General features: G+C 56.7%; 58 protein-coding genes (1 of these 58 only partly in view). 40 read left to right on the top strand and 18 right to left on the bottom strand.

Annotation, left to right across the window (positions count from 1 at the left end):
* The 5 genes from pckA to AB8818_RS17630 form a co-directional block, all read right to left on the bottom strand.
* Window positions 1-1,026, bottom strand: the 5' portion of a protein-coding gene (gene pckA, locus AB8818_RS17650) for a phosphoenolpyruvate carboxykinase (ATP) (protein WP_192983723.1). Its footprint begins 594 nt before the window's first position; only the first 1,026 of its 1,620 coding nucleotides appear in the window; it begins with the start codon at window positions 1,024-1,026; its stop codon lies beyond the left edge, outside the window.
* A 359-nt stretch (window positions 1,027-1,385) separates the two neighbouring features.
* A complete protein-coding gene (hslO, locus tag AB8818_RS17645) occupies window positions 1,386-2,270 on the bottom strand; it encodes an Hsp33 family molecular chaperone HslO (RefSeq protein WP_161495995.1) in 885 nt (294 codons plus the stop codon).
* An 18-nt stretch (window positions 2,271-2,288) separates the two neighbouring features.
* Complete coding sequence (hslR, locus tag AB8818_RS17640) at window positions 2,289-2,690, bottom strand: ribosome-associated heat shock protein Hsp15 (protein ID WP_116342711.1); 402 nt, start codon at window positions 2,688-2,690, stop codon at window positions 2,289-2,291.
* Window positions 2,687-3,370 (bottom strand): GMP/IMP nucleotidase, encoded by a 684-nt coding sequence (yrfG, locus tag AB8818_RS17635; protein ID WP_014885534.1) that lies wholly within the window; start codon window positions 3,368-3,370, stop codon window positions 2,687-2,689. Before yrfG ends, hslR begins: the two co-directional genes overlap by 4 nt.
* A gap of 67 nt (window positions 3,371-3,437) precedes the next feature.
* A complete protein-coding gene (locus AB8818_RS17630) occupies window positions 3,438-5,573 on the bottom strand; it encodes an intracellular growth attenuator family protein (RefSeq protein WP_163330646.1) in 2,136 nt (711 codons plus the stop codon).
* 322 nt (window positions 5,574-5,895) lie between these two features.
* Here AB8818_RS17630 and nudE point away from each other — a divergent pair, with 322 nt between their 5' ends.
* Window positions 5,896-6,456 carry an ADP compounds hydrolase NudE gene (gene nudE, locus AB8818_RS17625; RefSeq protein WP_008503041.1) on the top strand — a complete coding sequence of 187 codons (561 nt, stop codon included), beginning with the start codon at window positions 5,896-5,898 and terminating at the stop codon, window positions 6,454-6,456.
* Window positions 6,457-6,544: 88 nt separating this feature from the next.
* Here nudE and mrcA read toward each other — a convergent pair whose 3' ends face one another.
* A complete protein-coding gene (gene mrcA / locus AB8818_RS17620) occupies window positions 6,545-9,097 on the bottom strand; it encodes a peptidoglycan glycosyltransferase/peptidoglycan DD-transpeptidase MrcA (protein ID WP_116342705.1) in 2,553 nt (850 codons plus the stop codon).
* A 120-nt stretch (window positions 9,098-9,217) separates the two neighbouring features.
* Between mrcA and AB8818_RS17615 the strand changes: the two genes are divergently transcribed.
* The 12 genes from AB8818_RS17615 (at window position 9,218) to trpS (ending at window position 19,186) form a co-directional block, all read left to right on the top strand.
* On the top strand, window positions 9,218-9,994 hold the full coding sequence (locus AB8818_RS17615) for a DNA utilization protein HofM (protein WP_163330647.1): 777 nt from the start codon (window positions 9,218-9,220) through the stop codon (window positions 9,992-9,994).
* Complete coding sequence (locus AB8818_RS17610; protein WP_192983720.1) at window positions 9,991-10,485, top strand: PilN domain-containing protein; 495 nt, start codon at window positions 9,991-9,993, stop codon at window positions 10,483-10,485. The genes AB8818_RS17615 and AB8818_RS17610 overlap by 4 nt, the downstream gene beginning before the upstream one ends.
* 3 nt (window positions 10,486-10,488) lie before the next feature.
* Window positions 10,489-10,944, top strand: a complete 456-nt coding sequence (locus AB8818_RS17605; protein WP_192983717.1) for a HofO — start codon at window positions 10,489-10,491, stop codon at window positions 10,942-10,944.
* Window positions 10,934-11,338, top strand: coding sequence for a HofP DNA utilization family protein (locus AB8818_RS17600; protein WP_192983714.1), 405 nt, complete (start codon window positions 10,934-10,936; stop codon window positions 11,336-11,338). Before AB8818_RS17605 ends, AB8818_RS17600 begins: the two co-directional genes overlap by 11 nt.
* Window positions 11,250-12,488, top strand: a complete 1,239-nt coding sequence (gene hofQ, locus AB8818_RS17595) for a DNA uptake porin HofQ (protein ID WP_192983711.1) — start codon at window positions 11,250-11,252, stop codon at window positions 12,486-12,488. The genes AB8818_RS17600 and hofQ overlap by 89 nt, the downstream gene beginning before the upstream one ends.
* 286 nt (window positions 12,489-12,774) lie before the next feature.
* On the top strand, window positions 12,775-13,296 hold the full coding sequence (gene aroK, locus AB8818_RS17590) for a shikimate kinase AroK (RefSeq protein WP_003861630.1): 522 nt from the start codon (window positions 12,775-12,777) through the stop codon (window positions 13,294-13,296).
* Between the two features lie 57 nt (window positions 13,297-13,353).
* Complete coding sequence (gene aroB / locus AB8818_RS17585) at window positions 13,354-14,442, top strand: 3-dehydroquinate synthase (RefSeq protein WP_116342694.1); 1,089 nt, start codon at window positions 13,354-13,356, stop codon at window positions 14,440-14,442.
* Window positions 14,443-14,534: 92 nt separating this feature from the next.
* On the top strand, window positions 14,535-15,836 hold the full coding sequence (damX, locus tag AB8818_RS17580) for a cell division protein DamX (RefSeq protein WP_192983708.1): 1,302 nt from the start codon (window positions 14,535-14,537) through the stop codon (window positions 15,834-15,836).
* A 67-nt stretch (window positions 15,837-15,903) separates the two neighbouring features.
* The gene (dam, locus tag AB8818_RS17575) at window positions 15,904-16,716 is read left to right on the top strand and encodes an adenine-specific DNA-methyltransferase (protein ID WP_033488054.1); all 813 of its coding nucleotides are present in this window, start codon (window positions 15,904-15,906) and stop codon (window positions 16,714-16,716) included.
* Between the two features lie 41 nt (window positions 16,717-16,757).
* Window positions 16,758-17,435, top strand: a complete 678-nt coding sequence (gene rpe, locus AB8818_RS17570) for a ribulose-phosphate 3-epimerase (protein ID WP_024907923.1) — start codon at window positions 16,758-16,760, stop codon at window positions 17,433-17,435.
* Window positions 17,428-18,189: a phosphoglycolate phosphatase gene (gene gph / locus AB8818_RS17565; RefSeq protein WP_116342688.1), complete on the top strand. Its 762-nt coding sequence runs from the start codon at window positions 17,428-17,430 to the stop codon at window positions 18,187-18,189. The genes rpe and gph overlap by 8 nt, the downstream gene beginning before the upstream one ends.
* Entirely contained in the window at window positions 18,182-19,186 is a 1,005-nt protein-coding gene (gene trpS / locus AB8818_RS17560; protein WP_116342686.1) for a tryptophan--tRNA ligase, read from the top strand. Before gph ends, trpS begins: the two co-directional genes overlap by 8 nt.
* A 108-nt stretch (window positions 19,187-19,294) precedes the next feature.
* Here trpS and cysG read toward each other — a convergent pair whose 3' ends face one another.
* The 3 genes from cysG to nirB all read right to left on the bottom strand — a co-directional run bounded on the left by cysG (window position 19,295) and on the right by nirB (window position 23,670).
* Window positions 19,295-20,668, bottom strand: a complete 1,374-nt coding sequence (gene cysG / locus AB8818_RS17555) for a siroheme synthase CysG (protein ID WP_192983704.1) — start codon at window positions 20,666-20,668, stop codon at window positions 19,295-19,297.
* Between the two features lie 135 nt (window positions 20,669-20,803).
* Complete coding sequence (gene nirD, locus AB8818_RS17550; protein WP_116342682.1) at window positions 20,804-21,130, bottom strand: nitrite reductase small subunit NirD; 327 nt, start codon at window positions 21,128-21,130, stop codon at window positions 20,804-20,806.
* Window positions 21,127-23,670 (bottom strand): nitrite reductase large subunit NirB, encoded by a 2,544-nt coding sequence (gene nirB, locus AB8818_RS17545; protein WP_192983701.1) that lies wholly within the window; start codon window positions 23,668-23,670, stop codon window positions 21,127-21,129. The genes nirD and nirB overlap by 4 nt, the downstream gene beginning before the upstream one ends.
* A gap of 239 nt (window positions 23,671-23,909) precedes the next feature.
* On the opposite strand from nirB, the gene AB8818_RS17540 reads away from it, so the two are divergent.
* Window positions 23,910-25,226 carry a cytosine deaminase gene (locus AB8818_RS17540; RefSeq protein ID WP_163330655.1) on the top strand — a complete coding sequence of 439 codons (1,317 nt, stop codon included), beginning with the start codon at window positions 23,910-23,912 and terminating at the stop codon, window positions 25,224-25,226.
* Window positions 25,227-25,229: 3 nt separating this feature from the next.
* Here AB8818_RS17540 and tsgA read toward each other — a convergent pair whose 3' ends face one another.
* Window positions 25,230-26,414: an MFS transporter TsgA gene (gene tsgA, locus AB8818_RS17535; RefSeq protein WP_166712511.1), complete on the bottom strand. Its 1,185-nt coding sequence runs from the start codon at window positions 26,412-26,414 to the stop codon at window positions 25,230-25,232.
* A 278-nt stretch (window positions 26,415-26,692) separates the two neighbouring features.
* On the opposite strand from tsgA, the gene ppiA reads away from it, so the two are divergent.
* From ppiA to AB8818_RS17515, 4 genes are all read left to right on the top strand, one after another.
* Window positions 26,693-27,265, top strand: a complete 573-nt coding sequence (gene ppiA / locus AB8818_RS17530) for a peptidylprolyl isomerase A (protein ID WP_116342674.1) — start codon at window positions 26,693-26,695, stop codon at window positions 27,263-27,265.
* 105 nt (window positions 27,266-27,370) lie between these two features.
* A complete protein-coding gene (locus AB8818_RS17525) occupies window positions 27,371-27,955 on the top strand; it encodes a putative adenosine monophosphate-protein transferase Fic (RefSeq protein WP_116342672.1) in 585 nt (194 codons plus the stop codon).
* Between the two features lie 30 nt (window positions 27,956-27,985).
* Window positions 27,986-28,549 (top strand): aminodeoxychorismate synthase component 2, encoded by a 564-nt coding sequence (gene pabA / locus AB8818_RS17520; RefSeq protein ID WP_192983698.1) that lies wholly within the window; start codon window positions 27,986-27,988, stop codon window positions 28,547-28,549.
* A gap of 86 nt (window positions 28,550-28,635) precedes the next feature.
* Complete coding sequence (locus AB8818_RS17515) at window positions 28,636-29,856, top strand: aspartate aminotransferase family protein (protein ID WP_192983696.1); 1,221 nt, start codon at window positions 28,636-28,638, stop codon at window positions 29,854-29,856.
* Here the strand turns inward: AB8818_RS17515 and AB8818_RS17510 are convergent.
* Window positions 29,853-31,940 carry a YccS/YhfK family putative transporter gene (locus AB8818_RS17510; protein WP_116342665.1) on the bottom strand — a complete coding sequence of 696 codons (2,088 nt, stop codon included), beginning with the start codon at window positions 31,938-31,940 and terminating at the stop codon, window positions 29,853-29,855. The genes AB8818_RS17515 and AB8818_RS17510 overlap by 4 nt on opposite strands.
* Before the next feature lie 57 nt (window positions 31,941-31,997).
* The gene (crp, locus tag AB8818_RS17505) at window positions 31,998-32,630 is read right to left on the bottom strand and encodes a cAMP-activated global transcriptional regulator CRP (RefSeq protein WP_000242758.1); all 633 of its coding nucleotides are present in this window, start codon (window positions 32,628-32,630) and stop codon (window positions 31,998-32,000) included.
* Between the two features lie 311 nt (window positions 32,631-32,941).
* On the opposite strand from crp, the gene AB8818_RS17500 reads away from it, so the two are divergent.
* Complete coding sequence (locus tag AB8818_RS17500) at window positions 32,942-33,346, top strand: OsmC family protein (RefSeq protein ID WP_116342663.1); 405 nt, start codon at window positions 32,942-32,944, stop codon at window positions 33,344-33,346.
* Window positions 33,347-33,412: 66 nt separating this feature from the next.
* On the opposite strand, the gene AB8818_RS17495 is transcribed toward AB8818_RS17500, so the two are convergent.
* From AB8818_RS17495 to AB8818_RS17485, 3 genes are read right to left on the bottom strand one after another with little or no spacing between them, the layout of a single operon-like run.
* A complete protein-coding gene (locus tag AB8818_RS17495; RefSeq protein WP_116342661.1) occupies window positions 33,413-34,282 on the bottom strand; it encodes a phosphoribulokinase in 870 nt (289 codons plus the stop codon).
* A gap of 30 nt (window positions 34,283-34,312) precedes the next feature.
* Window positions 34,313-34,531, bottom strand: coding sequence for a YheU family protein (locus AB8818_RS17490; protein ID WP_013099053.1), 219 nt, complete (start codon window positions 34,529-34,531; stop codon window positions 34,313-34,315).
* Window positions 34,528-35,550: a hydrolase gene (locus tag AB8818_RS17485; protein WP_192983694.1), complete on the bottom strand. Its 1,023-nt coding sequence runs from the start codon at window positions 35,548-35,550 to the stop codon at window positions 34,528-34,530. The genes AB8818_RS17490 and AB8818_RS17485 overlap by 4 nt, the downstream gene beginning before the upstream one ends.
* Before the next feature lie 228 nt (window positions 35,551-35,778).
* Between AB8818_RS17485 and mdcA the strand changes: the two genes are divergently transcribed.
* The 8 genes from mdcA to mdcH all read left to right on the top strand — a co-directional run bounded on the left by mdcA (window position 35,779) and on the right by mdcH (window position 42,827).
* The gene (gene mdcA / locus AB8818_RS17480; protein WP_192983691.1) at window positions 35,779-37,434 is read left to right on the top strand and encodes a malonate decarboxylase subunit alpha; all 1,656 of its coding nucleotides are present in this window, start codon (window positions 35,779-35,781) and stop codon (window positions 37,432-37,434) included.
* The gene (locus tag AB8818_RS17475) at window positions 37,434-38,291 is read left to right on the top strand and encodes a triphosphoribosyl-dephospho-CoA synthase (protein WP_192983689.1); all 858 of its coding nucleotides are present in this window, start codon (window positions 37,434-37,436) and stop codon (window positions 38,289-38,291) included. Before mdcA ends, AB8818_RS17475 begins: the two co-directional genes overlap by 1 nt.
* A gap of 9 nt (window positions 38,292-38,300) precedes the next feature.
* Window positions 38,301-38,600 carry a malonate decarboxylase acyl carrier protein gene (mdcC, locus tag AB8818_RS17470; protein ID WP_116342653.1) on the top strand — a complete coding sequence of 100 codons (300 nt, stop codon included), beginning with the start codon at window positions 38,301-38,303 and terminating at the stop codon, window positions 38,598-38,600.
* Entirely contained in the window at window positions 38,593-39,426 is an 834-nt protein-coding gene (locus tag AB8818_RS17465; protein WP_192983687.1) for a biotin-independent malonate decarboxylase subunit beta, read from the top strand. The genes mdcC and AB8818_RS17465 overlap by 8 nt, the downstream gene beginning before the upstream one ends.
* Complete coding sequence (gene mdcE / locus AB8818_RS17460) at window positions 39,426-40,226, top strand: biotin-independent malonate decarboxylase subunit gamma (RefSeq protein WP_192983816.1); 801 nt, start codon at window positions 39,426-39,428, stop codon at window positions 40,224-40,226. Before AB8818_RS17465 ends, mdcE begins: the two co-directional genes overlap by 1 nt.
* Before the next feature lie 125 nt (window positions 40,227-40,351).
* A complete protein-coding gene (locus AB8818_RS17455) occupies window positions 40,352-41,311 on the top strand; it encodes an AEC family transporter (protein ID WP_116342649.1) in 960 nt (319 codons plus the stop codon).
* A gap of 2 nt (window positions 41,312-41,313) precedes the next feature.
* A complete protein-coding gene (locus AB8818_RS17450) occupies window positions 41,314-41,931 on the top strand; it encodes a malonate decarboxylase holo-ACP synthase (RefSeq protein WP_192983685.1) in 618 nt (205 codons plus the stop codon).
* On the top strand, window positions 41,931-42,827 hold the full coding sequence (gene mdcH, locus AB8818_RS17445; protein WP_192983683.1) for a malonate decarboxylase subunit epsilon: 897 nt from the start codon (window positions 41,931-41,933) through the stop codon (window positions 42,825-42,827). The genes AB8818_RS17450 and mdcH overlap by 1 nt, the downstream gene beginning before the upstream one ends.
* A 41-nt stretch (window positions 42,828-42,868) precedes the next feature.
* Here the strand turns inward: mdcH and AB8818_RS17440 are convergent, their stop codons facing one another.
* Entirely contained in the window at window positions 42,869-43,801 is a 933-nt protein-coding gene (locus AB8818_RS17440; RefSeq protein ID WP_116342643.1) for a LysR family transcriptional regulator, read from the bottom strand.
* A gap of 15 nt (window positions 43,802-43,816) precedes the next feature.
* Window positions 43,817-45,721, bottom strand: a complete 1,905-nt coding sequence (locus AB8818_RS17435) for an ABC transporter ATP-binding protein (RefSeq protein WP_116342641.1) — start codon at window positions 45,719-45,721, stop codon at window positions 43,817-43,819.
* Window positions 45,722-45,856: 135 nt separating this feature from the next.
* Here AB8818_RS17435 and kefG point away from each other — a divergent pair, with 135 nt between their 5' ends.
* The 4 genes from kefG to slyD all read left to right on the top strand — a co-directional run bounded on the left by kefG (window position 45,857) and on the right by slyD (window position 49,109).
* Window positions 45,857-46,411 carry a glutathione-regulated potassium-efflux system ancillary protein KefG gene (kefG, locus tag AB8818_RS17430; RefSeq protein WP_021242220.1) on the top strand — a complete coding sequence of 185 codons (555 nt, stop codon included), beginning with the start codon at window positions 45,857-45,859 and terminating at the stop codon, window positions 46,409-46,411.
* Complete coding sequence (gene kefB, locus AB8818_RS17425; protein ID WP_116342639.1) at window positions 46,411-48,216, top strand: glutathione-regulated potassium-efflux system protein KefB; 1,806 nt, start codon at window positions 46,411-46,413, stop codon at window positions 48,214-48,216. Before kefG ends, kefB begins: the two co-directional genes overlap by 1 nt.
* Before the next feature lie 13 nt (window positions 48,217-48,229).
* Window positions 48,230-48,430: a YheV family putative zinc ribbon protein gene (locus tag AB8818_RS17420; protein ID WP_013099038.1), complete on the top strand. Its 201-nt coding sequence runs from the start codon at window positions 48,230-48,232 to the stop codon at window positions 48,428-48,430.
* Window positions 48,431-48,524: 94 nt separating this feature from the next.
* Window positions 48,525-49,109 (top strand): peptidylprolyl isomerase, encoded by a 585-nt coding sequence (gene slyD / locus AB8818_RS17415; protein WP_023331458.1) that lies wholly within the window; start codon window positions 48,525-48,527, stop codon window positions 49,107-49,109.
* 51 nt (window positions 49,110-49,160) lie between these two features.
* Here slyD and AB8818_RS17410 read toward each other — a convergent pair whose 3' ends face one another.
* Complete coding sequence (locus AB8818_RS17410; protein ID WP_008503009.1) at window positions 49,161-49,379, bottom strand: protein SlyX; 219 nt, start codon at window positions 49,377-49,379, stop codon at window positions 49,161-49,163.
* Between the two features lie 238 nt (window positions 49,380-49,617).
* Here AB8818_RS17410 and fkpA point away from each other — a divergent pair, with 238 nt between their 5' ends.
* The 9 genes from fkpA to AB8818_RS17365 form a co-directional block, all read left to right on the top strand.
* Entirely contained in the window at window positions 49,618-50,439 is an 822-nt protein-coding gene (gene fkpA / locus AB8818_RS17405) for an FKBP-type peptidyl-prolyl cis-trans isomerase (protein WP_116342637.1), read from the top strand.
* 165 nt (window positions 50,440-50,604) lie between these two features.
* Window positions 50,605-51,327, top strand: a complete 723-nt coding sequence (locus tag AB8818_RS17400) for a transcriptional regulator (RefSeq protein WP_014885489.1) — start codon at window positions 50,605-50,607, stop codon at window positions 51,325-51,327.
* Window positions 51,327-51,713, top strand: a complete 387-nt coding sequence (gene tusD / locus AB8818_RS17395) for a sulfurtransferase complex subunit TusD (protein ID WP_192983679.1) — start codon at window positions 51,327-51,329, stop codon at window positions 51,711-51,713. The genes AB8818_RS17400 and tusD overlap by 1 nt, the downstream gene beginning before the upstream one ends.
* Window positions 51,713-52,072, top strand: coding sequence for a sulfurtransferase complex subunit TusC (gene tusC / locus AB8818_RS17390; protein ID WP_192983676.1), 360 nt, complete (start codon window positions 51,713-51,715; stop codon window positions 52,070-52,072). Before tusD ends, tusC begins: the two co-directional genes overlap by 1 nt.
* A gap of 7 nt (window positions 52,073-52,079) precedes the next feature.
* Window positions 52,080-52,367 (top strand): sulfurtransferase complex subunit TusB, encoded by a 288-nt coding sequence (gene tusB, locus AB8818_RS17385; protein ID WP_041911943.1) that lies wholly within the window; start codon window positions 52,080-52,082, stop codon window positions 52,365-52,367.
* 124 nt (window positions 52,368-52,491) lie between these two features.
* Window positions 52,492-52,866, top strand: coding sequence for a 30S ribosomal protein S12 (gene rpsL, locus AB8818_RS17380; RefSeq protein ID WP_000246815.1), 375 nt, complete (start codon window positions 52,492-52,494; stop codon window positions 52,864-52,866).
* Window positions 52,867-52,962: 96 nt separating this feature from the next.
* Window positions 52,963-53,433: a 30S ribosomal protein S7 gene (gene rpsG / locus AB8818_RS17375; RefSeq protein ID WP_003861706.1), complete on the top strand. Its 471-nt coding sequence runs from the start codon at window positions 52,963-52,965 to the stop codon at window positions 53,431-53,433.
* Between the two features lie 96 nt (window positions 53,434-53,529).
* Window positions 53,530-55,644 carry an elongation factor G gene (gene fusA, locus AB8818_RS17370; RefSeq protein WP_029882142.1) on the top strand — a complete coding sequence of 705 codons (2,115 nt, stop codon included), beginning with the start codon at window positions 53,530-53,532 and terminating at the stop codon, window positions 55,642-55,644.
* A 69-nt stretch (window positions 55,645-55,713) separates the two neighbouring features.
* Window positions 55,714-55,908 (top strand): GTP-binding protein (locus tag AB8818_RS17365; protein WP_004929415.1); only part of this gene is annotated, 195 nt, incomplete at its 3' end.

Raw genomic sequence — 55,908 nt, 5'->3', positions numbered from 1 at the left:
ATTGTCGATGTGGTAGATCGGATAAGAGACGCGGGTGTTTTCGGTTTTTGACGCATCGTCGAAGTCGATAGAGCCGTCGGCACGTACGGTGACGTTTTCCAGCAGCGCGTCGCGACGGATCGCATGGAAGATATCCGGCTCGGCCTCTTCAGACAGGCGAATGGTCTTCGCGTAGCAGCCGCCTTCGAAGTTAAACACGCCGTCATCGTCCCAGCCGTGCTCGTCATCGCCAATCAGACGGCGTTTTGGATCGGTGGAGAGCGTGGTTTTCCCGGTGCCGGACAGGCCGAAGAATACCGCCACGTCGCCTTTCTCGCCGACGTTCGCCGAGCAGTGCATGGAGGCAATACCGCGCAGCGGCAGCAGGTAGTTCATGACCGAGAACATCCCTTTCTTCATTTCGCCGCCGTACCAGGTACCGCCAATCAGCTGGATACGCTCGGTCAGGTTGAAGGCAATGAAGTTCTCAGAGTTCAGGCCCTGCTCTTTCCACTGTGGGTTGGTGCATTTCGCACCGTTCATCACGATGAAGTCAGGTGTGAAGTCCTGCAGCTCTTCGTCGGTCGGACGAATAAACATATTCTTAACGAAATGCGCCTGCCAGGCCACTTCGGTAATGAAACGCACGGAAAGGCGGGTATCGGCATTAGCGCCGCAGAAAGCGTCGACAATGAACAGACGCTTGCCGGAAAGTTGATGGGTGACGAGCCCTTTCAGGTGCTGCCAAGTTTCCGGGGAGAGCGGTTTGTTGTCGTTCTTCCCTTTGCCTTTGTCAGCCCACCACAGCGTATCGCGGGTGGTTTCGTCGCGGACGATATACTTATCTTTCGGCGAACGACCGGTAAAGATACCGGTATCGACGGCGATAGCACCAAGGTTCGTCAACACACCGCGCTCGTATCCTTCCAGTGCTGGATTGAGCTCTTCCTGATACAGCGTATCGTAATCGGGGTTGTAGACGACTTCCTGGACGTCGTGAATACCATAAGCCTTGAGATCTTGCGGGGTTAAACCAGTAACACGCATATCACTGCTCCTTAGCCAATATGTACTGCCTGAAATTGTAGGGTTTTTCTGGGGATGTTAACCGCGACGGGGCTCATAGATTTGTGCATCTGGATAAAACCCTTACTAACGGAAAACGCTGCGACTCCAGTCACAGTGCAGGCGGATTATCGCAGGAATCGCTTTTTGGTTGGGGAAAATGTTCCGAAAAGGTTAAAGACTGGTGATTTTATCGGAAAGAATGTGAATGTAATCGCATACATGTAAGAAAATTACGTAAGAGTTACATAGGGAAAACGATTCAGCTTGGATGGGATATTTGCCCCTCACCCCGGCCCTCTCCCCAAAGGGGAGAGGGTTAGGGTGAGGGGGGAAGAGGTTTAATGAACCTGTGGATCCGCCGGGGAGGCGTTGTTGCGGATCTCAGCGATATCCATCGAATTGAACACGTAGTGCGTACCGCAGTAGTCACAGTGCATATCAATTTCGCCGTCTTCCGCCATGATGCTGTCGATCTCTTCATCCGGCAGGGTTTTCAGTGCGCCAGCGCAGCGCTCGCGTGAGCAGGTGCACTTAAACTCCACGGACTGCGGATCGTACACGGTCACTTCTTCTTCGTGATACAGACGCCACAGCACGTCGGTTGCCGACAGGTTGAACAGCTCTTCCGCTTTGATGGTTTCGGTCAGCGTCGCCAGATGCTCAAAGTCATTGGTCTGCGCGTCCTGTGCAGGCAGAACCTGGAGCAGCATGCCGCCCGCAGCAGGCTGGCCGTCCACTTCACCGGTGCGGATAAACAGACGCGTTGGGAGCTGTTCGGAGCGCATGAAGTAGTCTTCCAGGCAGGCTGCCAGGGTATCGCCTTCCAGACCCACCACGCCCTGATAGCGTTCACCTTCCTCCGGGGAGATGGTGATCACCAGGTAGCCATTGCCCACCAGCGTTTTGAGGTCTGCATTTTCAGGCACGTCGCCCTGAACGCGCGCTACGCCGCGCATCTGCTGCTGGTTATTGCCGTTGATCACCGCCAGCGTCATCGGGCCGTCACCCTGCAGCTGCACGGTGATATCGCCGGCAAACTTCAGCGTTGCGGTCAGAAGGCTGGTGGCAACCAGCAGTTCGCCCAACAGGGTCTTCACCGGCAGCGGGTAGTTGTGGTTTTCCAGAATCTGTTTCCAGGTTTCGGATACGGTGACCAGCTCGCCGCGCACGGCGAATTGTTCAAACAGATAGCGGTGTAATTGGTCGTGTTGGGCCATTTTCATCTCTCGTGCGGGTGAGGGTTACTCGCTCTCACCGTGTTTAAATTTCATCAGATCGCGGCGCTCTTTTTTATCCGGTCGCCGGTCCGGGTGGGGCATGGTCAGCGCATTCATTTTGCGCGCCAGCGCGGTTTTCTCGCGCTTTTCAACGCTTTCAGGCGTTTCTTCGTAAAGCTGTACGGCTTCCGATGCGGGCCGTCGCTGTTCGGTAATGGCTTTAATCACTACCGTACGTTCGTCGTTGCCCTGGCGCAGCGTTAAGGTGGCGTTCAGCTCAACCAGCTTGCTCGGCTTGCTGCGCTGGCCGTTGTAATGCACTTTACCGCCGTCAACCATCTCGCGGGCAAGGGCGCGCGTTTTATAAAAACGGGCTGCCCACAGCCATTTATCCAGTCTTACCCCGTCTGAGGGCTTTTCTTTCATGGCGTCTCCTTCACGGTTAGTGAGGGGATCATCTGGCGGTAGTCGTTCAGCCCCGGATGGCGCAGATAGCGTTTTTCAGCCAGGCCAGAGTCAGGATTAGTAACGCCCAGACAATAGCGAATGCCAAACGTTGCCGCGGAATCCAGAATGGGCTCGCTGTCGTCAATGAACAGTGTGCGTTCCGGCTGCAGGCCGGTCTCTTCCTTCACCGCATGCCACAACCGCTGATCCTCTTTCGGATAACCAAATGTGTGGGTAGAAAGTAATAAATCAAGGTGCGACGCCAGCCCCGTGTGCTCCAGCTTCACGGCCAGGTTATGTGGATGCGCGTTAGTAAGCAAAATACGGCGCTTGCCGCTGGCTTTCAGCGCGTCCAGGAATGGAACCGTATCTTCGCGCAGCACGGCGCGTGGTCCCTGGGCGGTGGTCATGGCACAAATATCCAAACCGAGGCGCTCGCTCCAGTAGTCCAGACAGTACCAGTTTAGCGTATGTTGCACCGCGCTATATTGCGAACGAATGAACGCCTGCGCTTCTGCCGGGGAGATGCCCTGCTGTTCACCATAGGTTTCCGGCACCAGCTTTTGCCAGAAATAGTTGTCAAAGGCGAGATCGAGCAGCGTGCCGTCCATATCCAGCAGAACGGTGTCGACCTGCTGCCAGTCGATATCAAGATGCATAGGGGGGAACTCCAGCCAGAAGAAACGTGCGCGACAGGGTAGCACATCTTGTCGCGCAACGACGTTATCAGATCAGGCTCTCAGAGGAGGGGATCAGCTTAGGATTGAGGCAATTCTCGTAATATTGCTGGATCTCAGCCAGACGCGTTCGCGAGCGCTGGTAGCGGCGCAGCGCCATAAAACCGTTCCAGAAAATGGCGATCAGCATGGCGACCATCAGCAGAGAGGTGCCAATGTAACGCCACAATCCTGCGCTGTCCGGCATCCGGTGCAGGCCGATATGGCGGGTGCCATTAGCGTCTGTGTAGATGCTTGTGACAATCCCTTCAGCACTGAACGGCGTTTGCATCAGCATCTGCGCCAGGCGCTGGAACTGGCTCCACTGCTCCTGCGCCGGGTAGTCGTAAAGCGCAACCTGCGGGTAAGGCTGATCGACCAGGTCGCTGCCTTCATCGCTTGCAATCACAAAGCCGCCCGGCGCCGGGCTGTTGAGCGCCTGAGCCGCCCGGGTGGTTTCGCGCATCATAAACGGCGATGTCGACGTCGCGACCAGGTTATCCAGCGACTCCGCGCTGACCGGACGCAGCAGCACGTTGACGCCATCCAGTCGTCCCGCTTCGGCGCGTTTCACCAGCGAGTCCCAGTCTTTACTGTTCCCGAGGTTAACCAGCGCGTTTTTGAGGCGTACGCACTCATCCTGCGTGGAGCATAAATCCTGGGTTTTCAGAACGATATCGCCAAAATCATCCAGCAGAATCATACCTGATTTCTGAATGGCGGAACGCAGCGCGGGGCTGACGCGTGAGTCATCGTCCGGTTTCGGGTGCAGCTGGCGGTTAACCGTCTGGGTCAGCGCCGTGGCTTTATTCACCACTTCAGATTCCGGCAGCGGCAGCGGCGGCGCGTCGTTCCAGATAATTTGCGAACAGTCGAACGGCATGAACGGCGAGTTCTGGCGCGTGTTCCACGCCCCCGGAGTATGGATGTTACACATCCCGGTGCCCTTCAGGCGCAGCGTATCGCCCACCCGCACGCCCGCTTCATCGAGCTGATTGACGCTGGTCGCCTCGATGGTCTGCGCGCCTTTGATCCACGAAAGGGTAAATTTGATGGGCATATCCAGCGGCACGAAAAGCAGCAGCATGATAAACACCAGCCCGGCGCCGCCGGCGATGACCGTGCTGCGGAGCCAGTGCTGAAGCGGGAAATTTTTCACTTCATCATGCAGAGACAGGAAGCGCCCCTGACGCACAACGTGGCGGTCAAGGTAGATATCAATATCGGTTTTCTGCCCTAAATCCTGCGCAATCCACGGCTGCCAGTGGCGCGGATAGATAAGGTCAATAATACCGAGTGAAATATTGTTGAGATGCTCCTGATCGTTCTCACCGAACAGGCCCCAGCGCTTTGGCGTGCCGCGCAGGCAGTGGATCTCCCGCAGCGAGGTTTTGGTCGGCGGGGCAAAGAGTCCCCACAACCCGGCCGCCAGAAGCAACACTGCGCCACCCGCCAGCCACGGGACAAAGACGTCCGGCGTCAGCAGGCAGACAAAAAAGAGCAGGAAAGCGGCAACGATCAGGATGGCTTCACGAATACCGTCCGGACGACTCAGAGCGTACTCTTCATGCGTTTCCTGACGAATATTCAGCAGTTCAATCTGCTCGGTCTCTTCACCACGAATAGAGGCCTGCGTTGAGCTCGTGCGCTCCAGCGCAAAGCGCGGGGCTTCGTGAAGATAGTCATTCAGGGTATGGCCGTTGAGCGAGATCACCAGCGGCAGCGAATCGGTGTGAATCAGCTCAACGCTGTTTTCGTCGTTAATGTACTGCTCCCAGGAAGGGGGCAGATGCACCTCAACGGAATCAAGGTAGTAGCGCCACTTGTTGGGGTCGTCAGTCGTAATGCCGTAGCGCGTGATGGAGCGCGTCACGCAGAGCACGGTGTCACTTTGCGCGTTCAGCTTAAGCGCGACAGGCGCAGCGGTGGCTCCCGTCGGCCCAGGCGTTAACTGAGAACGGTTCAGCGTTTCGAGATAGTTTTCAACTGCATCGCGCTCGTCTTGCGTGAGCTTACGGGTTGTCGCACCCGCGAAGGCATTTAAAAAGGGCAGCCGGTAGCGACGCTGTACGCGTCGCCTGTACAGCCACCCTGCAATCAATGCGCTGACCAGCATAGCAGCGAGAACAATCAAAATGGTGCTCATGCTTTCCCCATCTTACTTATCTTACAGGTGTAGTCAGTAGCACCTTTACATTGAATGAGAATCTGTGGCTGGCTATCGGCAAGTATGGAGTCGAACTTGAGCATTCTGAAGCGCATCCCAGTGACCGGTGATGATAGCAAAGCCTGCCATGGCGCGATATCAGCAAATTCCTGGAAACATTTCAACCTCTTGACATTTGTTTTGAATTGAGGATTGATCCCTGCTACGTTGCATAAATGTAAATAAAGAACGATTGACATTGCCGAAACCGTGCGGCATATCGCACAATAAAGCCAGTTCACACTGCTAAGACCCCATCAAGATGAGCAAACCACTACAAAAACCCACCATTCTGAATGTTGAAACTGTCGCTAAATCGCGCCTGTTTAATGTCGAGAGTGTGGACCTGGAGTTCAGCAACGGTGTGCGTCGTGTTTATGAACGTATGCGCCCCTCCTCGCGCGAAGCGGTAATGATTGTGCCTATCGTCGACGATCATCTGATTTTGATCCGCGAATACGCCGTGGGGACGGAATCTTACGAGCTTGGGTTCTCGAAAGGGCTCATCGATCCGGGCGAAACGGTCTTTGAAGCGGCAAACCGCGAGCTGAAAGAAGAGGTGGGTTTTGGTGCGAACGAGCTGTCGTTCCTGAAAAAGCTGAGCATGGCACCGTCTTATTTTTCCAGCAAAATGAATATCGTGGTGGCTGAAGATCTCTATCCTGAATCGCTTGAGGGAGACGAGCCGGAGCCGCTGCCGCAGGTTCGCTGGCCGCTGGCGCACCTGATGGATTTGCTGGAAGACCCTGACTTTAACGAGGCGCGCAACGTGAGCGCGCTGTTCCTGGTCCGGGAGTGGCTGAAGGGGCAGGGGAGACTGTAGTGGCCTGATGCCCTCACCCTAACCCTCTCCCACGGGAGAGGGAGCAAACACAAAAACGGCAACCCGAGGTTGCCGTTTTGCTTTGTTGTCAGAACAGCTCGTGCGTCTCGCCGTTATCAATAATCTCCGTTCCCACCTCGTGCACCGCCTGCGTGGTTGGCTGCGTGCCCTCAATGAAATATTCGGCGCGGCTATTACCACCGTTTGCGAGCTGACCGGTGCTGCGGTCAATATTGACCGTCACCACGCCCGGCGGCGGCGTCAGCGGCTGCTCCGGCACGCCTTCAAGAACGGATTTCATGTAGGCATCCCAGGCCGGCTGCGCGCTTTTGGCGCCGCCTTCGTAGCCGGAAATCTGATCTTTAATCGCACCGGAGGCCGTGGTACGGCCTAAATCACGGCGATGATCGTCGAAACCGATCCAGACCGACGTCACCACGCCCGGCCCGTAGCCGGAGAACCACGCATCTTTCGAGCTGTTGGTTGTCCCGGTTTTACCGCCGATATCGTGGCGCTGGAGATCGCGCCCTGCACGCCAGCCGGTACCCTGCCAGCCCGGTTCACCGAAGATGTTGGTGTTCAGCGCGCTCTTGATCAGGAACGCCAGCGGCGTGTTGATCACGTGCGGGGCGTACTCCTGCGCGCCGGTTTGCGCCACCAGCGACTGGTTAGCCTGCTCCAGCTGCGGCTGCGGTAAGACGATATTCGGCTGCTCCTGAGACACGGCAGGATCTTCCATGTCCTTGTTTTCGAGCACCTCGGATTTCGGCGTATTGCCGTAAATGACCGGAATATCACACTCAGGGCAGGCGATTTTCGGCTTCGCTTCAAACAGCACACCGCCCTGGTCGTTCTCGATTTTACTGATGAAGTACGGGTCAACCAGGAAGCCGCCGTTAGCCATCACCGAGTATCCGCGCGCGACCTGAAGCGGCGTAAAGGAGGCTGAACCTAATGCCAGCGACTCGGTGCGAACGATATTCTGCGCCGGGAAGCCGAAGCGCTGCAGGTACTCTGCCGCATAATCGACGCCCATCGCGCGCATGGCACGCACCATCACCACGTTTTTCGACTGCCCAAGACCCTGACGAAGACGAATTGGACCGGCGTACTCCGCTGGGGAGTTCTTCGGCTGCCAGTCGGAACCGGCACCGGCATCCCAGCGGGAGATTGGCACGTCGTTAAGAATGCTGGCAAGGGTCAGTCCCTTATCCATCGCAGCCGTGTAGAGGAACGGTTTGATGTTGGAACCGACCTGACGCAGGGCCTGCGTGGCGCGGTTAAATTTGCTCTGGTTGAAATCGAACCCGCCGACCAGCGCCATTACCGCCCCGTTCTGTGGGTTGATAGAAACCAGGGCCGAGTTGACATCCGGTACCTGCGCCAGCCACCAGGCATCGCCAACCTTGCGTACCCAGATCTGCTGCCCGGTCTGTACCACGTCGGTCACTTTGCGCGGCGTTGGCCCCTGCAGGGTGTCTGAACGGTATGGACGCGCCCAGCGAATACCGTCCATACGCAAAGAAACGGACGTGCCGTCCGCCAGCGTCGCAACGGCTTCCTGAGGATCGGCCTGAGTGACCACGGCTGGAAGGAGCGGACCGTATGTTGGCAGCGCTTTCAGCGTGCTGGTGATTTTTTTGCTGTCCCAGGCGCTCTCACCCACTTTCCAGAGCACGTTCGACGGGCCGCGATAGCCGTGACGCATATCGTAGTCCATCACGTTATTGCGCACCGCGTCCTGAGCAGCCTGCTGCACTTTACGGGTGACGGTGGTGTACACGCGATAGCCGTCTTCATAGGCCTTGTCGCCATAACGACTCACCATCTCCTGGCGCACCATTTCGGTCAGATAAGGGGCAGAGAAAGCGATCTCAGGGGCGTGGTAATTGGCGTCAATAACGTCGTTACGCGCCTGGTCGTACTCGCTCTGGCTGATATAGCCTTCGCTCAGCATACGTGAAAGGACGACGTTACGACGTGAGGTGGCGCGATCGAGCGAGTAGAGCGGGTTGAACGTAGAGGGCGCTTTTGGCAGACCGGCAATGGTTGCCATTTCGCTTAAGGTGAGCTGCTCAACAGGCTTACCGAAGTACACCTGTGCGGCAGCCCCCACGCCATAGGCACGGTAGCCCAGGTAGATTTTATTGAGGTACAGCTCAAGGATCTCGTCCTTGCTCAGCAGCTGCTCAATACGGATCGCCAGGAACACCTCTTTGATCTTACGTGTCAGCGTCTTTTCGGGGCTGAGGAAGAAGTTACGCGCCAGCTGCTGCGTAATGGTACTCGCCCCCTGGGAGGCATGACCGGAGAACAACGCAATGCTTGCGGCACGGAAAATCCCCACCGGATCGACACCGTGGTGCTCGTAGAAACGGCTGTCCTCTGTGGCGATAAAAGCTTTCACCATCACGGGGGGGATTTGGTTTAAGGTCAGCGGGATACGACGCTTCTCGCCATACTGCGCCATCAGTTCGCCATCGGCGCTATAGACCTGCATCGGGATCTGGAGGCGCACATCGCGGAGCGTGGCGACATCAGGTAGCTGTGGCTCAATATATTTGTACAAACCGTAAATCGAGCCTGCTCCCAGCAGAATGCAACAGACTGCAAGGATGAATAAATACTTTACGAACTTCACCGGAGATTTCCCATTTGGTTTCACTTGGGCAGTTTCTAAACAATCGCGCGGTAGTATAAAGGCAAGCCTGATTCATTGATATAGCCGTCAAGGCGACGGGCGATAAGGAGATCGTGAAGCATGGCTTTCAAAACATGGCAAACGGGCGTGCATATTCAACAGGATAGGGTGCTGATTGCGGCGCTGGCCCGGGAGAGAGGCGGCTGGTGCTTACGCCGCTGGTGGGCCATTCCTCTGGCCGAAGGCATCATTCGTGACGGCAAAATTTGTCAGCCAGAAGCGCTGGCCGATGCCTTACGCGGCTGGCGGAAAGCGCTACCGCACTACCACCGGGTGTTTCTCTCCTTCCCTGCTGCACGGACTCTGCAAAAATCGTTGCCCCGTCCAGCACTTGCATTGCGCGACAGCGAGCAGCTCTCGTGGCTGGGGGCGGCGCTCTCGCGCGAACTGGAGATGTCTGCTGAGTCCCTCTGTTTCGACTACACCCAGGACACCTTCAGCAATACGTTTCACGTGACTGCTGCACAAAACAAAGAGGTTGAAACGCTTCTGACTCTGGCGAAAACGCTACGTTTGCGGCTGGCTACCATCACTCCGGATGCCAGCGCGCTGGCGAACCTGCTGCCTGCGGTAGCGCCGACGCAGTGCGTCGCCTGGCGGGATGCGCATCAATGGCTGTGGGCCATGCGCCATCAGTGGGGGCGTCGTTATACCGCTGAAGCAGAAAACGTCACTGAGCTGGCGGCGCTGCTGGCTCTCAGCCAGAACGACATCGCGCTCTTTGATGCCGAACGAACCCCATGGGAAACGCTGCAGCGCTGGCATGCGCCTCTTCCCGAATGCGGGGCTGACTATACCGTCGCGCTGGCGCTGGCCATGAGCGAGGTGCCTGAATGAACATGACCAACTTCCTGCCCTGGCGTCAGCAGCGGCGCGCGCGATGCCTGCGTTTCTGGGGCGGCGTGTTTGCCGGCGCATTGCTGCTCATGCTGCTGGCCGTTTTTAGCGTAAGGATGAACCATCTGGTAACGCTGCGCGCGCTACAGGCTCAACTGGCGGGTACGCAGTCCGTGCAGCGTGGCCTTGTGTCTCGCCAGCGACCCACAGCAGAGGCGCAGAAACCTGCTGGCACGCCGCCGCGCCGCGCATGGCAACGGGTGCTGGAGACACTTTCTGGCGCTATGCCTGCGCAGGTCTGGCTGACAGAGCTGCGTTATCAGCCTCCAGCTCTGATGTTGATCGGATATGCCACCACCCTGCCGGCGCTCTCTGCCTTACGTAATGGGCTGGAGCACATAGACGGCTTTACGACCGGGCCAGAGGGGGAACTCCGGCAGGATAGCCAGGGGCGCTGGATGTTCACTCTGCACCTGAAAAGCGAGGGGTAACGCGTGGACACCTTGTTAGAACGCTGGTGTGAAAGTCGTCCCTGGTGTCGGCTGGTCTGCGGAGGGCTGGCTATTCTCCTGATGGGGCTGGCAGCATGGGGCGTATTGCTCCGGCCAGTAGAGCAGCAGTGTGCGGAGCGACAGCAGCAGTTGATCCAGGCCGCGCGGACTAACGCGTCGCTGTGGCCCACCGCCAGTCAGGCGCCGTTTAGCCCGCAAACCCGGACGGCACTGGAGCTAAAGCCCTTTTCACCGCTCGATTTTCAGGGGGAGGGCACAAGGCTCCTTTACTGGAAGCCGTTGCAGAACGGCGGAGAACTGGCGCTGGAGGCGGAGTGGCAGGCGATCCCTCCTCTTTTTTCCCGGCTGGCGCAGCGGGATGTATGGGTCGCTGCTTTTACGCTTTCGCCACAAAATACGGCGTTACGCCTGCGGCTGGAGCTGGAACATGCGAAATAGCGCGAGATACCTGCTGGTTTGCTCGGCGTTGCTGTTGACCGGCATGCGCGATCCCTTTCGCCCGCCGGATGACCCCTGCGCCACAGCCGAGCTGGCACAGTGGCACTACCGCGGAATGATAGGAGGGCAGCAGCGCGTTGGCATTTTACAGGATGGGCAACGGCGCTGGCATCGCCTGAAAGCGCAGGAACGTTTCCCGGCGGGCTGGCGGATAACGGCCATCAATGAAACGGAACTGGTTGTTGATGTGGGTGACACATGTGATCCCGAAGAATGGGCGTGGCAACGAGAAGGAAAGGATAAAAATGAAGTTAAGGATAGTGCTGTTGCTGCTGGCGTTCAGCCGCCCGCTGTGGGCCGCCGCGCCAAAGCCGGTCACGCTGGTGGTGGATGACGTGCCGGTGGTTCAGGTGCTACAGGCGCTGGTTAAGCAGGAGAACCGTAATCTGGTGGTATCGCCGGATGTCAGCGGCACGCTCTCGCTTAACCTGACGCGCATCCCCTGGCGGCAGGCGTTACAGACGGTTGTCACCAGCGCCGGGCTCGTTTTGCGTGAGGAGGGCGGTATTTTTTATGTTCATACCGCGGCATGGCAGCGCGAGCAGCGGGAACGTTTAGAGCAGGAGCGGGCGCGTCGTCAACTTGATGCACCGCTGGTCTCAAAAAGCATCCCATTTTCTTATGCGGATGCCGGAGAATTGCAAAAAGCTGCGGAAACACTCCTGAGTCCAAAGGGGAGTTTATCTGTCGACAAACGCACTAACCGTCTGCTGGTCAGGGATAGTCAGGCGGTGCTGGAGGCGCTGCAGAAGTGGGCGGCTCAGATGGATATTCCCGTCGAGCAGGTTGAGCTGGCGGCGCACATTGTCACCATTAATGAAAAAAGCCTGCGTGAGTTGGGGGTGAAGTGGAATCTTGCCGAGGCCACTGAGGCGGGCAAGGTTGGACAGCTCACGACGCTTGGCAGCGATCTTTCTGTGGCCAGTGCTACCACGCATGTGGGGTTTAACATCGGGCGGATTAACGGAAGGCTGTTGGATCTGGAGCTCTCTGCGCTGGAGCAAAAACAGCAGGTCGATATCATCGCCAGCCCGCGGCTGCTGGCCTCGCACATGCAACCGGCCAGCATCAAGCAGGGAAGCGAGATCCCGTATCAGGTTTCAAGCGGTGAAAGCGGGGCGACCTCGGTGGAGTTCAAAGAGGCGGTACTCGGAATGGAGGTCACGCCGGTAGTATTGCCCGGCGGGCGCGTGCGCCTGAAGTTACACATCAGTGAAAACATGCCGGGACAGGTATTGCAGCAGGCCGATGGAGAAACGCTGGCTATCGACAAGCAGGAGATAGAAACCCAGGTGGAGGTAAAAAGTGGAGAAACGCTGGCGCTGGGCGGAATTTTTTCGCAAAAGAACAAAACCGGCAGCGACAGCGTGCCCGGGCTTGGGAACATCCCCTGGCTGGGACAGCTTTTTCGCCATGATGGAAAAGATAATGAGCGGCGTGAGTTAGTGGTGTTTATTACGCCACGTCTGGTCGGTATTCACTAACGGGTAACGATCCCCGCAATGATTTTGCATTCAGTTTGTTGCAGATGTTTGACGTGGGGCATGAATTAGCATACAAGGAGTACCGATTTGAGTTGGACTTACGTCTTATTACCTTATGCGCCCGGCGCGGTGATTTAATCAGTTGCCAAACAAGCCGGAGTATTGAGATAATTTTTAGTCTGACTCTCGCTCTATTGCATATGAGGTTTCAGTTCATGTCCTGCTACGCCGGGTGTCTGCGAAGCGGGGATTACCATTAACGAATAGTCTTAGTAGTACCGATAAAATGGCAGAGAAACGCAATATCTTTCTGGTTGGGCCTATGGGTGCCGGCAAAAGCACTATTGGGCGTCAGTTAGCTCAACAACTCAATATGGAATTTTACGATTCTGATCAAGAGATTGAGAAACGAACCGGAGCTGATGTGGGCTGGGTTTTCGATGTAGAAGGCGAAGAAGGTTTCCGTGACCGAGAAGAAAAAGTGATCAACGAACTCACGGAAAAACAGGGCATCGTACTGGCAACAGGCGGCGGCTCTGTGAAATCTCGCGAAACCCGCAACCGTCTCTCCGCCCGTGGCGTAGTGGTCTATCTCGAGACGACCATTGAGAAACAGCTGGCACGTACGCAGCGCGATAAAAAGCGCCCGCTGCTGCAGGTTGAAACGCCACCACGCGAAGTTCTGGAAGCGTTGGCCGATGAACGCAATCCGCTGTATGAAGAGATTGCCGATGTGACCATTCGTACTGACGATCAGAGCGCTAAAGTGGTTGCAAACCAGATTATTCATATGCTGGAAAGCAACTGATTCTGGCTTTATATACACTCGCCTGCGGGTAAAAGCATTAAAGGTGGATGTCGCGTCATGGAGAGGATTACAGTTACTCTCGGGGAACGTAGTTACCCTATCACCATCGCGGCTGGTTTGTTTAACGACCCAGCTTCCTTTTTACCACTAAAAGCGGGTGATCAGGCGATGCTGGTCACCAATGAGACGCTTGCTCCGCTTTATCTCGACCGCGTACGCCACCTGCTTGAGCAGGCAGGCGTAAAAGTCGACAGTGTGATTCTGCCCGATGGCGAGCAGTATAAAAGCCTGACGGTGCTCGATACCGTCTTTACCGCATTGCTGCAAAAACCGCACGGTCGCGATACAACACTGCTTGCCCTGGGCGGCGGTGTTGTGGGCGATCTGACCGGCTTTGCGGCCGCAAGCTACCAACGTGGCGTCCGTTTTATTCAAATCCCGACCACGTTGCTGTCTCAGGTCGACTCCTCTGTGGGTGGCAAAACGGCAGTTAACCATCCCCTCGGCAAAAACATGATTGGCGCGTTCTACCAGCCTGCGTCGGTGGTGGTGGATCTCGACTGTCTGAAAACCCTGCCGAAGCGCGAGCTGGCTTCTGGCCTGGCTGAAGTGATCAAATACGGCATTATTCTGGATGGCGAGTTCTTTAACTGGCTTGAAGAGAATATGGATGCGTTGCTGCGCCTGGATGAGGCGAAACTGGCATACTGCATTCGTCGTTGTTGTGAGCTGAAAGCAGAAGTTGTCGCCGCAGACGAGCGTGAAACGGGCTTACGTGCTTTACTGAATCTTGGGCATACGTTTGGCCACGCCATTGAAGCCGAAATGGGTTACGGCAACTGGCTGCACGGTGAAGCCGTCTCGGCCGGCATGGTCATGGCAGCCCGCACCTCTGAACGCCTTGGGCAGTTTAAACCGGAAGAAACGGCACGTATCATTGCACTGCTTGAACGTGCGGGTTTGCCGGTAACCGGGCCGCAAGAGATGTCGGCGCAAGCGTATTTACCCCACATGATGCGCGATAAAAAAGTATTGGCAGGTGAGATGCGTCTTGTACTCCCGCTTGCAATAGGGAAGAGTGAAGTGCGCGGCGGAGTGTCGCACGATGTCGTTCTTGGCGCTATTGCTGATTGCCAGCAGGCGTAACAACTAGAAAGGTCAGGCCACTGTTACCGGTGGTCGTTTAGCTTCAGGCGAAATGCAAAGACGTAGGCATAAGCCTTTGAGTGGGGTGTTAAATGGATGAATTCAAACCAGAAGACGAGCTGAAACCCGATCCCAGCGATCGTCGTACTGGTCGTTCTCGTCAATCTTCAGAACGTGATAACGAGCCGCAGATCAACTTTGACGATGTTGATCTGGATGCAGACGATCGTCGCCCTTCGCGCAGCCGTAACGCGCGTGATGAGCGAGAAGAAGAGGATTATGAGTCCGAAGAAGATTCAATGGACGAACAGCCTGTAGAGCGTCGCCCGCGTAAACGTAAAAAAGCCGCTGCGCAAAAACCGGCCTCCCGTCAGTACATCATGATGGGGCTTGGCGTTCTGGTGCTTGTACTGCTGATTGTTGGCATTGGCTCCGCGCTGAAAGCACCGTCCACCAACTCAACCGAACAAACCGCCTCCGCAGAGAAGAGCATCAACCTCTCCGGTAATGATGCGACGGATCAGGCGAATGGTGCACAGCCAGCGCCGGGTACCACTTCTGCTGAGCAGACTGCCAGCAACACAACGACGCCGCAGGATGTTTCTCTGCCGCCCGTTTCGTCAACGCCTGCTCAGGGCCAGGCCCCTGTCACGCCTCAAGGCCAGCAGCGTGTTGAAGTTCAGGGAGACCTGAACAATGCGCTGATGCAGCCGCAAAACCAGCAGCAGGTTGATAACGTCGTGGTTAACTCTACGCTGCCAACTGAACCTGCAACCGTCGCGCCGATTCACGGTTCTACCGCTCAGCCGCAGACTGCAGCAACGGAAACCAAGCCGCGCCAGACGCAAACTGCAACACGTCCTGAACGTAAGCAGGCTGTCATTGAGCCTAAGCGTGAAACCAAACCTCAGGCCGTGGTAAAAGCGCCTGAAGTGAAAGCCGCACCGGCACAGCCGAAACGCACAGAAACGGCTGCAGTAAGCGAACCAGCTAAAGCGCCAGTCACGCAGACTGCGCCGAAAGCGACGGCAACTACAACGGCACCTGCTGCCACCGCTGTGCCTGCCGCAACGGCGACGGCTTCCAGTGCAGCAGCAGGTAAAACCGCTGGCAACGTCGGTTCGCTGAAATCTGCGCCATCCAGCAACTACACGCTGCAGTTGAGCAGTTCGTCTAACTATGACAACCTCAACGGCTGGGCGAAGAAATCGAATCTGAAAAACTACGTGGTTTATCAGACGACCCGTAACGGTCAGCCGTGGTATGTGCTGGTAAGCGGTGTTTACGCTTCCAAAGATGAAGCGAAACGCGCCGTGGCGTCGTTGCCTGCTGATGTTCAGGCTAAGAACCCATGGGCGAAGCCGATTCATCAGGTGCAGGCCGATCTGAAGTAATGTTTAAAGCGCAGGATGCTGTCGGAGCTTTCTCCACAGCCGGAGAAGGTGTAATCAGTTAGTCAGCATGAAAAAAAATCGCGCTTTTCTGAAATGGGCAGGGGGGAAATACCCCCTGCTCGATGATATTAAAAAGCACCTGCCAAAAGGCGAGTGTCTTATCGAGCCCTTCGTGGGCGCGGGATCGGTGTTCCTGAACACCGATTTTTCTCGTTATATCCTGGCGGATATCAACAGCGACCTTATCAGCCTCTATAACATTGTTAAGCTGCGTACCGATGAGTATGTGGAAGAGGCGCGCAAGCTGTTTACGCCAGAGAACAACAACCCTGACGTCTACTACCAGTTCCGCGCGGAGTTTAATCAGAGCCAGGATCCGTTCCGCCGCGCGCTGCTGTTCCTTTATCTCAACCGCCATGGTTACAACGGCCTGTGCCGGTATAATCTGCGCGGTGAATTTAACGTGCCGTTTGGTCGCTATAAGCGCCCGTATTTCCCGCAGGACGAGCTGTATCACTTTGCGGAAAAAGCGCAGAATGCAGAATTCCACTGCCTCTCCTATGAAGAGTGTATGGAGCTGGCAGGCGTAAATTCGGTGGTTTACTGCGATCCTCCTTACGCGCCGCTGTCTGCGACGGCGAACTTCACCGCCTACCACACCAACAGTTTCAGCCCGGCCGAACAGGCCCGTCTGGCGGAGATGGCGGAAAAGCTGGTCAGCAAAAGAATTCCGGTGTTAATTTCAAATCACGATACCCCTGATACGCGCGAATGGTACAAAGCCGCGAAGCATTTTCAGGTTAAGGTGCGGCGTAGCATTAGCAGCAACGGCGGCACACGTAAAAAGGTGGACGAACTCCTGGCTCTTTATCGCCCCTGAGCCGTTTTGCCCGCCGGTAAATACATTTCAAGGAGATGCGGATGAAACAGTTTTTGATTGCCCCCTCAATTCTGTCGGCCGATTTTGCCCGCCTGGGTGAAGACACGGCTAAAGCTCTCGCAGCTGGCGCAGATGTCGTCCATTTCGACGTTATGGATAACCACTACGTTCCCAATCTGACCATCGGTCCGATGGTGCTCAAGGCGCTGCGTAACTACGGCATTACCGCACCGATCGACGTTCACCTGATGGTGAAGCCTGTCGATCGCATCGTGCCAGATTTCGCCGCAGCGGGCGCCAGCATCATCACCTTCCATCCGGAAGCCTCCGAGCACGTTGACCGCACGCTGCAGCTGATCAAAGAGAACGGCTGTAAGGCGGGGCTGGTGTTTAACCCGGCTACGCCGCTGAGCTATCTGGACTACGTTATGGACAAGCTGGACGTGATTTTGCTGATGTCCGTTAACCCGGGCTTTGGCGGCCAGTCGTTCATCCCCCACACGCTGGATAAGCTGCGCGAAGTGCGCCGTCGCATTGACGAGTCAGGCTACGATATTCGTCTGGAAGTGGACGGCGGTGTGAAAGTGAATAACATTGGCGAAATTGCGGCAGCGGGCGCGGATATGTTCGTTGCAGGTTCGGCAATTTTCGACCAACCGGATTATAAAAAAGTCATTGATGAAATGCGCCGAGAGCTGGCGAAGGTAAGTCATGGATAAATTGCAGGCAATTCGGGGTGTGGCATTCGACCTCGACGGCACGCTGGTCGACAGCGCGCCGGGCTTAACGAGCGCCGTAGACCAGGCGTTGTACGCTCTTGAACTGCCCGTTGCGGGCGAAGATCGTGTTATTACGTGGATTGGCAACGGTGCCGATGTCCTGATGGAGCGCGCGTTAACATGGGCTCGTCAGGAACGCGCGTCGCAGCGTTCCGCGCAGGGTAAACCGAGCGTCGATCACGCCGATATCCCGCAGGATGAGCAGCTGCGTATTCTTCGCAAGCTGTTTGACCGCTTCTACGAAGAGACCGTCGAGGAGGGGAGCTTCCTGTTCCCGGACGTCCTGGAAACCTTGAGCGCGCTGCATGCCAAAGGGATCCCGCTGGGGCTGGTGACCAACAAGCCGACGCCGTTTGTTGCGCCGCTGCTGGAGGCGCTGGATATTGCGAAATACTTCTCCGTGATTGTAGGTGGGGATGACGTGCAGAACAAAAAGCCGCATCCGGAACCACTGTTGCTGGTGGCAGGAAAATTATCCTTAACGCCTGCGGAGCTGCTCTTTGTCGGGGATTCACGTAATGATATTCTGGCTGCCCGAGCGGCTGGGTGTCCTTCCGTCGGATTAACCTATGGCTACAACTACGGTGAAGCCATCACGCTGAGTGAGCCGGACGTTGTGTTCGACCACTTCAAAGATTTGTTGCCCGCACTCGGGCTTTCGCACAGTGAACATCAGGAATTGAATAATGACTAAGCCCATCGTTTTTAGTGGCGCACAGCCTTCAGGTGAATTGACCATTGGTAACTACATGGGTGCGTTACGTCAGTGGGTCAGCATGCAGGATGACTACCATTGCATTTACTGCATCGTCGATCTCCATGCGATTACCGCCCGTCAGGATCCTGAGAAGCTGCGCAAAGCCACCCTGGACACCCTGGCGCTGTACCTGGCCTGCGGTATCGACCCAGAGAAGAGCACCATTTTCGTTCAGTCTCACGTGCCGGAGCACGCACAGCTGGGCTGGGCGCTGAACTGCTACACCTATTTCGGCGAGCTGAGCCGTATGACTCAGTTCAAGGATAAATCCGCGCGCTACTCTGAAAACATCAACGCCGGCCTGTTCGACTATCCGGTGCTGATGGCGGCTGACATCCTGCTGTATCAGACCAACCAGGTGCCGGTGGGTGAAGACCAGAAGCAGCACCTGGAGCTGAGCCGCGATATCGCCCAGCGCTTTAACGCGCTTTATGGCGACGTGTTTAAAGTGCCAGAGCCGTTTATTCCGAAATCCGGCGCGCGCGTCATGTCGCTGCTGGAGCCGACCAAGAAGATGTCCAAGTCTGACGATAACCGCAACAACGTTATCGGCCTGCTGGAAGATCCGAAATCGGTCGTCAAAAAGCTCAAGCGCGCGGTCACCGATTCCGACGAGCCGCCAGTAGTGCGCTACGACGTGCAGAACAAAGCGGGCGTCTCCAACCTGCTGGATATCCTCTCCGGCGTGACCGGGCAGAGCATTCCTGAGCTGGAACAGCACTTCGAAGGCAAGATGTATGGCCACCTGAAAGGTGAAGTGGCAGAAGCCGTTTCCGGCATGTTGACCGAGCTGCAGGAGCGTTATCACCGCTACCGCAACGACGAAGCTTTCCTGCAGAAGGTGATGAAAGACGGCGCGGAAAAAGCCAGCGCGCGCGCGTCCGAAACCCTGAAAGCGGTGTATCAAGCGATTGGGTTTGTGGGCAAACCTTAAGCCTGCTTTGCCGGGTGGCGCGAACGCTTACCCGGCCTACGGGATCGTGTAGGTCGGGTAAGGCGGAGACGCCACCCGACAAATACCATCTTGCTTCCGATCTCTGCGTTAGTGATTCGAGAACCAGTTCAGCTTATCGCGCAGTTCAACCACGCGACCCACCACAATCAGCGCCGGGCTTTCGACCTGCTGCGCCAGTTCACCGAGCTGCGTCAGCGCGCCATTCACCACGCGCTGCTTGATTGACGTACCGTTTTCCACCAGCGCAACGGGCATATCCGCCTCCATGCCGTGTTCCAGCAGTTTCGCCTGAATGGTGGCGGCCTGGTTTAGCCCCATGTAGAACACCAGCGTCTGCTTTTCAGCGGCCAGATTATGCCAGTCCAGCTCGCAGCCGGTTTTGAGGTGGCCCGTCACCAGACGCACGCTCTGGGCGTAATCACGATGGGTGAGCGGAATGCCAGAGTAGGCTGAACACCCGGACGCTGCCGTTATGCCCGGCACCACGGAGAACGGAATGCCGGCATTGCACAGGGTTTCCAGCTCCTCGCCGCCGCGACCAAAGATAAACGGATCGCCGCCCTTCAGGCGCACCACGCGCTTACCTTTCTGCGCTTCGCGCAGCAGGATCTGGTTAATCTCCTCCTGCGGCACGCAGTGGTAGCCTGCGCGCTTGCCGACGAAGACGCGGTCGGCGTCGCGACGCACCAGGTTCATGATGTCATCGGAGACAAGGCGGTCATAAACCACGATATCCGCCTGCTGGATCTGCTGAAGCCCTTTCAGCGTCAGCAGGCCCGCATCGCCCGGACCAGCCCCGACCAGCACCACTTCACCACGGTGATCCAGCGGCTCGCTCAGCAGCTGCTCGGTCGTCTCTTCCACCGCTTTCGCATCCTGATTGGCCAGCGACTGCGCCAGCCTGTCGTTCACAAAGAATTTTTCCCAGAAGCGACGGCGCTCGCCAACGGTCGAGAAGGTTTGCTTCACGCGGGAGCGAAGCTGCCCGGCGTAATGGGCTATCTGACCAAGGTGCTGCGGCAAAATAGCTTCCAGCTTTTCCCGCAGCAGGCGGGCGAGAACGGGCGAGCGTCCACCGGACGACACCGCAATCATCAGCGGTGAACGGTCGATAATCGACGGCATGATAAAGCTGGCCTCTTTCGGCGCATCCACCACGTTGCAGAAGATACGGCGCGCTTCGCAGGCGTCGCTGACGCGCTGGTTCACTTCATCGTCATCTGTCGCGGCAATGGTCAGCCAGCAGGTATCCAGCAGGGACTCATCAAACTCTCCCTGCACCAGCGTGAGCATCCCTTCCTGAGCCCAGACGTCAAACTGCGGGGCGAAAGTGAGGGCATTGACGGTCAGTCGGGCTCCGGCTTCCAGCAGCAGGCGCGCTTTGCGTTCAGCCACATCGCCGCCGCCCACAAGCAGGCAGTCGCGATGGCGTAATTGACAGAAAATCGGCAGGTGGTCCACGACATTACCTCACAGCATTCAAGGAGGGGGTAAGAATTGACGTCAGGATAACAGCAGGAATCGTACAGAACATACGGTTTTTCCTGCCGTTACCCATAAGGGGTCATAAGCCTTTCCTATTGAAAAGGCGGAGGGTTACGCCTTGAGCTGCACCTTGCCGTCCTTAACGCGGACGTCGTAGTGCTTCACGGAGAAGCTTTCATCTTCCATGCAGTAACCGTCGCTTAAGCGGAAACGCTGCTTTTTCAGCGGGCTGGCGACCCACAGCTCACCCTGATGCTCGGCAATCAGTCCACGTGAGAGCACGCTGGCCTCGAAGAACGGGTCGATATTGCTGATGGCAAAGACCTGTTCATCGTGGCGAGGGCGGAAAATGGCGACCTGCTCGTTGCCCAGCAGCGCACACACGCCGGTGGCGGGCAGAATGTCGTTAATCTCGCAGATGTTTACCCACTGGCTCATGCGTTTTCCTCCACCAGCGTCACCGGAATACGTTCATACGGTGTCGCCGGGCGATGCTGTTCACGCTCCGGTACAACCTGTACGTTCGGGTCGCGCTGGGTGCTGTTGATAAAGTGTTTGAAGCGCGTCTGCGCCTCCGGGGTGTTGACGGTTTCGGTCCACTCGCAGATCACCGCCTCGCGCAGGCGAGCCATCTCGGCTTCCAGCTGTTCGTTCAGGCCCAGCTTGTCGTCGATGATGACGGACTTCAGGTAGTCGATACCGCCTTCCAGGTTATCCAGCCAGGAAGCGGTACGGGTCAGCTTATCGGCGGTACGAATGTAGAACATCATAAAGCGGTCGAGATACTGGATCAGCGTATCGCGATCGAGATCCGCCGCCAGCAGGTCCGCGTGGCGTGGTTTCATCCCGCCGTTGCCGCACACGTACAGGTTCCAGCCTTTCTCGGTGGCGATGATCCCCACGTCTTTACCCTGCGCTTCCGCACATTCGCGGGTACAGCCGGAGACGCCGAACTTCATTTTGTGCGGGGTACGGATGCCTTTGTAGCGGTTTTCCAGCTCAACGCCGAAGCCCACGCTGTCGCCGACGCCGTAGCGGCACCAGGTGCTGCCCACGCAGGTTTTCGCCATTCGCAGCGCTTTGGCATACGCGTGGCCGGTTTCGAAGCCTGCTTCTATCAACTGACGCCAGATTTCCGGCAGATCATCCTTCTGCGCGCCAAACAGGCCGATACGCTGGGAGCCGGTGATTTTGGTGTACAGATTAAATTCACGGGCGATACGGCCCACGGCGACCAGACCTTCCGGGGTGATTTCGCCACCGGCGGAACGCGGAATGACGGAATAGGTACCGTCTTTCTGGATGTTCGCCAGGAAGTTATCGTTGGTGTCCTGCAGCGGCGTGTGTTCTGGTTTGAGCACGTACTCGTTCCAGCAGGACGCCAGCAGCGAGCCGACGGTCGGTTTACACACTTCACAGCCGTAGCCCTGGCCGTGCTTCGCCAGCAGTTCGTCGAAGGACTTAATGCCCTCCACGCGGATCAGGTGGTACAGCTCCTGGCGAGAATACGCGAAGTGCTCGCACAGGTTGTTGTTCACTTCGATGCCCTGTTTCGCCAGCTCGGCGTTCAGTACCTGAGTCACCAGCGGAATACAGCCGCCGCAGCCGGTACCGGCTTTGGTTTCGGCTTTCAGCGCCGCAACGGTGTGGCAGCCTTTGTTGATGGCGGAGATCAGCATGCCTTTAGTAACGTCGAAGCAGGAGCAAATCTGCGCGCTGTCCGGCAGTTTATCCACGCCGATAGACGGCTTGCCGCTGGAGGCGTGAGCCGGGAGGATCAGCGCGTCCGGGTTTTCCGGCAGCTCAATGGCGTTCAGCACCAACTGGAGCAGGTTACCGAAGTCGCTGGTATCGCCCACCAGCACCGCGCCGAGCAGGGTTTTGTTGTCCTGGCTGACGATGAGACGCTTGTAGACCTCTTTGCTTTCGTCGAGGTAAACGTAGCTGCGGGAGTTCGGGGTGCGGCCGTGCGCATCGCCGATACCGCCCACGTCGACGCCCAGCAGCTTCAGCTTGGCGCTCATGTCTGCGCCGGTAAAGGCGTTTTCGCTGCCGAGGATATGATCCACGGCGACCTGGGCCATTTTGTACCCTGGCGCGACCAGACCGTATACGCGGTTGTTCCAGCTGGCGCATTCGCCGATGGCGTAGATATCCGGGTCGGAAGTCTGGCAGGCGTCGTTAATCATGATCCCGCCGCGCTGCGCTACCGCCAGACCGCACTGGGTTGCCAGCTTGTCGCGCGGGCGGATCCCGGTGGAGAAGACGATGAAGTCCACTTCCAGCTCGCTGCCGTCGGCAAAGCGCATGGTTTTACGCGCCTCTGTGCCTTCCTGCACGATCTCTTTGGTGTTCTTGCTGGTGTGAACCTTCACGCCCATGCTTTCAATTTTACGCTTAAGCTGGTCGCCACCCATGTGGTCCAGCTGTTCGGCCATCAGCATTGGCGCAAATTCGATAACGTGGGTTTCAACCCCGAGGTTTTTGAGCGCGCCAGCCGCTTCCAGACCCAGCAGGCCGCCGCCGACCACCGCGCCGCGTTTGCTTCGGCGCGCGCAGGATTCGATGGCGTTGAGGTCCTCAATCGTGCGATAAACGAAGCAATCCTGAGTCTCCGAGCCTTTAATGGGTGGGATCCACGGATACGAGCCCGTCGCCATGATCAGCTTGTCGTAAAAAACCGTACGCCCGGCGCTGGAGTGGATCACTTTTTCCTGACGGTTAATGGTGATGGCGCGTTCGCCCACCAGCACTTTTACGCCATGCTTCTCGTAGAATCCTTCGCGCACCAGAGAGAGCTCTTCGGCGGTATGATGGGAGAAGTAGGAAGACAGGTGCACACGGTCGTACGCCTTGCGGGGTTCTTCACAGAACACGGTAATATCGAACTGCTCAGCATCGGCTTTATCAAGAAGATCCTCAATAAAGCGGTGGCCGACCATGCCGTTACCGATGATAGCGAGTCTGACTTTGCTCATTTTTGCCTCGATTTCTTTTCTATTACTGCCTACCTTAACGATTCAGCAGGGGCGCTTATTGATGTAAATCAAATACGTCTTCGCCTACTCCTTAGGGGGTATGCGGCTGATTTGTCAGGATTTTTATAAGTTATGGAAATCGCAGGCTTTTCGATGTCGTCGATTTTGTGTACAAAACAATGGCGGATTTTTAAACAAAAATACGCGTAAACAACGTTGCGTTTATCAGGGGATAGGAAATGTCTACAACACCGCTTTGGCTTGTTCAGAATGTTCGCTTACCCGGCCGGGAAGGACTGTGGCAGCTTGCCATTGAGAACGGCCGATTTGGTGACATCACCCCAATGGACGACACTCACGCCGAGAGTTATGAAGTGTTAAATGCGCGGGGTGGTCTGGCTATTCCGCCGTTTATTGAGCCGCATATCCATCTTGATACCACTCAGACGGCGGGCGAGCCGAACTGGAACCAGTCCGGCACGCTGTTTGAGGGCATTGAGCGTTGGGCCGAGCGCAAAGCGTTGCTCAGCCATGAAGATGTGAAAGCGCGTGCCTGGAAAACGCTGAAGTGGCAAATTGCCAACGGCATTCAGTTTGTGCGTACCCACGTTGATGTTTCCGACCCGACGCTCACCGCCCTGAAGGCGATGCTGGAGGTGAAGCAGGAGGTTGCCCCGTGGGTGACGCTGCAAATCGTCGCGTTCCCGCAGGAAGGTATTCTCTCTTACCCGAACGGCGCGGTGTTGCTGGAAGAGGCGCTAAAACTGGGGGCTGACGTGGTGGGGGCGATCCCACATTTCGAGTTCACCCGCGAGTATGGCGTGCAGTCGCTGCATATCGCTTTCGATCTGGCGAAGAAATATGACCGCCCGCTGGATATCCACTGCGATGAAATTGACGACGAACAGTCGCGTTTTGTCGAGACAGTGGCAGCGCTGGCCTATGAGGCCGGCATCGGCCCGCGCGTCACCGCCAGCCACACCACCGCCATGCACGCTTACAACGGCGCTTACACTTCGCGGCTTTTCCGCCTGCTGAAGATGTCGGGGATTAACTTCGTGGCTAACCCGCTGGTGAATATCCACCTGCAGGGGCGTTTTGACGATTATCCGAAGCGCCGCGGCATCACCCGGGTGAAAGAGCTGCAGGAGGCAGGCATCAACGTCTGCTTCGGCCATGACGACGTCTTCGACCCGTGGTACCCGCTCGGCACCGGCAACATGTTGCAGGTGCTGCACATGGGGCTGCACGTGTGCCAGATGATGGGCTATCCGCAGATCGACAGCGGCCTTAATCTGATCACCCATAACAGCGCCCGTACTTTTGGCCTGAGCGACTACGGTATTGAGACGGGAAATCCGGCGAACCTGATTATTCTGCCTGCGGAGAGCGGGTTTGAAGCCGTGCGCTGCCAGGTGCCGGTGCGCTGGTCAATCCGTCAGGGGAGGGTGATTGCTACTACGCAGCTGGCGCAGACGTGGATCCAGATGGATATCGGGGGAGAAGAGGTGAGTTTTGCCAGAAACAGCCCCTCTGCCGAGCGCAAAGGGGCGTAGGGATTAGTGAGACGCCGCTGTCGCGTTGTGCTGGCGGTGGCGGGTCACAAAGCCCAGAACGAAGCACATGATGAACACCACGGCATACAGACCGTTAGCGGTGTGCAGCGCCGCCAGCGGGCCGCTGTGGGCAACGATCGGGCCCGTCACCACGAAGGTGAGCATGGTGCCGATGGTGCCGCAGGTCAGCACGAAGTTAACCAGCTTCGGCGAGGCCACTTTGGTCTGCAGGGAGCCCAGGGTGATGATCGAGGTGTAAATCGCGCTGGAGAAGAAGCCCAGGGTCAGAATGAACCACGGCATATGCTCCGGTGAACCGTTGATGAACAGGTACATCAGCACGGTCGCCAGGCCTGCGAGCACGGTCAGAATGCGCTGCAGGTCGAAGAAGCGCAGGATGAAGCTAAACGCCCACATGCCGAACATGTAAGACATCCAGAAATCGCTCACCAGTTTACCCGCATCGTTCAGGCTCATGCCCAGGCCTTTGGCGTATTCCGGTACCCAGGAGATAAAGCCCAGCTGGCCCAGGATGTAGCACAGGGCGGCGATGGAGAGGAACAGCACGCCGATGCCCCATTTCTCTTTCGCGACGGGCTCTGCAGTAGTTTGCGCTTTCTTGCCCAGCACCGGGAACTCACAGCCGAAGGTCAGGATAAAGATCGCCACGTAGACGAGGCCGATGCAGGCGTATACCCAGTACCACTCAATGCTGCGCGCCAGCAGAACGGCGGCGACCATCGGGAAAATCATTCCGGCCATGCTGAAGAAGGAGTCGGTAAACAGCAGGCGCGCGCCGCGCTGACGGCCTTCATACATATGGGTAATCAGGAACGTACCGATCGACATGGTGATCCCGCTAACCAGACCAAGCACGAACATGGCGGCGGAGAACAGTGCAATGCTGTGGCTCAGCATCAGGCCCGCCACGGCGGCGACCATCAGCACAAAGCCAAAGCGCAGCTGTGTTTTCAGTGGGACAATTTCCATCAGCCAGGCATTCAGGAAGATAGAGATCAGGATCCCCGCGTTGAGGAAGGTGAAGGTATTACTCATGCTGGAAACGGGCAGCTGGAAGTAGTCTGCGATATTTCCCATCACCATCCCGGTGACGATCACCAACGCGCCGGTAAGGGCGTAGGAGAAAAAGCTGATCCATGTGAGCTTGATGCGATTGCTGTTAGTCATGTCTGGCCTGTTCAGAAAAAGAAAAGCGCCGAAGGGGCGCTGAGAGCGGGCAGATTTTAGTCGCTAAAGTGATCCATTCCTATCTTTTAAGGGTAATGATTATGTCATTGCAGGTTTTAATGTGATCTAAATCACATTAAGTGACGGTCTAACCAATCGTTTGCGCAGTAATAATTGTTTCAATTTCGTAAAATTAGGTAAAAGGCTGGTCTACGTTCATACTGCTCTTTAGAATCAAGCCATTCGCTTTTTATACTGCGCTTTGTTAAGGAATTCTCATGCTCAAATCAACACTGGCGGCTGTCGCAGCTGTGTTTGCTCTTTCTGCCGTTTCCCCTGCTGCGCTGGCAGCAAATGGGGACCCTCACGTTCTGTTGACCACCTCTGCCGGGAACATTGAGCTGGAACTGAATAGCCAGAAAGCTCCGGTATCTGTGAAAAACTTCCTCGACTACGTGAACAGTGGTTTCTACAACAACACCACCTTCCACCGCGTGATCCCTGGCTTCATGATTCAGGGCGGCGGCTTCAACGAGCAGATGCAGCAGAAACAGCCGAACCCGCCTATTAAAAACGAAGCGGACAATGGCCTGCTGAACAAGCGCGGCACTATCTCCATGGCGCGCACGGCGGATAAAGACAGCGCTACCAGCCAGTTCTTCCTGAACGTGGCGGATAACGCCTTCCTCGACCACGGCCAGCGTGACTTCGGCTATGCGGTCTTCGGTAAAATCGTGAAAGGGATGGACGTGGCGGACAAGATTTCGCAGGTACCGACTCATGACGTTGGCCCGTACCAGAATGTGCCGTCCAAACCTGTCGTGATCCTCTCCGCGAAAGTTCTGCCATAAGCCTCTTCGACACGGGCGATCCTCGCCCGTGCTGTGTCCCCTCCCTGCGAAAGCGCGTTTTGCTGCTTATACTTGTGGCAAACGGACTATTCAGGGAGGCGTTTAGTGAAAAAACTCACCGACAAGCAAAAATCCCGTCTCTGGGAGCAGCAACGTAACGTCAATTTTCAGGCCAGTTGTCTCCTTGAAAAAGGTAATGGTCCTTCAGAGCCCGGCATTGAGACGCTGGAGCTTGGGCCTTCAGCGCCAGGGTTACCGCATCTGTGCCTTATTCACCGTCATCTGTATCACAGAGAGATGAGGCAGGCAGGCGAATTCCGTACCGACGATATTTTTAAGGGTGACATTCCCTTTTGCCATTTTGAGTACATCGAGAAGATGGGTAATGAGCTGATGGCGGCGCTGGAAAGCGAAAAGTATCTTGTGGGTCTGGAAAAAGCGGCGTTTGTTGACAAAGTGAGTCACTACTACTGTGAAATCAACATGCTGCATCCCTTTATCCGCGGTAATGGCATTGCGCAGCGCGTCTTCTTTGAGCAGCTGGCTATCCATGCAGGTTACGCGCTGAGCTGGCGGGATATCGATCCCGAGCAGTGGGTAGCGGCGAACCGAAGCGGCGCCATGGGCGATTTGAGCGCACTGAGCGCTATCTTTGCCAAAGTAGTGAGCGAAGCGCGGGAATCTGAGTAGAATAGGGCGGCATTTTTTTCGGGAGCCGCCATGATTCTGCTGATTGATAACTACGATTCCTTCACCTGGAACCTTTACCAGTATTTTTGCGAACTGGGTGCAGAGGTGGTTGTCCGCCGCAACGACGAGCTCAGCCTGGCCGATATCGAGTCGCTGGCTCCGCAGAAAATCGTCATTTCGCCGGGGCCGTGTACGCCATCGGAATCGGGCATTTCTCTGGACGTTATTCACCACTATGCCGGCAGGCTGCCGATCCTGGGCGTCTGTCTGGGTCATCAGGCGATTGCCCAGGTATTTGGGGCTACCATCGTGCGTGCCGCAAAAGTGATGCACGGCAAAACCTCGCCGGTTACCCACACCGGCACGGGCGTATTCACAGGGCTTAATAACCCGTTAACCGTGACGCGCTACCATTCGCTGGTGATTGACCCGCCGACGCTACCCGACTGCTTTGACGTGACCGCCTGGAGCGATACCCAGGAGATCATGGGGATTCGCCACCGCGAGTGGGATCTCGAAGGCGTACAGTTCCACCCGGAAAGTATCCTCAGCGAGCAGGGGCACGCGCTGCTGGCAAATTTCCTCAATCGCTGAATATCTGTTGCCTTGCTGTGATTTTTTATGCATATTTTGTGATTATATTTTCACAATCAATGTGACATAAAATGGATGGGCATGACATGGCAACTGAACAACCAGCAATTACCCGCGCGACATTCGATGAAGTGATTCTGCCGATTTATGCACCGGCTGAGTTTATCCCGGTGAAGGGGAAGGGCAGCCGCGTCTGGGATCAGCAGGGCAAAGAGTATGTGGATTTCGCGGGCGGTATTGCGGTTACGGCGCTGGGTCACTGCCATCCTGCGCTGGTGGAGGCGCTGAAAACCCAGGGCGAAACCCTGTGGCACACCAGTAACGTGTTCACCAACGAACCGGCGCTGCGCCTGGGCCGTAAGATCATTGATGCCACCTTTGCCGAGCGCGTGCTGTTTATGAACTCCGGCACCGAGGCCAACGAAACCGCCTTCAAGCTGGCGCGCTACTACGCGACAACGCGTCACAGTCCTTACAAAACCAAAATCATCGCCTTCCATAACGCTTTCCACGGACGCTCTTTCTTTACCGTCTCCGTTGGCGGCCAGCCGAAGTATTCCGACGGCTTTGGCCCAAAACCGGCAGACATCGTCCACGTGCCGTTTAACGATCTGCACGCGGTGAAAGCGGTGATGGACGACCACACCTGCGCGGTAGTGGTGGAGCCGATTCAGGGTGAAGGCGGCGTGACGGCGGCGACCCCGGAGTTCCTGAAAGGGCTGCGCGCGCTGTGCGACGAACATCAGGCGCTGCTGGTGTTTGATGAGGTACAGTGCGGGATGGGGCGTACCGGAGACCTGTTTGCCTACATGCACTACGACGTGACGCCGGATATTCTGACCAGCGCCAAAGCGCTCGGCGGTGGTTTCCCGGTGAGTGCGGTACTGACGACGCAGGAGATCGCCTCCGCGTTTCACGTCGGATCTCACGGCTCCACCTACGGCGGTAACCCGCTGGCGAGCGCCGTGGCGGGAGCCGCGTTCGACATCATCAACACGCCGGAAGTGCTGAACGGCGTTAGCGCGAAACGCGAGCTGTTTGTGAAACACCTGAAAAAGATTGATGAACAGTACGACGTGTTCAGCGAGATCCGCGGAATGGGGCTGTTGATTGGCGCCGAGCTGAAGCCGCAGTACAAAGGCCGCGCGCGCGATTTCCTTCACGCTGCCGCGCATGAAGGCGTCATGGTGCTCAACGCGGGGCCGGACGTGATGCGCTTTGCGCCGTCGCTGGTGGTGGAAGAAAAAGATATTGAAGACGGGTTAACCCGCTTTGCCGCAGCGGTCGCGAAGCTCGTTAAAGGCTAATACTCGGTTCGCTTTAACCGGCGCGTTAACCAAATCCCGTGATGCGGGCGCTGACGCCATGCCACCGACGAAATGGTGTGCATGGTGTTCAGATGTCCCAGCACACGCTGCAAATGCTGCTCCAGCGTGCTCATCGGCCCGTGGGTTAACGTCTCCGGCGCTTCCAGAATGTTTGAGTCGCCCGATTCGCCCGGCGCGTCATACTCCAGACGCTGCTGACACCTCTGCAACGCAATTTCACACGACTGCAAATAGCGCTGCGCCAGATCCGGCGTCAGCATCGTGTGCTCGCGCGCCAGCGTCGTCATGGCGTTGATATGCTCGACGATAAACTGGCTGTGCGTCACCCACAGCTTCATATCCGCCAGATAATGTGAATTAAAGCCCGGCTCCTGCATCGCCTGATTCAGCGAGTTAAAGAGGGCGTTATGCGCCTGGTTGACCTTCATACGTTCGTAGGCAAGCGGGGAAGGCTGCGGATCGTCGCTCAGGATCAGACGAATGGCCTGCTGATCGGCCTCCAGCGCGTCGTGGGCGTTCTGTCTTAGCAGCCCGCTCTGCCACTGTGGCCACAGCCAGACCATACCGCCAAAGGCGATCAGACAGCCAATCAGCGTGTCGATCAGGCGGGCAACGATGAACTGTTCGCCGTTAAGCGTAAGCAGCTGCAGGGTATATACCGCCGTTACCGTAAAGCCCACCATCGCCCAGCCGTAGTTTTTGCGAATGATTAGATAGCTCACCAGGGTGATAGCCAGCATGCCCGCCAGGGTATAGCCCTCGGGCACGTGAAAGTGCAGCGTCACGCCTGCAATAATCAGCCCCGCCATCGTGCCGCCCGCCCGGTGCAGAATGCGCACCCGCGTGGCGCCATAGCCGTTCTGGGTGACAAACAGCACGGTCATTAAGATCCAGTAGGGTTTCGGCAGGTGCAGCGCCATGCCCATCAGGCTGGCGATACTGAGCATGACGCTAATTCGTGCGGCGTTGCGCAGGGCGGACGATTTAAGAGAAAGATAGCTTTTGAGCGCCGGCAGCAGCGGCAGACGTTTTTGTTTATCCGCCATCAGGTCGCGGGGATAAAGCGGTCGCTGGGTGCGCAGCACGCGGGCGATGCGGCTGAAGTGCCAGGCGGCAAACTGGCCGACCGGATTTTCCGGGTGCTGACGGGCAATTTTCTCCAGCGCGCCGAGCTGTTTGTCCATGTTAAAGCGCGTGGGGTAGCGGTGATAAAGTATATCGTCAGCCAGCACCCGCAGGCGCGCGGAGACGGTCTGCGCGTTCCAGCGAATCACCGCTTCGGCATGGCTGCGCTCAACCAGCTTTTGCACCTCCTGCGGGTGATGAAGGCTAACGGAGATATGCTCCTGAAGGTCCAGCCCCACCTGGAAGGTACGCAGCAGCCGTTTGTACTCGTGGTTCTTGTTTGCGGCGAGCATATGCAGCTGCTGATAGCACTGGCTTATCAAATCCACCACTTTTTGCTGGCGCGTCAGCAGCGGCGGTAAGGATTTTTCCGGATCGGTATGCTGGGTGAGCAGGGTGTATTTGGCTTCGCAGTAATCCGCAAGCTGCACGTAGAGCAGGCTCAGAGATTCTCGCAGCGGCTGCTCTCGCCATAGCCAGAACCAGAACCAGTTAAACAGCCCGTACCACAGCGTGCCGAGGGCGTAGATCAGCAGCGGCTCCCACACGGGCATATTCCCGGCGAGGCTCAGGGTAAAGATGGCCGCAATGAGTGACGCTGGAAGCAGGCGAGCGTGCAGCGAGCTGATTTCCGCCGTGACGCCGAGGGTCATCGCCAGCACGGTCAGGATCAGTGGCAGGGGAATATCGCGAGCCAGTAACAGCTGCACCGCGAGGCTACAGCCTGCAAACAGGCAGCCACCGATAATCAGGCGTTTGAAAAAGCGCTTATGCGGCGTGTCCAGACCGGCGATGTTGCAGCAGGCGGGCACGAGGGAAAACAGCAGGCCCTGCTGAAGATGACCCAGGAGCAGGCCCACGGCCACGGGAAGACACAACACCAGCGTTTGTCGCAGTGCGTAGTTAACTTCCGGGTGATAGATCAGCCTGCGCCACATGGGGAAAAGAGACAAAAACGGCGTGACACCTCGCGATGGCACGCCGTTTAAGCAGGATTAACGGGTTCCGTAAACCACGATGGTTTTACCGTGGGCGGAGATCAGGTTTTGATCTTCCAGCATTTTCAGAATACGGCCCACTGTTTCACGGGAGCAACCAACGATCTGACCAATTTCCTGACGGGTAATTTTAATTTGCATGCCGTCCGGGTGGGTCATAGCGTCTGGCTGTTTCGCCAGGTTCAGCAGGGTTTGCGCGATACGGCCGGTCACGTCCAGGAAGGCGAGGTTACCCACTTTCTCTGACGTCACCTGCAGACGGCGCGCCATCTGGGAAGAAAGACGCATCAGGATGTCAGGGTTTACCTGAATCAGCTGACGGAATTTCTTGTAAGAAATTTCAGCCACTTCACATGCTGTCTTTGCACGAACCCAGGCGCTACGTTCCTGGCCTTCTTCAAACAGGCCCAGTTCACCGATAAAATCGCCCTGGTTCAGATAAGAAAGGATCATCTCTTTCCCTTCCTCATCTTTGATCAGCACTGCCACCGAGCCTTTGACGATGTAATACAACGTTTCCGCTTTTTCACCCTGGTGAATCAGCGTGCTCTTCGATGGGTACTTATGAATGTGGCAATGAGACAAGAACCATTCGAGAGTCGGGTCTGTTTGCGGTTTGCCAAGCACCATGCGCTGTTATCCTCTGTTATAAGCTGTCACCAGAGTCATCAGATGCATCCGGACTCTGGGGTTGCAATCGAATTCTTACCCATACCCTGGGAAGTCGGCTGTCGTAACGTTTCGCAGCCAGTAAAGTTTGATGTCCTCTGCATACATGTGTAACGTCAATGTATTACTGTAGCATCCTGAGTGTTTTAGCATAGCTTTCGCCGCGTGTCTCCTGGTGTCTCGCTTCAGCATGATGCAGGTCGCCTTCCATTGCGAGAAATGTAACGCACGCGTAATCTGTCACCAAAAATGCAACGTTGGAGTTAATGAATATGCAAGCGCGCGTGAAGTGGGTTGAAGGTTTAACGTTCCTGGGGGAGTCCGCGTCAGGACACCAGATTTTGATGGATGGTAACTCCGGCGATAAAGCGCCGAGCCCAATGGAAATGGTGCTGATGGCGGCAGGTGGATGCAGTGCGATTGACGTGGTGTCGATTCTGCAAAAAGGTCGTCATGACGTAACGGATTGCGAGGTTAAACTCACCTCAGAACGTCGCGAAGAGGCGCCACGCCTGTTCACCCATATTAATCTGCATTTTGTTGTCACCGGGAAAGCGCTGAAAGACGCGGCGGTTTCACGTGCGGTGGACCTCTCTGCAGAAAAATACTGCTCTGTGGCGCTAATGCTGGAGAAAGCGGTAAAAATCACGCATTCGTATGAAGTGATTGAGGTGTGATTCACGGGGCATCGTGCGTGTTGATGCCCTCACCCTAACCCTCTCCCACGGGGAGAGGGAACATCTTTACGCGATCTGCTTCCCTTCCATCAACCGCTGAACCAGCGGCGTCATGATGAGCTCCATTGCCAGCCCCATTTTTCCACCCGGCACCACTAACGTATTCATGTGCGAAATAAACGAGCCCTGCAGCATCGCCAGCAGCCAGGGGTAATCAATGCCTTCAAGATTGCGGAAGTGGATCACCACAAAGCTCTCGTCCAGCGACGGGATGCTTTTCGCCGCGAACGGATTGGAGGTGTCCACCGTCGGCACGCGTTGGAAGTTAATGTGGGTGCGGGAGAACTGTGGCGTGAGGTAATTGATGTAGTCTTCCATGGATCGCACCACGGAGTCCATCACCGCCTCGCGCGAATGGCCGCGCTCGCTCATGTCACGCGTTAGCTTCTGGATCCACTCCAGGTTAACGATAGGGACCACCCCGACCAGCAGATCCACGTGGCGCGCCACGTCGTGCTGAGGCGTAACCACGCCGCCGTGTAATCCTTCATAAAATAATACATCGGTGGGTTCCGGCAGCGGTTGCCAGGGGGTAAAGGTGCCCGGTACCTGGTTCCAGGGTACGGCTTCATCGTAGGTGTGAAGATACTTGCGGGACTGCCCGGTACCGCTCTGCCCGTATTCGCGAAAGGTTTGCTCCAGCAGACCGAAATCATTGGCTTCCGGGCCGAAGTAGCTGATGTGTTTACCCAGATCGCGCGCCTTGCGGATCGCCATGTCCATCTCCGGACGCGTATAGCGGTGAAAGCTGTCGCCTTCGACCTCCGCCGAACGGAGATTCAGCTGGGCGAAAATCTTGCGAAAAGCGAGGCTGGTAGTGGTGGTTCCCGCACCACTCGACCCCGTAACGGCAATAATGGGATGTCTGGCAGACATAGCAACTCCCTGACTGAAAAGGTTGGAAGATCAGCCGTGAAACGCGTTGCGGGGCATGATATTGACCGTCTCATGCAGTTCTGACCACACCAGCACCACGTCGCCGCTTTTCAGCTGGCGTTTAACATCGTTGACCTTTTGCTCAAGCGAACGCTCATGTTCACCATAATCGGTGCCTTCGCGTAATACAAAGCTTTCAATCAGATTATCAAGCGTTTCGGGAGCCAGATCTTGCCAGGGAATGATCATTTTGTACCGTCCAGATAAGGAGTAAGCCAGTCAGGAATACGCGCCTCCAGCCACATTTTCGGGCGGCGCAGCGTACCGCCGATAAACCCAACGTGGCCGCCATGTTCAGTTAACTGATAGTGAACGTTGTCGGGCAGGAATTCCTGCGCGGGGATCGAGTGGTGATCCATAAACGGGTCATCCTTGGCGTGAATGATCAGCGTCGGCTGCGTGATTTTGCTGAGCAGCGGCATGGCGCTGCACTGACGATAATAGTCAATTGCATCGGCGAAGCCGTGGATTTTCGCAGTGATCAGATCGTCGAACTCGCGAATACGGCGCACCTTTTTCAGCTGGCGCAGGCTTACCGGCAGGGTATCCGGGTAGGCCTTGAGCTTACGCGCCGCGTTGGCCTTCAGCAGGTTAAGCAGGTAGCGCTGATAGACGCGGGAAAAGCCTTTATCCATATGGTAGCTGCACTGCTCCAGCATAAACGGCGCGGAAACAATCACTGCAGCATTCAGCGGTACGCTGTCGCCCTCTTTGGCCAGCAGGCAGGCGAGCATATTTCCGCCCAGCGAATAGCCCACGGCGGCGGTTGGCACGGTGCCAAAGTTGTTCCGCAGCCAGTGTAAGAACCACGTTCCGTCTTCGGTTTCACCCGAGTGATAAATGCGTTTCTGCCGGTTCGGCTCGCCGCTACAGCCGCGAAAATGCATTACCACGCCGAGCCAGCCGCGCGCTTTTGCTGCCTCAATTAACCCATGTGCATACGGGCTGTGCAGGCTCCCCTCGAGACCGTGAAAGACCACCAGACGAGGCTTATGACGCGCCTGTTCCGGCGCTTCGCTCCAGGCGAGATCCAGAAAATCACCGTCTGGCAGGTCAAGCCGCTGCCAGTGCGGAGTGAACTGAACCTTGCGGCGGATCAGCCGCGGCAGCATGGTCTGCAAATGGGGATTGGCCACGCCGCGCAGGGGCACGAACTCGGTGCTGTCTTCGGCCGCAATGTCGAAGTCTGATGGAATGATTTGGGTCATAAGCGCGATGCTGATTCTTGTCGGAAATTTACGATACTTTCCGAATTGTACCCCGTTTAGCCTGGATTTCCGAACCAGGAACTGATCCCGATCACAAATATTTACCTTGATTATTACTCTCAGGCTAATGATTCCGCCCTACGCTTAATTGATGCCTTTCTCGCCAGAGCGCAGACTTTACTCAACGTTAAGCAAATCAGAATGATGTGCTGAATCAGGAGGTTAATAATGTTATCTGGGCAAACACCCGCGCGGCAATGGAACACACGACGCAGCGAGAAAGCGCGTCGACTGGCGTCCGTACCGGTGCAGGGGAAAGTACTGCCAACCGGCGATATTGTCGGCATGCTGGAAAAACTGATCGCACCGGGCGACAAAGTCGTACTGGAGGGCAACAACCAGAAGCAGGCGGATTTTCTGTCCCGCTCGCTTGCCGAAGTGAACCCGCAAATCGTCCACGACCTGCATATGATCATGCCGAGCGTTGGCCGCAGCGAGCATCTGGATATCTTTGAAAAAGGCATCGCCCGCAAGCTGGACTTCTCCTTCTCCGGGACACAAAGCCTGCGGATCTCCCAGTTGCTGGAAGATGGTCAGCTCGAAATCGGCGCGATCCATACCTACATCGAACTGTACTCACGCCTCTATGTCGACCTTTCGCCCAACGTGGCGCTGATTGCCGGTTTTAAAGCGGACCGCAAAGGCAACCTCTACACCGGGGCGAGTACCGAAGATACCCCGGCGCTGGTGGAAGCCGCTGCGTTCCACGACGGTATCGTCATCGCACAGGTGAACGAGCTGGTGGACGACGAGTGCGATCTGCCGCGCGTAGATATTCCAGGCTCCTGGATTGACTACGTGGTCGTTGCAGATAAGCCGTTCTTCATCGAACCGCTGTTCACCCGCGACCCGCGCCTGATTAAACAGGAACATATTCTGATGGCGATGATGGCCATCAAAGGCATCTACGCGGAGCATCAGGTGCAGTCCCTGAACCACGGTATCGGCTTTAACACTGCGGCGATTGAGCTGCTGCTACCTACCTACGGCGAACAGCTCGGTCTGAAGGGCAAAATCTGTAAGTACTGGACGCTGAATCCACATCCGACGCTGATTCCGGCCATTGAAAGCGGCTGGGTCGAAAGCGTGCACTGCTTCGGCGGCGAGCTGGGGATGGAAGAGTACATCCGCGCCCGTCCGGACGTGTTCTTTACCGGTGCCGACGGCTCCATGCGTTCCAACCGCGCCTTCTGCCAGCTGGCAGGCCAGTACGCGGTGGATATGTTCATCGGCTCTACGCTGCAGGTTGACGGTTACGCCAACTCCTCAACCGTGACTCGCGGTCGTCTTTCTGGCTTCGGTGGTGCGCCAAACATGGGCCATGACCCGCATGGTCGCCGCCACGCCACGCCGGCCTGGCTGAACATGATCACCGAGCCTGACCCAATGCAGCGCGGTAAAAAACTCGTCGTGCAGATGGTGGAAACCTTCCAGGCGGGCGTGAAGCCAACCTTCGTGGAAAAACTCGATGCCGTAGACGTGGCGAAAGCCTCCGGCATGCCGCTGGCACCGGTGATGATTTACGGCGATGACGTGACGCACGTGCTGACGGAAGAAGGGATTGCCTACCTCTACCGGGCGAAAGATCTGGAAGAGCGTCGTGCCATGGTTGCCGCCGTTGCGGGGATCACCGATATCGGCCTGGGTGTGGACGCCAGGCGCGTGGCGGAACTGCGCCAGAGCGGCAAGGTGGTGTATCCGGAAGATATGGGGATTCGCCGCACCGACGCCACCCGCTCTCTGCTGGCTGCGGGCAGCGTGTCTGACCTCGTGGAGTGGTCCGGCGGTCTGTATAACCCACCTGCGAAATTCCGGAGCTGGTAATGACACTTCTGCCCCAGATTCAGGCTGAAGGCGGTGCCGAATGGCTGGCGCGAACCGCCACGCAGTGTCTGATCGACGAAGCACGTTTAAGCCCGAAACCCGGTCTGGTGGACAGTCGGGGGAACGGCGCGCACCACGATTTATCCCTTGCGCTGATGGAGCGCTCCGCGCGCAGCCTGGCCCCCACGTTTCAGGCGCTGGCGCAGCAAAGCTGGCTGCGTCCGGCAGATATTGCGCTTCGACAAACCGTTGGCCGTCTTGGCCGCGAAGGCGAGAAGCAGATGATGGCGACCACCGACGGGGTGAATACCCATCGTGGCGCGATCTGGGCGCTGGGATTGCTGGTAAGCGCGGTGGCGATGTTGGGCGGGGATGCAACTGCGCAGGCCGTCGCGAACACTGCCGCGCAGCTGGCGAAACTCCCGGACGAGGCGGCACCGAAAGTGTTCAGCAAAGGCCTGCGAGCCACGCACCGCTACCGCGTGCCGGGCGCGCGTGAAGAGGCGCAGCAGGCATTCCCGCACGTTATGCAGCGCGCATTGCCGCAGCTTCGCCTCAGCCGTCTCAACGGCAGCAGCGAAACGTACGCCAGGCTCGACGCGCTGATGGCCATCATGACCTCGCTCACCGATACCTGCGTGCTGTCCCGCGCCGGAATGGAGGGGCTGGACGCCATGCAGAGCGGTGCCCGCGCTGTACTGAACGCCGGAGGCTGTGCAACGTCCGAAGGCCAGCAGGCGCTGGCGAACCTGGACCGTCAGATGCTGGCGCTTAACGCTTCACCGGGCGGCGCTGCCGACCTGCTTGCCGCCGCGCTGTTTCTCGATCGTGTCGAAACGCCTTATTCAAAGCATTAAGAGGATGTTATGGAAAAAATTACATTGACCGTGCCCGCCAGCCGCGCGTTAAGCGGCAGGGCGCTGGCAGGCGTCGTCGGCTCCGGGGATATGGAGGTGCTCTTCACCGCCGAACCGGGCCAGACCTTAATCGTTGATATCACCACCTCCGTCGACAACAGCCGTGGCCGCTGGGAGGCGCTGTTCAACCGCCTGCACACCGTCAGCAGCCTGCCTGCAGGCAAACTGACCATCCACGACTTCGGCGCGACGCCGGGCGTAGCCCGCATTCGCATCGAACAGGTTTTTGAGGGGGTGAGCCATGCGTGATGACAGCAGCTTTATCGAACTAAAAGCGCGCCAGCGCGCGCAAGCCCTGCTGGATGACGGCAGCTACCGCGAACTGCTGGATCCGTTTGAAGGCATTATCTCCCCGTGGCTTGGGCCACAGGGCATTGTCCCGCAGGCCGATGACGGCATGGTGGTGGCGAAAGGCACCATCAACGGTCAGCCTGCGGTCGTGGTCGCGATTGAAGGCGCGTTCCAGGGCGGCAGCATGGGCGAAGTGTCTGGCGCCAAAATGGCGGCGGCGCTGGAGCTGGCGGCGGAAGATAACCGCAACGGCATTCCGACGCAGGCGGTGCTGTGCCTCGAAACCGGCGGCGTGCGTCTGCAGGAGGCTAACCTCGGCCTGGCGGCGATTGCCGATATCCACGCAGCGATTGTAGACCTGCGTCGCTACACGCCCGTCATCGGGATTGTGGCCGGGACCGTGGGCTGCTTCGGCGGGATGTCCATTGCCGCGGCGCTATGCAGCTACCTGATCGTGACCCGCGAAGCGCGTCTTGGCCTCAACGGCCCGCAGGTTATCGAGCAGGAGGCGGGCATTGAAGAGTACGACTCCCGCGACCGTCCGTTTATCTGGAGCATGACCGGCGGCGAAGTGCGCTATCAAAGCGGGCTGGTGGACGCGTTGGTGAGCGACGGCGTAAACGCGGTGAAAGCGGCGATGAACGACGCGATTGCGAAAGGCGTACCGGCGAAACACCGCACCGACAACTACGACGATTACCTGAACCGTCTGACCAATTTCGACACCCGCAAACAGGCCGATGCCGAACAGATTAACGCGCTTTTTGCCCGGGAGGTGAAATGATGAGTAATTCAAAAAGCCGTGGCGAGCTCTGGCTGGAAACCCTCGCCCCGAACGCCAAACGTATCGCGGGGCTGTGCCCGTCCGTTCAGGCGGCAGACGGCGAGCTGAACGGTGAGACGGTGCGCTTTGTGGCCGTGGTGCCGGATGCCAACAACCACTTCCCGCGGGCGGCGAAAGGCGAAGTGGGTCTCCTGGAAGGCTGGACGCTGGCAAAAGTGGTCAGCGAAACCGTAGCGGCGGATGCCGATAAGGCCGTGAAGCGCCCGATAGTGGCGGTGATTGACGTCCCAAGCCAGGCCTATGGCCGTCGCGAAGAGGCGTTTGGTATTCATCAGGCGCTGGCGGGAGCCGCAGCCGCGTATGCTAACGCGCGACTGGCCGGTCACCCGGTGATTGGGCTTATCGTCGGCAAGGCGATGTCCGGCGCGTTCCTGGCGCACGGCTACCAGGCCAACCGTCTGATTGCCTTTAACGACAAAGGCGTGCTGATCCACGCGATGGGTAAAGAGTCTGCGGCGCGCATCACGCTACGTACCGTCGAGGCGCTGGAAAAACTGGCGGCAACCATTCCGCCCATGGCGTACGACATCAGCAACTATGCCACGCTGGGACTGCTCTCCAGCCTGCTGGACATCAGCAACCCGGATGCCCCATCCGATAACGATCTGGCTCAGGTGAAAACCACCCTGCAACAGGCCATCAGTGACGCTCGTCAGGACGCGACGCTTAAAAATCGTCTCGGTGCTGACAACCGCCGCAGCTCGGCGCTCGTACGCGAACGTATGCGAGCCAGCTGGTAAGTAAAAAAAAGACCTGCCAGAGATGCAAACCCCGTGGGCGCGCCTGCTGCGCCCGCGCGGGAGCCTGCATCCTGAAAATAATAATCATCGCGCCAGTGCTTAAACTTTTTTACTACAGGTGATTTATGACTTACGTAATTGTTCATGCTCTTGCACCGATTTTCGTCATCATGCTGCTGGGATTCTGGGCCGGTAAGGCAAAGATGGTCGATAACAAAAATGTTTCCCTGCTGAATATCTTCGTGATGGATTTTGCACTGCCTGCCGCGCTGTTCAGCGCCACCGTGCAAACCCCGTGGACCGGCATCGTGGCACAGTCGCCGCTGATCCTGGTGCTCACCCTGGCGATGTGGATTACCTATGCGGCCATCTACTTCCTCGCTACCAACGTCTTTAAGAAATCCCCGCAGGACGCAGCCGTGCTGACCCTGACGGTAGCCTTACCGAACTACGCAGCGCTTGGTCTGCCGATTCTGGGCAGCGTGCTGGGTGAAGGATCTTCTACGTCTCTGTCCGTCGCGGTCTCTATTGCCTGCGGCTCAGTGCTGATGACCCCGTTCTGCCTGCTGATCCTGGAGCGTGAGAAAGCGCGCGCCGAGGGGAATAATTCCGGCTCAACGCTCTCCATGCTGCCGGTACTGATGTGGCGCTCTATTAAGAAACCGATTGTGATGGGCCCGCTGCTGGGTGTAATTCTCTCCGCCATCGGCATCAAAATGCCGGAACTGGTGCTTGCGGCGATTAAACCGCTGGGGCTGTCCGCCACCGCTGCCGCGCTGTTCCTGACCGGGGTGATCCTCTCTGCCCGCAAGCTGCAGATCAACACCATGGTGATAACCTCCACCATCGCCAAGCTGCTGATACAGCCAGCGATTGCCTGGGGTATTGTGCTTATCTTCGGTCTGCACGGCTCCGTGGCGATCACCGCTATCCTGATGATTGCGCTCTCCGCGGGCTTCTTCGGCGTAGTGTTCGGTAACCGTTTTGGCGTGCAGTCGCCGGATGCTGAGGCCGTGCTGCTGTTAAGCTCTGTACTGTGTATCCTGTCGCTGCCGCTGTTTATCTCGCTGACTTCAGGAATGTAACCATGACCACAACATTACGCCCGCACGACCTCATCTGGCTTAGCGCGCGAGACGCGCTGGAAGGCATCACCGAATCCTGGGTGGAGGCGGCCTGGCATACCGGCCTGCCGGTGGTGGTGCGGCGTGATGTTGATAGCGAAGGCCGCATTCCCGTTGGCGTGCGCGGATTGCGCCGCGACCAGCGGGCGGCCGGGTGGGTGAAGCCCGAAAACGTGCTGCGCGTGATATCGCCTGAAGATCTGTGCGTTACCGCCGATCTGCTGCATTCGCCGTTTGTGACCCAGCAGCCGGTTCAGGTGGCGCTGCAGCTTGCTCAGCAGGCATGGCCGTGGACGTGGGGTATTACCGGCAGCACCGGCTACGCGCTGGCGACCGGCATTCCGGTTATACATGCCGACAGCGATCTTGATCTGCTGATCCGCGCGCCGCAGCCGATTTCCCCTGATGCTTTTACCGCATGGCAGTCGCAGCTGAGCCGCGCATTGTGCCGGGCGGATACGCAGGTCGATACGCCTGAAGGAGGCTTCGCGCTGGCGGAGTGGTTGCGCGACGGAAAAACGCTGCTAAAAACTCGCCGCGGACCGCGCCTGGTGGCGGATCCGTGGCGCAGGGAGGAGTGATGAAAATATTGTTTACCTTTCCGGGACAGGGCACGCAGCATGAAGGGATGCTGCAAAAACTGCCGGGAGCGGAGCTGGAACAGGCGCGAGAGGTGCTTGGCGCCGAAGTGGATACGCTGGACGGCGCAGACGCGTTAACCCATACCCGCGCGGTTCAGCTTTCGCTGCTGATTGCCGGTGTGGCCTGGGGGCGCGAGCTGGAGCGCCGTGGCGTGACGCCGGATATCGTCAGCGGGCTGTCCATCGGCGCTTATCCGGCGGCGGTTATCGCAGGCGCGCTGGACTTTTCGGACGCGCTGAAGCTGGTGGCGCTGCGCGGTGATCTGATGGAGCAGGCTTACCCGCACGGCTACGGCCTGACGGCAATCATGGGCTTAACCCTGCCGCAGGTGGAAACGCTGATTGAAGGCACCGGAACCTACATTGCCAACCTGAACGCTGAAACGCAGATCGTGATCGCCGGAAGCGATGACGGGATGGCGCAGGTGGCGGCATGCGCGCTGGCAAAAGGGGCGAGTAAGGCCAGACGGCTGGCGGTAAGCGTGCCGTCCCACTGTGAACTGCTGTCGGAACCGGCACAAAAGCTGGCGGCGGCGTTTGAGTCCGTCACGCTGGCTCGTCCACGCTGCGCCTACCTGAGCGGCAGTACCGGCCGCGTGCTCTGGCAGCCGGAAAAAATCGCTGACGATCTGGCGATGAACATGGCGCGAACCGTGCGCTGGCAGGAGGCGGTGATTTCCGCTAACGAACGTGAAGCCCGACTGGCGATTGAAATGCCGCCCGGCGGCGTACTGACCTGCCTGACGCGGCAGGCTGCGTGGGAAGGAGAGACCATTTCGCTGGAGCGCAGCGGGGTGGACGTGGCGGTGCATCTGGCGAAGCGACTTCGTGCGTGAGTTTTTAGCCCGGTGGCGGCTGCGCCTTACCGGGCAATACATCAGGCTCCGTCCTGCAAGCTGCGCGCATACATCCGCCCCTCGGCGGCCAATGCCCGCAGGCTCGGATCATGCTCACGGTTGCGGGCAAAGACAATCGCGATCAGCTGCTGCATCTGGTACGGCTCCGCCAGCTTGAGGAGCTGCACGGAATTCTCGTACACCTTCTTCATCCTGCCCGGCATCAGCGTAAAACCAACGCCAGCCTGCACCAGGCTCAGCATCGAGAAAATGTCATTCACCCGGGTAACAATCTCCGGTTCGAACCCGGCGATATGAAACGCTTCCTGAAACCCTGCATACGTGGCGAACCCTTCTGCAAGAGCGACAAATTTCTGGTCTTTGTAATCACGCAGATCCGCGGGGCCGCGGGTATTCAGCGTGGCGGAAGCCGGTGCAGCAAGGAAGATGTCGTCATGGAATAGCGGCAGCACTTCGAGGCTGTTACGGTCGATGTCGCTTTCGGAAATGGAGATAAGAATCGCGTCCAGCGAGCCTTCGTCCAGCATGTGCAGCAGGGTGTCGTTGGAGCCCATCGTCAGATCCATTTCGAGATCGGGACGGCGCAGCTTCATACCCATAATAAGACGCGGCACGGTTTCCAGCGTCAGCGAGTAGAGCGTGCCCACGCGCAGCCGCCCCTGACCAACACCGGCAATTTTGCGGGACTCTTCCAGCCCGCGCTCCATCACCTGCATCACCTCCTGACAATACTCCAGCAGCGTCCAGGCGGAGGGGAGCGCAATCAGGTTACGCCCCTTATGGGTAAAGAGGGGGCAGCGCACGTTCTCTTCCAGGGTGTGCAGCGCGCGGTGTACGCTGACGCCGCTCAGGCCCAGCGTTTCGGCGGTCCGCGCGATGTTCCCCTTCTCCATGAAGGTCATGAAGATGCTGAGCTTACGGAATGTAATGTCGCACGTGGTATCGAAACGCATAACCCTCCCGATGGTTTAATCTGCCTGCAGCATCGCTTCCAGCTGTTCCTGCGCGTCCAGCCACGCCATCTCGCACGCTTCGAGGCTCGATTTAGTCTTCGCCTGCGTTTGCAGGCAGTCCGTCAGTTCAGCTTTTCGGCTCTGGTCATACAGACCGCTGTCGCCGAGCTTCTCTTCAACGGTGGCAAGCGTGGCGTTGAGCTTTTCCATCTCTTTTTCGAGACGGGCAATCTCTTTACGCAGCGGCTGGGTCTGGGTGCGCAGCTCCGCTTCGCGGCGCTTCTGGTCTTTACGCGACTGCGCGCTGTTGGCGTTGTCTTTGGCTGACTCTTCCGGCTGGTTTTCCTGCTTCTGCACGTCCGTCAGCCACTGCTGGTAGTCTTCCAGATCGCCGTCGAACGGTTCGACTTTGCCGCCGTGTACCAGATAAAGATCGTCCGTGGTGGAGCGGATCAGGTGACGGTCGTGCGAAACCACAACCAGCGCGCCTTCGAACTCGATCAGCGCTTCGGTCAGGGCCTGGCGCATGTCGAGATCCAGGTGGTTGGTCGGTTCATCGAGCAGCAGCAGGTTGGGCCGCTGCCAGACGATCAGCGCCAGCACCAGACGGGCTTTTTCGCCCCCGGAGAAGCGCTCGGTGTTTTCAGTCACCTTATCGCCCTGGAAACCGAAGCCGCCGAGGTAATCGCGCAGCTTCTGCTCCATCTCCTGCGGCGCCAGACGCGCGAGGTGCTGAATCGGGGATTCATCCGCGCGTAAAAATTCCAGCTGATGCTGGGCGAAGTAGCCCAGCTTGATGCCCTTCGCCAGCCCGATTTCACCGCTGACCGGGTTAAGCTCGCCGGCCAGCAGTTTGATGAGCGTTGATTTACCTGCGCCATTACGCCCCAGCAGGCCAATGCGCGAACCCGGCACCAGGTTGAGCTTGATGGAGTCGAGGATGGTGCGCTCCCCATAGCCCGCGCTGACCTTTTCCATCTTCAGCAGCGGATTAGGCAGGCTTTCCGGCGCGCGGAAGCTGAAGTGGAACGGGTTATCCACGTGTGCCGGGGCAATCATCTCCATGCGTTCCAGCATCTTGATGCGGCTCTGGGCCTGCTTGGCTTTTGAGGCTTTGGCCTTGAAGCGATCCACAAAGCTCTGCAGATGCGCCACGCGCTGCTGCTGGCTTTCATACATTGACTGCTGCTGGGCAAGGCGCGTCGCGCGCTGGCGCTCAAAGGAGCTGTAGTTGCCGGTGTACTCGAACATCGTTTGCTGTTCGATATGAATGATTTTATCCACCACCGGGTCAAGGAAGTCGCGGTCATGGGAGATGAGAATCAGAGTGCCCTGATAGCTCTTGAGCCACTTCTCCAGCCAAATAACCGCATCGAGATCGAGGTGGTTAGTGGGTTCATCGAGCAGCAGCAGGTCAGAGCGGCAGATCAGCGCCTGCGCCAGGTTGAGGCGCATGCGCCAGCCGCCGGAGAAATCGCTGACCGGACGTTCAAGCTGTTCGTTGCTGAAGCCCAGTCCGTGCAGCAGGCTGGAGGCGCGGGAGCGAATTGTCCATGCGTCAATGGCGTCCAGCTTGCCGTGAACGGTAGCGATGGCGTGACCGTCGTTGCGCTCGTTTGCGGCGTTGAGTTCCGCTTCGAGCTTACGGTATTCACGGTCGCCGTCGATAACATAGTCGAGCGCCGGTTCGCTCAGGGCGGGCGTCTCCTGGTTCACCCAGGCGAGCTGCCAGTTTCCCGGATAAGTAAAGCTTCCGCCATCTGCGCTAATCTCGTTTTTCAGCAGTGCCAGCAGGGTGGATTTACCGCAGCCGTTTTTGCCGACCAGACCCACTTTCTGGCCCGGGTTGATGGTAGCAGTGGCGTTATCCAGCAGGACGCGCACGCCGCGACGAATTTGTAACGAGGAGAAAACAATCATAGAAGCGCCGTATGTTCCGACTATGTTAATTTGTCATTATGATAATGTAAGGTGTGGGCCGTTTTCCGCACCGGGCCGCCATGGTAGCCCAAAACAACGACGATACACAAAAACAGAAACAAGACCGGGAGGGGAATGATGTCTCAGACAGCAAAAGTGCTGCTGCTGTATGCCCATCCGGAATCTCAGGACTCGGTGGCAAACCGGGTGCTGCTTAAGCCGGCCACACAGCTCAGTAACGTAACGGTGCACGATCTCTACGCGCACTATCCTGATTTCTTTATTGATATTCCTTACGAGCAGGAACTGCTGCGTCAGCATGACGTGATCGTGTTCCAGCATCCGCTTTATACCTATAGCTGCCCGGCGCTGCTGAAAGAGTGGCTGGACCGCGTGCTGAGCCGGGGTTTCTCCAGCGGGGTGGGGGGCAACCAACTGGCGGGAAAGTACTGGCGCAGTGTGATCACCACCGGTGAACCCGAAAGCGCTTACCGTCACGACGGGCTGAACCGCTATCCGATGAGCGATATCCTGCGGCCTTTCGAGCTGACTGCGGCCATGTGCCGCATGCACTGGATGAGTCCGATTATTGTCTACTGGGCACGGCGTCAGGATCCGAAAGAACTGGCAAGCCACGCCAGAGCCTACGGCGAATGGCTGGCATCACCGATTCCGGCAGGAGGTCGTTAATGGAAGGATCGAATTTGCTCCTCGCCGGGGTGCTGTTTTTATTTGCGGCCGTTGTCGCGGTGCCGCTTGCCGCTCGTATCGGCATCGGGGCGGTGCTGGGGTATTTGCTCGCGGGGATCGCCATTGGCCCCTGGGGGCTGGGTTTCATCAGCGACGTGGATGAAATACTCCATTTCTCGGAGCTCGGCGTGGTGTTCCTGATGTTCATCATCGGCCTCGAACTGAATCCCTCGAAGCTTTGGCAGCTTCGACGCTCTATCTTTGGCGTGGGCGCCGCGCAGGTGCTTTTCAGCGCCGCGATTCTGGCTGGCTTGCTCATGTTGACCCATTTTTCCTGGCAGGCGGCGGTCATCGGCGGGATAGGCCTTGCCATGTCGTCGACGGCGATGGCGCTGCAGCTGATGCGCGACAAGGGTATGAACCGCAATGAAGCCGGACAGTTGGGCTTTTCGGTCCTGCTGTTTCAGGATTTAGCGGTGATCCCGGCGCTGGCGCTGGTGCCGCTGCTGGCGGGCTCGGGCGACGATCACTTCGACTGGGCAAAAATTTCCATGAAGGTGCTGGCCTTCGCGGGCATGCTGATTGGTGGACGTTTCCTGTTACGTCCGGTGTTCCGCTTTATTGCTGCCTCGGGCGTGCGCGAGGTATTTACCGCGGCGACGCTGCTGCTGGTGCTCGGCTCGGCGCTGTTTATGGACGCGCTGGGGCTGTCGATGGCGCTGGGCACCTTTATCGCCGGGGTGCTGCTGGCGGAGAGCGAATATCGTCACGAACTGGAAATTGCCATCGATCCCTTTAAAGGACTGCTGTTAGGCCTGTTCTTTATTTCTGTGGGAATGGCGCTCAATCTTGGCGTGCTCTATACCCATCTGCTGTGGGTCATTGTTAGCGTCGCCATTTTGGTGGCGGTGAAGACGCTGGTACTGTACGTCATGGCGCGTATCTACGGGCTGCGCAGTTCAGAACGCATGCAGTTTGCCAGCGTGTTGAGTCAGGGAGGCGAGTTCGCGTTCGTGCTGTTTTCTACCGCCTCCTCACAGAAGCTGTTTAAAGACGACCAGATGGCGCTGCTGCTGGTAACGGTGACGCTGTCGATGATGACCACGCCGCTGCTGATGAAGATGGTGGATAAACTCCTGTCGCGGCGCCTGAATCCGGCAGACGATGAAGATGAAGCGCCGTGGGTGGAAGACGATAAGCCGCAGGTTATTGTCGTGGGCTTTGGCCGCTTCGGGCAGGTGATTGGCCGCCTGTTGATGGCGAACAAAATGCGCATTACGGTGCTGGAGCGCGATATCAGCGCGGTTAACCTGATGCGTAAATATGGCTACAAAGTCTATTACGGCGATGCGACCCAACTTGAGCTTCTGCGCTCGGCCGGGGCGGAAGCCGCAGAGTCTATCGTCATCACCTGCAACGATCCGGAAGATACGATGAAGCTGGTGGAACTGTGTCAGCAGCACTTTCCGCACCTGCATATTCTGGCGCGTGCCCGGGGACGTGTTGAAGCTCACGAATTGTTGCAGGCGGGTGTGAAACACTTCTCACGCGAGACGTTCTCCAGTGCGCTGGAGCTGGGGCGCAAGGCGTTAATTTCCCTGGGGATGCATCCTCACCAGGCGCAGCGCGCCCAGATGCATTTCCGCCGGCTGGATATGAGAATGCTGCGTGAGCTGATGCCGGTACATACCGATACGGCGCAGATCTCACGCGTGCGGGAAGCGCGTCGCGAGCTGGAGGAGATCTTCCAGAGAGAGATGCAGCAGGAACGACGCCAGCTCGACGGCTGGGATGAATTTGAATAAAGGGTAACGAAAGATGGCTGTACGTAAACGCTTTATCGCGGGTGCAAAGTGCCCGTCCTGCCAGGCGCAAGATACCCTGGCGATGTGGCGGGAAAATAATATTGATGTTGTTGAGTGTGTTAAGTGCGGTCACCAGATGCGTGAGGCCGACAAAGAAGCACGCGATCACGTTCGCAAAGAAGAGCAAGTGATCGGCATTTTTCATCCAGACTAGCGATATGCTCTGAGTTTTTTTAAGCTTAAGGGTACACGGGTGCAGATTTCCGCTACAATCTGCGCCAGCAATTTTCCCACGCTCAGGAGATATCATGAAAGTAGCAAAAGACCTGGTGGTCAGCCTGGCCTATCAGGTACGTACAGAAGACGGTGTGTTGGTTGATGAGTCTCCGGTGAGTGCGCCGCTGGACTACCTGCATGGTCACGGTTCCCTGATTTCCGGCCTGGAAACTGCGCTGGAAGGTCATGAAGTTGGCGACAAATTTGACGTTGCTGTAGGCGCGAACGACGCTTACGGTCAGTATGACGACAACCTGGTTCAGCGCGTTCCTAAAGACGTGTTCATGGGCGTTGACGAGCTGCAGGTTGGCATGCGCTTCCTGGCTGAAACTGACCAGGGTCCGGTTCCTGTTGAAATCACTGAAGTTGAAGACGACCACGTTGTGGTTGACGGCAACCACATGCTGGCTGGCCAGAACCTGAAGTTCAACGTAGAAGTTGTTGCGATCCGTGAAGCGACCGAAGAAGAGCTGGCTCATGGCCACGTTCACGGTGCGCACGGTCACGACCACGATCACGATCACGGCCACGACGGCTGCTGCGGTGGTCATGGCCACGACCATGGTCATGACCATGGTAAAGGTGGTTGCGGTAACGGCGGCTGCGGTTGCCACTAATTCCGTCATGCGGAAAATAAAAAAGCGGGATAATCCCGCTTTTTTTACGCCTCAATAATGAGGTGGTGGCGTCTCTTCTGACTGCGAGGCAATGTTTGACGGCTGCGTCGCCTTCAGCTTTTCCGTCAGCAGGCGCATATGATCCCGCAGTTTCGCCATTTCAAGTTCGTGCGCGGTCACGGTCTGGTTAAGCTCTTCGATGGTGATGTCCTGAAAAGCCAGGCGGCTTTCCAGCTCAGCCATTCTCGCTTCTATCGTTGTATCCTTCATCATTCACCTCGTTTATATCTGATATGCCATATTGGCCCAGCGGCGGCGCAGTTTAACTGAGTTTATCCTTAAGTACAGTCTCTATACCGTTGGCAAGAAACTTATTTAAACAAAAATAGTCTGAAAAGTGGCGAGAATTGGAAGTGTCTGTCTGTAGATTTCTTCCGCAACGTTTTATAGTACGTCACTCATTTACGTTTAACGCTGGGGTGAGAGTCCCCAGGCCCTGGAGATATGGATGAAATCACTGTTTAAAGTAACGCTGCTGGCGACGACGATGGCTGTTGCACTGAACGCGCCGCTGTCATTCGCTGCTGATACTGCTGCGAAGCCTGCTGCCACTGCAGACAGCAAAGCGGCGTTCAAAAATGACGACCAGAAATCCGCCTACGCACTGGGCGCATCTTTGGGCCGTTACATGGAAAACTCTCTGAAAGAACAAGAGAAACTGGGCATCAAACTGGATAAAACCCAGCTGATCGCGGGTGTTCAGGACGCCTTTGCTGATAAGAGCAAGCTCTCTGACCAGGAAATCGAACAGACCCTGCAGGCGTTCGAAGCGCGCGTGAAGGGTGCCGCTCAGACCAAGATGGAAGCGGACGCTAAAGACAACGAAGCGAAAGGCAAAGCCTACCGCGATACCTTTGCTAAAGAGAAGGGTGTGAAAACCTCTTCTACTGGCCTGGTGTATAAAGTTGAGAAAGAAGGTACCGGTGATGCGCCTAAAGACAGCGACACCGTTGTGGTGAACTACAAAGGTACGCTGATCGACGGTAAAGAGTTCGACAACTCTTACACTCGTGGTGAGCCTCTTTCCTTCCGTCTTGACGGTGTGATCCCTGGCTGGACTGAAGGCCTGAAAAACATCAAAAAAGGCGGCAAAATCAAGCTGGTTATCCCACCGGATCTGGCCTATGGCAAAACTGGCGTTCCGGGTATCCCGGCTAACTCCACTCTGGTCTTCGACGTAGAGCTGCTGGACATCAAACCAGCGCCGAAAGCGGATGCGAAACCGGAAGCGCAGGCAGATCAGAAAGCTGCGACAGACGCGAAGAAGTAATGTGATGCAAACCGCCGCCTTTTAAGGCGGCGGTTTTTTATTGTGGGGCAGATATAATTAACACTGGAAAGCGTTAGGCACGCTGTATTAATTTAGTTGTCCGTGTAGATAATGAGCCTGCCCTGAAAACCTAACGACAGGCTCCTGAAAAGGAGTGTTTTTTTCATGTCCAGGTCGCTTTTAACCAACGAAACCAGTGAACTTGATTTGCTGGATCAACGTCCTTTTGACCAGACCGACTTCGATATTCTGAAATCCTATGAAGCGGTAGTGGACGGGTTAGCGATGCTCATTGGTTCCCACTGCGAAATCGTATTGCACTCCCTGCAAGATCTGAAGTGTTCCGCCATCCGCATTGCTAATGGTGAGCATACCGGCCGTAAAATTGGTTCGCCAATTACCGACCTTGCATTGCGTATGTTGCATGACATGACCGGCGCGGACAGCAGCGTCTCAAAATGTTATTTCACCCGCGCCAAAAGCGGCGTGCTGATGAAATCAGAAACCATCGCGATTCGAAATCGTGAGCATCGTGTGATTGGGCTGCTGTGCATTAACATGAACCTTGATGTTCCTTTCTCCCAGATCATGAGCACCTTTATTCCGCCAGAAACGCCAGACGTCGGCTCTTCTGTTAACTTTGCCTCCTCCGTTGAAGATCTTGTGACGCAGACGCTTGAGTTCACCATTGAAGAGGTCAATGCCGACCGCAACGTATCGAACAACGCCAAGAATCGCCAGATCGTTCTCAATCTCTACGAGAAAGGGATTTTTGATATTAAAGATGCCATCAACCAGGTGGCCGATCGTCTGAACATCTCAAAGCATACGGTTTACCTCTACATCCGTCAGTTCAAAAGCGGCGATTTCGTGGGGCAAGATAAGTAATGCGTTTTGCGTTAATGGTAACGGGCCCCGCGTATGGGACTCAGCAGGCCAGCAGCGCGCTGCAGTTTGCGCATGCGCTGCTGGCGGCCGGGCACCAACTGGCGAGCGTCTTCTTCTATCGGGAAGGGGTGTATAACGCGAACCAATTTACGTCACCGGCGAGTGACGAGTTTGACCTGGTCCGCGCCTGGCAGGTGTTAAATGAAAAGCAGGGCGTAGAGCTGCATATCTGCGTAGCGGCGGCGCTGCGTCGCGGCGTGACGGATACAGCCGAAGCCGAACGCCTGGGGTTATCGGGCGCTAACCTGCAGCCTGGTTTTTCGTTGAGTGGTCTGGGCGCATTGGCCCAGGCGGCGTTAACCTGCGACAGAGTGGTGCAATTCTGATGAAGCGTGTGGCATTTGTTTTTACTTCTGCGCCGCACGGCAGCGCCTCTGGCCGCGAAGGACTGGATGCGCTGCTTGCGACATCGGCATTGACAGAAGATATCGGTGTCTTCTTTATGGGGGACGGCGTGCTTCAGCTTCTGGCGGGCCAACAGCCGCAGGCCATTCTGGCGCGCGACTACATTTCCACCTTCAAAGTGCTGCCGCTTTACGATATTGAAACCTGCTATGTCTGTGCCGACTCTTTAACGGCACGCGGTTTAAGCGATAAGACGCCTTTTGTGCTGGATGTGACGACCTTACCTGCCGCAGCACTGCGTGAACAGCTTTCCCACTACGACACCATTCTGACTTTCTGAGGCTTCCATGCTCCATATTCTCAGCCATTCACCATGGCAATGTGATATCGACACGTTGTTGAGCATGCTGCGCGAAGGTGACGATCTGCTGCTGATTCAGGATGGCGTGCTCGCTGCGCTTGAAGGCGGCCGTTTCGTTGAAATTCTCACGAATGCCCCCATAACTGTCTCTGCGCTGAAGGACGATCTGGATGCGCGGGGTCTTTCTGGTCAAATTTCAGCCAAAATTGACGTGGTTGGCTATACTGATTTCGTCAATCTTACTGTGACGCACGCCAGTCAAATGAACTGGTGATTTGAGATCGCTGTATATTTCTTGACACCTTTTCGACGTAGCCCTAAAATTTCGCGTCCTCATATTGTATGAGGCCGTTTTATTACGTGTTTACGAAGCAAAAGCTAAAACCAGGAGCTATTTAATGGCAACAGTTAACCAGCTGGTACGCAAACCACGTGCACGCAAAGTTGCAAAAAGCAACGTGCCTGCGCTGGAAGCCTGCCCGCAGAAACGTGGCGTATGTACTCGTGTATATACCACCACTCCTAAAAAACCAAACTCCGCACTGCGTAAAGTATGCCGTGTGCGTTTGACTAACGGTTTCGAAGTGACTTCCTACATCGGTGGTGAAGGTCACAACCTGCAGGAGCACTCCGTGATCCTGATCCGTGGCGGTCGTGTTAAAGACCTTCCGGGTGTTCGTTACCACACCGTTCGTGGTGCGCTGGACTGCTCAGGTGTTAAAGACCGTAAGCAGGCTCGCTCCAAGTACGGCGTGAAGCGTCCTAAGGCTTAATGGTTCTCCGTTAAGTAAGGCCAAACTGATTTATCTTAATGTCAAACTAAACTCGTAGAGTTTTGGACAATCCTGAATTAACAACGGAGTATTCCCATGCCACGTCGTCGCGTCATTGGTCAGCGTAAAATTCTTCCAGATCCGAAGTTCGGATCAGAACTGCTGGCAAAATTTGTAAATATCCTGATGGTAGATGGTAAAAAATCTACTGCAGAAGCAATCGTATACAGCGCGCTGGAGACCCTGGCTCAGCGTTCTGGTAAAAATGAACTGGAAGCTTTCGAAGTCGCTCTCGACAACGTTCGCCCAACTGTAGAAGTTAAGTCCCGCCGCGTTGGTGGTTCTACTTATCAGGTTCCAGTTGAAGTTCGTCCGGTTCGTCGTAATGCCCTGGCAATGCGTTGGATCGTTGAAGCTGCTCGTAAACGCGGTGATAAATCCATGGCTCTGCGTCTGGCGAACGAACTTTCTGATGCTGCAGAAAACAAAGGTACTGCAGTTAAGAAACGTGAAGACGTTCACCGTATGGCAGAAGCCAACAAGGCGTTCGCACACTACCGTTGGTAATCCCTTCGGAGTATTAGTCACCAGGCGGGCGCTTCAGAGAAGCCGCCCGCTCTGGGTAACTTAACTGAACGCCTAAAGAAACAAACGAGGAATCAAATGGCTCGTACAACACCCATCGCACGCTACCGCAACATCGGTATCAGTGCGCACATCGACGCCGGTAAGACCACTACTACCGAACGTATTCTGTTCTACACCGGTGTAAACCATAAAATCGGTGAAGTTCATGACGGCGCAGCCACCATGGACTGGATGGAACAGGAGCAGGAGCGTGGTATTACCATCACCTCCGCAGCGACTACTGCATTCTGGTCAGGTATGGCTAAGCAGTACGAACCGCATCGCGTAAACATCATCGACACCCCGGGCCACGTTGACTTCACCATCGAAGTAGAACGTTCCATGCGTGTTCTTGACGGCGCGGTAATGGTTTATTGCGCAGTTGGTGGTGTTCAGCCACAGTCTGAAACCGTATGGCGTCAGGCGAACAAATATAAAGTTCCACGCATCGCGTTCGTTAACAAAATGGACCGTATGGGTGCTAACTTCCTGAAAGTTGTTGGCCAGATCAAAACCCGTCTGGGCGCGAACCCTGTTCCGCTGCAGCTGGCAATTGGTGCTGAAGAAGGCTTCACCGGCGTTATCGACCTGGTGAAAATGAAAGCCATCAACTGGAACGATGCAGACCAGGGCGTTACCTTCGAATACGAAGATATCCCGGCTGAGATGCAGGACCTGGCTGACGAATGGCACCAGAACCTGATCGAATCCGCTGCTGAAGCTTCTGAAGAGCTGATGGAGAAATACCTGGGTGGTGAAGAACTGTCTGAAGAAGAGATCAAAAAAGCTCTGCGTCAGCGCGTTCTGAACAACGAAATCATCCTGGTAACCTGTGGTTCTGCGTTCAAGAACAAAGGTGTTCAGGCGATGCTGGATGCGGTAGTTGACTACCTGCCATCCCCGGTTGACGTTCCTGCGATCAACGGCATCCTGGACGACGGTAAAGATACTCCGGCTGAGCGTCACGCAAGTGATGACGAGCCGTTCTCTGCACTGGCGTTCAAAATTGCTACCGACCCATTCGTGGGTAACCTGACCTTCTTCCGCGTTTACTCTGGTGTGGTTAACTCCGGTGACACCATCCTGAACTCCGTGAAAGCGGCGCGTGAACGTTTTGGCCGTATCGTACAGATGCACGCTAACAAACGTGAAGAGATCAAAGAAGTTCGTGCGGGCGACATCGCTGCAGCTATCGGTCTGAAAGACGTGACCACTGGTGACACCCTGTGTGACCCGGATCACCCGATCATTCTGGAGCGTATGGAATTCCCTGAGCCGGTAATCTCCATCGCAGTTGAACCAAAAACCAAAGCTGACCAGGAAAAAATGGGTCTGGCTCTGGGCCGTCTGGCGAAAGAAGACCCATCATTCCGCGTATGGACTGATGAAGAATCTAACCAGACCATCATCGCTGGTATGGGTGAACTGCACCTGGACATCATCGTTGACCGTATGAAGCGTGAATTCAACGTTGAAGCGAACGTGGGTAAACCTCAGGTTGCTTACCGCGAAGCGATTCGCGCGAAAGTTACCGATATTGAAGGTAAACACGCTAAGCAGTCTGGTGGTCGCGGTCAGTACGGTCACGTTGTGATCGACATGTACCCACTGGAGCCGGGCTCTAACCCGAAAGGTTACGAGTTCATCAACGACATCAAAGGTGGTGTAATTCCTGGCGAATACATCCCAGCCGTTGATAAAGGCATCCAGGAACAGCTGAAAGCGGGCCCTCTGGCTGGCTATCCGGTTGTTGACATGGGTATCCGTCTGCACTTCGGTTCTTACCACGACGTTGACTCCTCTGAACTGGCGTTTAAACTGGCTGCGTCTATTGCCTTTAAAGAAGGCTTTAAGAAAGCAAAACCAGTTCTGCTTGAGCCAATCATGAAGGTTGAAGTAGAAACTCCTGAAGAGAACACCGGTGACGTTATCGGTGACTTGAGCCGTCGTCGCGGTATGCTGCGTGGTCAGGAATCCGAAGTAACTGGCGTTAAGATCCACGCTGAAGTTCCGCTGTCCGAAATGTTCGGATATGCAACTCAGCTGCGTTCTCTGACCAAAGGTCGTGCATCATACACCATGGAATTCCTGAAGTATGATGATGCGCCTAACAACGTTGCTCAGGCCGTTATTGAAGCCCGTGGTAAGTAATCCACAGGATTAAAACCTAAGTCCCGTGCTCTCTCCAGAGGGGAGAGCACTATAGTAAGGAATATAGCCGTGTCTAAAGAAAAATTTGAACGTACAAAACCGCACGTCAACGTTGGTACTATCGGCCACGTTGACCATGGTAAAACTACCCTGACCGCTGCAATCACTACCGTTCTGGCTAAAACCTACGGTGGTTCTGCTCGTGCATTCGACCAGATCGATAACGCGCCAGAAGAAAAAGCTCGTGGTATCACCATCAACACT

It is taken from the genome of Enterobacter sp. KB-280D8 (assembly GCF_041399405.1).
Lineage (GTDB): Bacteria > Pseudomonadota > Gammaproteobacteria > Enterobacterales > Enterobacteriaceae > Enterobacter > Enterobacter cloacae_N.
The sequence above is the reverse complement of the archived record's forward strand: the minus strand, read 5'-3'. Positions and strand labels throughout refer to the sequence as shown.

Bases quoted from the DNA above. Each gene is read 5' to 3' on its own strand.
- hslO (WP_161495995.1), bottom strand. From the start codon at position 2,270: ATGAAAATGGCCCAACACGACCAATTACACCGCTATCTGTTTGAACAA.
- hslR (WP_116342711.1), bottom strand. From the start codon at position 2,690: ATGAAAGAAAAGCCCTCAGACGGGGTAAGACTGGATAAATGGCTGTGG.
- yrfG (WP_014885534.1), bottom strand. From the start codon at position 3,370: ATGCATCTTGATATCGACTGGCAGCAGGTCGACACCGTTCTGCTGGAT.
- AB8818_RS17630 (WP_163330646.1), bottom strand. From the start codon at position 5,573: ATGAGCACCATTTTGATTGTTCTCGCTGCTATGCTGGTCAGCGCATTG.
- nudE (WP_008503041.1), top strand. From the start codon at position 5,896: ATGAGCAAACCACTACAAAAACCCACCATTCTGAATGTTGAAACTGTC.
- AB8818_RS17615 (WP_163330647.1), top strand. From the start codon at position 9,218: ATGGCTTTCAAAACATGGCAAACGGGCGTGCATATTCAACAGGATAGG.
- AB8818_RS17610 (WP_192983720.1), top strand. From the start codon at position 9,991: ATGAACATGACCAACTTCCTGCCCTGGCGTCAGCAGCGGCGCGCGCGA.
- AB8818_RS17600 (WP_192983714.1), top strand. From the start codon at position 10,934: ATGCGAAATAGCGCGAGATACCTGCTGGTTTGCTCGGCGTTGCTGTTG.
- hofQ (WP_192983711.1), top strand. From the start codon at position 11,250: ATGAAGTTAAGGATAGTGCTGTTGCTGCTGGCGTTCAGCCGCCCGCTG.
- aroK (WP_003861630.1), top strand. From the start codon at position 12,775: ATGGCAGAGAAACGCAATATCTTTCTGGTTGGGCCTATGGGTGCCGGC.
- aroB (WP_116342694.1), top strand. From the start codon at position 13,354: ATGGAGAGGATTACAGTTACTCTCGGGGAACGTAGTTACCCTATCACC.
- damX (WP_192983708.1), top strand. From the start codon at position 14,535: ATGGATGAATTCAAACCAGAAGACGAGCTGAAACCCGATCCCAGCGAT.
- dam (WP_033488054.1), top strand. From the start codon at position 15,904: ATGAAAAAAAATCGCGCTTTTCTGAAATGGGCAGGGGGGAAATACCCC.
- rpe (WP_024907923.1), top strand. From the start codon at position 16,758: ATGAAACAGTTTTTGATTGCCCCCTCAATTCTGTCGGCCGATTTTGCC.
- gph (WP_116342688.1), top strand. From the start codon at position 17,428: ATGGATAAATTGCAGGCAATTCGGGGTGTGGCATTCGACCTCGACGGC.
- trpS (WP_116342686.1), top strand. From the start codon at position 18,182: ATGACTAAGCCCATCGTTTTTAGTGGCGCACAGCCTTCAGGTGAATTG.
- nirD (WP_116342682.1), bottom strand. From the start codon at position 21,130: ATGAGCCAGTGGGTAAACATCTGCGAGATTAACGACATTCTGCCCGCC.
- nirB (WP_192983701.1), bottom strand. From the start codon at position 23,670: ATGAGCAAAGTCAGACTCGCTATCATCGGTAACGGCATGGTCGGCCAC.
- AB8818_RS17540 (WP_163330655.1), top strand. From the start codon at position 23,910: ATGTCTACAACACCGCTTTGGCTTGTTCAGAATGTTCGCTTACCCGGC.
- tsgA (WP_166712511.1), bottom strand. From the start codon at position 26,414: ATGACTAACAGCAATCGCATCAAGCTCACATGGATCAGCTTTTTCTCC.
- ppiA (WP_116342674.1), top strand. From the start codon at position 26,693: ATGCTCAAATCAACACTGGCGGCTGTCGCAGCTGTGTTTGCTCTTTCT.
- pabA (WP_192983698.1), top strand. From the start codon at position 27,986: ATGATTCTGCTGATTGATAACTACGATTCCTTCACCTGGAACCTTTAC.
- AB8818_RS17515 (WP_192983696.1), top strand. From the start codon at position 28,636: ATGGCAACTGAACAACCAGCAATTACCCGCGCGACATTCGATGAAGTG.
- AB8818_RS17510 (WP_116342665.1), bottom strand. From the start codon at position 31,940: ATGTGGCGCAGGCTGATCTATCACCCGGAAGTTAACTACGCACTGCGA.
- crp (WP_000242758.1), bottom strand. From the start codon at position 32,630: ATGGTGCTTGGCAAACCGCAAACAGACCCGACTCTCGAATGGTTCTTG.
- AB8818_RS17500 (WP_116342663.1), top strand. From the start codon at position 32,942: ATGCAAGCGCGCGTGAAGTGGGTTGAAGGTTTAACGTTCCTGGGGGAG.
- AB8818_RS17495 (WP_116342661.1), bottom strand. From the start codon at position 34,282: ATGTCTGCCAGACATCCCATTATTGCCGTTACGGGGTCGAGTGGTGCG.
- AB8818_RS17490 (WP_013099053.1), bottom strand. From the start codon at position 34,531: ATGATCATTCCCTGGCAAGATCTGGCTCCCGAAACGCTTGATAATCTG.
- AB8818_RS17485 (WP_192983694.1), bottom strand. From the start codon at position 35,550: ATGACCCAAATCATTCCATCAGACTTCGACATTGCGGCCGAAGACAGC.
- mdcA (WP_192983691.1), top strand. From the start codon at position 35,779: ATGTTATCTGGGCAAACACCCGCGCGGCAATGGAACACACGACGCAGC.
- AB8818_RS17475 (WP_192983689.1), top strand. From the start codon at position 37,434: ATGACACTTCTGCCCCAGATTCAGGCTGAAGGCGGTGCCGAATGGCTG.
- mdcC (WP_116342653.1), top strand. From the start codon at position 38,301: ATGGAAAAAATTACATTGACCGTGCCCGCCAGCCGCGCGTTAAGCGGC.
- AB8818_RS17465 (WP_192983687.1), top strand. From the start codon at position 38,593: ATGCGTGATGACAGCAGCTTTATCGAACTAAAAGCGCGCCAGCGCGCG.
- mdcE (WP_192983816.1), top strand. From the start codon at position 39,426: ATGAGTAATTCAAAAAGCCGTGGCGAGCTCTGGCTGGAAACCCTCGCC.
- AB8818_RS17455 (WP_116342649.1), top strand. From the start codon at position 40,352: ATGACTTACGTAATTGTTCATGCTCTTGCACCGATTTTCGTCATCATG.
- AB8818_RS17450 (WP_192983685.1), top strand. From the start codon at position 41,314: ATGACCACAACATTACGCCCGCACGACCTCATCTGGCTTAGCGCGCGA.
- mdcH (WP_192983683.1), top strand. From the start codon at position 41,931: ATGAAAATATTGTTTACCTTTCCGGGACAGGGCACGCAGCATGAAGGG.
- AB8818_RS17440 (WP_116342643.1), bottom strand. From the start codon at position 43,801: ATGCGTTTCGATACCACGTGCGACATTACATTCCGTAAGCTCAGCATC.
- AB8818_RS17435 (WP_116342641.1), bottom strand. From the start codon at position 45,721: ATGATTGTTTTCTCCTCGTTACAAATTCGTCGCGGCGTGCGCGTCCTG.
- kefG (WP_021242220.1), top strand. From the start codon at position 45,857: ATGATGTCTCAGACAGCAAAAGTGCTGCTGCTGTATGCCCATCCGGAA.
- kefB (WP_116342639.1), top strand. From the start codon at position 46,411: ATGGAAGGATCGAATTTGCTCCTCGCCGGGGTGCTGTTTTTATTTGCG.
- AB8818_RS17420 (WP_013099038.1), top strand. From the start codon at position 48,230: ATGGCTGTACGTAAACGCTTTATCGCGGGTGCAAAGTGCCCGTCCTGC.
- slyD (WP_023331458.1), top strand. From the start codon at position 48,525: ATGAAAGTAGCAAAAGACCTGGTGGTCAGCCTGGCCTATCAGGTACGT.
- AB8818_RS17410 (WP_008503009.1), bottom strand. From the start codon at position 49,379: ATGAAGGATACAACGATAGAAGCGAGAATGGCTGAGCTGGAAAGCCGC.
- fkpA (WP_116342637.1), top strand. From the start codon at position 49,618: ATGAAATCACTGTTTAAAGTAACGCTGCTGGCGACGACGATGGCTGTT.
- AB8818_RS17400 (WP_014885489.1), top strand. From the start codon at position 50,605: ATGTCCAGGTCGCTTTTAACCAACGAAACCAGTGAACTTGATTTGCTG.
- tusD (WP_192983679.1), top strand. From the start codon at position 51,327: ATGCGTTTTGCGTTAATGGTAACGGGCCCCGCGTATGGGACTCAGCAG.
- tusC (WP_192983676.1), top strand. From the start codon at position 51,713: ATGAAGCGTGTGGCATTTGTTTTTACTTCTGCGCCGCACGGCAGCGCC.
- tusB (WP_041911943.1), top strand. From the start codon at position 52,080: ATGCTCCATATTCTCAGCCATTCACCATGGCAATGTGATATCGACACG.
- rpsL (WP_000246815.1), top strand. From the start codon at position 52,492: ATGGCAACAGTTAACCAGCTGGTACGCAAACCACGTGCACGCAAAGTT.
- rpsG (WP_003861706.1), top strand. From the start codon at position 52,963: ATGCCACGTCGTCGCGTCATTGGTCAGCGTAAAATTCTTCCAGATCCG.
- fusA (WP_029882142.1), top strand. From the start codon at position 53,530: ATGGCTCGTACAACACCCATCGCACGCTACCGCAACATCGGTATCAGT.